The sequence below is a fragment of the Bacillus cereus group sp. BfR-BA-01349 genome (genome assembly GCF_022663795.1).
GTDB lineage: Bacteria > Bacillota > Bacilli > Bacillales > Bacillaceae_G > Bacillus_A > Bacillus_A cereus.
Map to the genome: position 1 here is coordinate 57,672 of NZ_JAKUGE010000005.1, position 57,671 is coordinate 115,342.

A 57,671-nucleotide genomic window follows, 5' to 3' on the forward strand; every position below is an offset into this window, starting at 1 on the left:
TCCTCCTCCCTATTTTCCAATCGACCATTACACTGTTTGGTTTGAATATTAAAATTTATCCACTTGCTCTTCAAATTGATTTATTACATTTTTTAATCGCTTTAATGTATCTTTTTGGATCTGAGCATTAGTAGTATCGACATCAGTAGATAATTTTGTAATACTATTTGTTAGTAGATTCCAATCTTCTTTATAGCGCTTCATTAGGTCCATTTCTCTATCCACTTGATTTGCAAATGTATGCAAATCATTTTGCATAAGACAAAGCATTGCTTTTTGTAAATCTGCTACTTTTAATTTCGTTGTAAAATCGTAAAGTTTTTGGTTTTGTTCCATTAAATTATTTAAAGCTTCTGTCTGTCCTACCGATAATTTATTTACTTCCGTAAAGGCATCCAATATTTTTTTAATTTTTTCAGGGTCAATGGCTTTCATAAGGTCATAATCTGTAGCTTTCGTAGCCGCTGCTGCAGCCATTTCACCTTGGTTGTTTTTTTCAATTGCTGCACGGGCATCTTTTTTAGCAGATTCAACTTCTGAAGTAGATTTACCCGCTTCTTTCGCTTCTTTCTCCGCTTTTTTCTCTGCTTCTAAAATAGATTTATCAATTTCCTTTCCTTTATTATGCGCTGCCACGGCGGTTTGAGCAATTGGGTCTATGATACCTTTTGTAAGACTATAGATTTCACTAAAGATTGACAGTGCTTGTCCATTTAAAGCCCCTGGTAGCAATGCTATTAGTTCTAAATCTTTATCCATTAATTTTTTAGTATTTTGCAATTCCTTTGTTAGCTTATCTATTTTCCCCGTTCCATCTGCACTTAGAATTTCCTGTGCTTTTGTCACATCAGTATCGAGATCTGTTAGTCTTTTATCCAGAAATACTTTAAGATCTGTTAACTCATTAATTTGACGTTGTACGCTCCCTTGGTTCATCACCGCCATTTCATGAAGAGCTTCGAGTCTATCCAAAAAACCTTCTTTATCTTCTTTTTTGTCTACAAACCCTTTTAATGTTGGATAATAGCTATTAAATTTAGTTACAAATCCCTTACTTTTTGAATTTAATAGGATTAAATTAGGATAAAGTTCTGATGACCAATCATTCATATCTTTCTTGATTAGGACTTGATTTCTTTCTAAAGATGGTACTTCCTCGAGCTGTATATTAGGTCTTACTAATGCTTCATCTATAAACATTTGAGTTAATTTGGAGTGTGCACCTAATTTTCGTAATGACGAGGAAATATCCGTATTCTCTTCTTGTGTGTCTGCCTGAATGATTGGCATCGCGAGAATATGGATAGGGACAATTGTCCCAGTAACAATTGATGTTAGTACAAACCCTCTAATAATTTTATTTTTCATTTATTACACCGCCTTTTTAAAATCATATTGATATATCTTAAATAACCTTACCCTAGTATCGTTCCTTGTACATAATTGAAGTACACTCAATCTTTCGAATAAGTGTTGCCCCGTTATTATTCACTCCTCATCTAATATAGAGACCTTACCTCAAATAATGTAAACACTGTATTTCTAATAAACAAACAGCCGGATCTTAATATCTTGATTTTGTGATTCTAATTCTTTTTCTTCACATTAGAAAATAATTATTTTTAAGCGAGTAGATATAACGAACACTTTCACAAAGAACAATAATTAGACATCTATGATTTGCTTTCTTAATCCAACGTTTATTTAAAGTCTATGGATCATAAACCGAGTATGTAAATAGTTGTAACATTTAAGTAGTATTCCTCATTTAAATGCATCACCATGTGACCTTTCGTTCTTCTATCTATACATATAATATTCTTTATATCTTTCGAACTTTGATTTTTTTGTTTGTGGTGGTATTATGGGAGACTTTACTGTTTTAGATGATACTACTTGCTTTGGCATTTGTAATACACCACGTTTTTTGAGCTCTCTATACAAACTACTCACATTGCATCCCACTTCTTTTGCAATAACTGGATATTCCGTTCCATGATTAAATAACTGTACTGCTTGTTTACATTTTTCATCCCATTTTTCTTCTGTCGTTTGTACCTTTTTCGCAACTGCTCTCATATATCATTCTCCTCATTTTGTTTTATAAATTTTACAAGTATTCGCATCCTACAATGTTATCTGCAATCCCTATTAATTTCTCAATTACTTCTTATAAGAAGGCCTTTCATACTCTCATTTCTTATCATCTGACAACGTTTAACCTATTCTATCACTTACAAGTCAGGTTGATGTGGCTGTTTACACAAACTACTTACATGACATCCTAATTGGTATGCAATTTTTTATATGTAAAGCCTTTGCTTCTTAACTCAATCATTTACTGGGAAATATAGTCTCTTGTCATTTTCACTTCGAGTCCTTTTCATCAAAAAATCAATCCAGTTCCTAATGGATACCTTTCTTTTTAAACCAGACAATTATCAATACAATATATGCATAGATTATTATGGTAAATTACACCCCATACAATGCTAATCTTGTAAATCTAAAATGCGACTGCTCCTTTCTCTTTTATTCATACTACCAATCTCCATGGTATAATAGTTGTCTTTATTACCGTGAATGACAGCGCTTTCGAAAAGTAATAGACTGATTCACCCCATTTGAATCAGTCTATCCTTTTTTAAACTTCCCACCAAACAATTCTACAATCCCTCTCGACAAAACAAGTTGTACAGTCTGATTTTTCATAGTCGATAACTATACAACTATTGATGATGTGACAAATTTATAAATGAAAAAGAGTATGACTTCTTTCTTAATGATGACTGAAACAAAATCTCTTTAAATCTTTATTAGGGGTAAGTATTTAAAGTAAATTTCATCATTAGTTATAAGTTTTACATAATTATAAACCATAGTAAATTGATATTTTTTGTACTGAATATTCTTAATACTCTTTCGCCTAGGTCCGTCAACAAACAAAATATTGATTTTGTTTCCTAAAATAAGGAATCGTAAAATTTTCAACCTCATTATTTCCTGTAATATAACAAATATGATGAGGTTTCTCCAAGATTCAGTGGATTTAAAATCTGTTTCACGTTTAGCTATATAAATTGATATTGCTTTTTGTATAATTATCAATATATATATCACTTTCAATCCAAAGATATACTAAATACCACGTTGATTAATTTAATCTAAATCTTCTAATGAAAAATAACCTAAATCACGAATACAGAAATCGCTTGATTGTAACGTACCTAAGCAGTATGTACTGAATGTTTTATCATTAATTTTTCCAGATCCCACTTAAAAATCAAAAAAATCCCCACTATGTACATCATATTCTAATTGAATCTTGATTTCGGTTATTTGAGCGAAGCCATCTGAGCCAGGATATATATCCTCTAAAGAGTTAGGTACTTGAAACACAGTGGCATCCATAATGTAAATACGTTGTAAATGGACAAAAAGTTTACTAGGAATTGAAGTTTGCTCACAGATTTTTTGTTGTAATAATAAAGGAAAGATATGCTTAAAAAATACTCTGTTTTTACAGTAAAACGCTTATTTAAGCCCTCAGGGCTAAGAAGGATGCCGCTGAATGGAATCAAAATGTAATTCAAAAAAGAAATACTTTAAAAATCCCCTTCTCCATTACGTCGCAAAAAGCATTTAAAATCGCGAATTTACAGATAAAAAACTGAATAAACAGTGGGTCTATGATGTTCCCAAGCAAAAAATAGAAATCCTAAAAAGGTTTATTTAGGTGCAAATCATAATCTATATAATGAATTATGAATTAGTTATGTTTTAAGAGTTCATGCAAACAACAGTAGATTAGTGTTTGCAACACTTAATCAGGTTACATGATTTTTTAATGGAGAGCACTCTTTTATTTTTTGACAACGACTTTCAATACATACACAGAGATTTTAAACGAAGAGTAACTAAAGCAGCAATGACACATAGTATGCCTCGTGTCGGAAGATGTATTGACCATAATCCTTTGGAATCTTTTTTTGGGACACTACAAAACGAAAAATTTCATCTAAAAAACATAAAACATTTGAACAATTTCGGACAACGATACATGCATACATATCGATATAAAAAAAGATTAATCGGTTTCAGCTCTGTAGAGTATGGAACTAAAATCACTTAATACATTATATTTACTGTCTACTTGACAGGCAGGAGTTCAAGGAATAATTTTTTTGTACTTATGGAAAATTCAAATAAATAAAACTCCTTAAGTTAATTAGCTAGCCTATTTTCCAAAAAATAGACAAACAACTATATAACTATAAGTAGAAATAATAGATAATAGATTATAAAGTAAATACTACTCAATAAAATGGGGTGTTATCATGAAAGGATTTAACCTGTCACGCATAGCAACATCAATACAACCATCTGGCATTCGTAAGTTTTTTGATTTAGCGGCCAGGATGGACGAAGTTATTTCACTTGGATTAGGGGAACCCGATTTTGTGACACCAATGAATATACGACAAGCAGGTATTCATTCGTTAGAAAAAGGGTATACATCCTATACTGCTAGTGCAGGATTATTGGAGTTACGTCAGGAAATAACAAAATATCTTAAAAAGAAATTTCAGATTTCATATGATGAAAATGAAGAGATTATCGTAACAGTTGGCGCTAGCCAAGCATTAGATCTCGCTATCCGAGCCATTCTTAACCCTGGAGATGAAATAATTATTATTGAACCATGTTTTATATCCTATGCACCTCTCATTACATTTGCTGGAGGTGTAGTAGTTCCCGTAGCAACATCCTCTGAATCTCAATTTAAAGTTCAACCACAACAAATAGAAGATGCAATTACCCCAAAAACAAAAGCTATTTTGCTTTGTTCTCCAAATAATCCAACAGGAACACTTTTAAGCAGAGATGCATTAGAACAGATAGCGACAATAGTTAAAAATAATAATCTCATTGTATTATCAGATGAAATTTATGCAGAATTAGTATACGATGATGCTTATACTAGTTTTGCAAGCATTCCTAGTATGCGAGATTATACAATTTTAATTTCTGGATTTTCAAAAACGTTCGCAATGACTGGATGGCGTCTAGGCATAATTGCAGCACCTGTACATTTCGCAGAATTAATCCTCAAAATTCATCAGTATACAATGATGTGTGCACCTACGATGTCACAGTTTGCTGCTCTAAAAGCACTTCGTTCCGGAACTGATGATGTTGTCCATATGAGAAACATTTATAACAAAAGACGCGATTTTATGGTCAAATCATTTAATGAAATGGGTCTGACTTGTCATGTGCCTGAAGGAGCATTTTATGTATTCCCTTCCATATCACCAACTGGATTATCATCAGCAACATTTGCAGAACAAGTACTGCTAAAAGAAAAGGTAGCCGTTGTACCTGGAAATATATTTGGTGATAGTGGTGAAGGGTTTATTCGTTGTTCTTATGCAGCTTCGATGAATCATTTAATCATAGCTACTAAACGGATACAATGCTTTTTAAAAAATAAATCATTCTGATGGAAAAAAACAAAATATTTAGCTGATGAATCATAAGAAATATTGACGCTTTAGCGAAGAATTATGGCACTTCATTTTATAGAAAGAAGACGAAGTCATATTTTGGAAAACTTCGCCCTTTTGCCATAAAGTTTGAATCGTCCTCAATCCTCATTGTATACAAATTAAAATGATTTGATGTTGAAATTCAAATTTCTCAACTCAACACTTCTATAAGTAACCTGGAAATTATGAAAATAATAAAAAACAGCGCTCATCTCTACAAAGGGGACAAGGAATAACAACTTTCAAAAAAAGAACTCCATTTAAATACTAAAGAAATATGAAAAATTATTATTATTTTTGATTCTATGATTTAAGAATTCATTACTTCCCAAACAACATGACTATCTACACACTGTTCAAACTTTATGATTTTCCCCTCGCTCATATTCCATATATGAACAAAATCAGCTTGAAACCCCCTTTGTGTCTTCTTGAAAATTCCTGAATAAAATCCCTTTACAATAATACTTTCTTTTTCCTTATCTTCATAATAACAAGTGACATTGGGTTTATAATCATCCCATTCTAAGTTCATACAACGAAATATAAGTTTCACTGCGTCTATCCCATGATATGTCCCACCATATAGAAATCCTTTTGTTTCTATCCATTTCACATGCCTATCTAAACATGCTATTAATGGATCTATATTACCTTTCGAGAGCCCATTATAGATACCCTTTATAATCTACATATTTTCAGAGGGATTTGCAAGTGGGATGCTTTGGGGAAATTCAAAAATATTTCCAGGGTCATATTTAGTTTTTATCTGAGTCAATCTCTTGAAATTGTCTCCATAATATGCATATGACCAATTTTGTATGGAGCAATCTGGTGCATTAACATATACCCCTTTAGTAAAAGGTGTCAATGCGTTTCGAAAATCCTCTATCCAACGAATTCCCTCTTCTGATTTTCCAGTTTTATTCCACGCAGCAAATAACGCTATATTTGCTAGGGTTTTCCGATGTGGATAAGCAGTCTCATTCTCTTTTTTCTTAGAAACAGCCCCACCCAGTCCTTGAAAAAACACCGAAACAGCGCAATTGGATGGCACTTCAGCTTCACTCATAAAACGTTGAATAACGTCAAGACCCGCTTCAGGTAATATTTCCTCTATATAAGGTGCAACACTTTTAAATGAGAAAGGATCTGTGGGTTGATATTTTGCTATTAAAGTTATAGCTTCTAAAAAAGGCAATTCTTTTATAATTACCTTCGGGGAACCGATTTTAAGTAGCGGTTGTATCAATTTTTCCAACTCTGTAACTGCACCTTTAAAAACCCCATGCATCAACACGGGTTGATCCTTTTCTGACGACAATGTCAGTATAGGAGTAAAGCGCTCATCAGAATTAGGCAATGTATACTTTTGCCATTCCTGTAGAACATCTTTTAAATCTTGAAACTCCCAACAAACTTCAGCAAAACCGACTGTTTTAATTTCCTGCGTATGAAATCGGAAAGATGTACAAATACCAAAACTTCCTCCACCACCACGTAAAGCCCAAAACAAATCCGGGTGCTGTTGTTCATTTACCGTCAATACACGACCATTAGCATCAACCATTTCTATTTCAATTACATGATCTAGTAGTAGCCCCAACGATCGCGAGAGCACACCTTGACCACCTCCTAAAGCTATTCCTGAAATAGCAGGTGTAGGACATATTCCATTAGGAACAGCTAATCCATTCTCTCCCAATACCCTAGTTAAATCAGCATTTTTACAACCAGCTCCTACTTTAACCGTTTTTGATTCAAAATCTATTTTTATATCATTTATCTTGCTGACATCGATTACAATCCCCTCACCATGATCTAAAGTAGATAAACCTTCATAACTATTACCGCCTGAACGTACTCGGATAGGTGTGTTTTCACTTAATGAATATCTTACTGCATTCACAACGTCTTGAGTATTTTTCGCAAAGACAACAACATCAGGATATTTATCAAAACAAGTGTTAAACACTTGGCGTGCCGAATCATATTCTTCTTTTTGACCTCCTGGCGGTGGCATCACAATATCTCCTGTTAATTTAATTTTCGGATTATTACACATATGAAAACCCTCACTCCTTACAAGAATTTTGAATGCTATCATAATAAATATATGTACTCAAACACCCCAAAATGTATGTAGTGAAAAACAAAATTTATTCTTATACATCTATGAATAAATTCACCTACAATTTCGCATTACCGGAGGAGCTAAAAAACAAACAAGAGAAGTGCACAAAAATCAGATATATCAACAAATGAATGCCTAAAAATTCCGTCTTATTGGGAGAAACATAGTATCTTCAAAAAACATTTTCTAGTATGATAACCAATTTTATAAAAACAACTGATTTTACAATATTTTTTTATGTAGACAGTTTAACTAATTGATACCTTTCTTTTTAAACCAGACAATTATCAATACTAGGAAACATCTCCCTTGTTATAGGTTGTCCCTCTACTAGATTTATCTTCCTTTCCCCTAACTTTATATAGAAAAAGAAGGTTGATAAAAACAGTATATTTATATATCCAAAAGAGAGATTTAGAGTTAGTAATCACAAAAAAGAACATGAAAAACATTCATTTTTGACGCTGAAATATCCCATTATTAAAAAGAGAAAGAATCTTCTGTACCAACAACTCAAATTAACACCATTCTGATTAGCGGTATAATTATTTGTCCTACACTGATTTTGTCACCACTTACCATTTTCGGTTAATATTTTCCCGACTAAATTCACCACACACCTATCCAAAAAGGTGCAATTTCACAAATCAGAAAAGCACTATCGCTAGCGCTTTCTTCTTTCAAATTTAGTGTTTTTCTTTTTCCAAACGAGCTATTTGGGTTTCTGTGCCAAATACACGCTTGTTTAGTAATTCAATTGCCGTTTCTTTATCTGAAACAGTATCATATAGCTTGATAAAATTGTTACTGATTTCTATTCGATGCGCAGTTAATTGTTTATGCATATCCGTTACATCTTCTCGTAATGATGCAATTTCGCCATTTGCGACATCAAACTTAGATTCTAATTTTTCCAATCTTTGATCCACATCTTGTAATTGCTTACTCAAACCATGAAATCCTCCTTGCATCATCTTCATCAACATATCTAATTTTTCTTCCACCAAATCACTCCTCATATTTCATATGTTTCATTATAACGCGCCTATTTTTTAAGTGATATAGGGGTGTTATAATGAAATAGTGGAAAAATAAAATATGTAATTCCGCAAAAACAGTACCCTTTTCTTTATACAGATTCACCCACCCTACTGTTGAGCTCCTTTTTGTTGCCTCTGTTTTAGTACTTATAACGACAATGAATTCTCATAAATAACTAATCCTTTCGGACCTGGTATAGTCCCGATCCTGTTCGAACAATAATTGTATATTGTTTTTTGTTCCGTCTTTAAAACAATATCTTCCATCTGTAGCTGCAGGTTTTTAAAGAATACTCCATGTATCACTAATTGTGTTATTTCCAAGTACTACAGGTACCTTAGCCAAAGAGTTGGCCTAATTACCTCCATATATACCAATGCCATATCATATTGAATCATCTAGTGTCCACACATTCGTTTCTATACTTAAATTAGCAAAGAGTAACCTTTATGGTTAAAACTTTATCCTCTACAATTGATGCTCGCTTACAAAAGCCTTATCAATTGTACGTTCATTTGTGTTTTTTCACAAAACCACAAATGATTCAGCACTACTTACTACACTCCAACCTCCCCACCAAAGTTTTGGTATATACCTGGCATGTAAGCATCTCCTTCTTACAATCGCTCAATTTTCATTCCTAGCATACGGAAATCAATCTAACTCTCGCTTTTTCATTTGCTTACGTAATTTCGTAACATCTACTCCCAGTTGTTTTGCCATTTTAGGATAACTCATTCCTTCTTCTTTTAGTCCCACAACTTGTTCGCATACTCTATCCCACTTCTCACGGCTGTTCTCCTGTATCGTTTTTCGACTTTCTCCACACCATAATCCTCGCTTTTTCAATTGATCGTGTAAACCACTTGGATGACAGCTCAACTGTTTGGCTATAGTTGTATAACCTATTCCCTCTTCATGTAATCCCACAGCTTGTTGACATATACGCTCCCAGTGCTCTTCAGTATACTTTCTGCGAATTGAAGTATCCACAAATAGCTTTTTGCCCAAATACATAAGCTCTTCCCCTATCTCACAATACGGCGTACAATGTTTAAGCGGCTTTCTATTATTCTCACACTGCCGACAATGCTGGTCCTGTAAATCCAAAATACGAATTCTCTTTTCTCTTGCATGCATGATAAATTCTCCTCAGTCTTCTATTTTTCTTTTATTATACCGAGGGAAGTTTAAAATGAACATTATCGTTAAAAGTATTTAGAATTCACTTTAAGAAGATTTACTTAATGAGATATCTAGCCGTGTTCAAAATTTACAACTTCAATATATTAAGTTTAAATGATTATATCTGTTCATTATGGACCTAACTTCCCGTCTTTCACATCATTGAATAATTTCATACACATCTTTCTCCGTTATGTTCTTTATTTTTCATCCCTTTCTAATAATCGCTCCAGTTCCACGCAATTCGCTTCACAAAGGTCCCGACCAGGTAAGAAAAGTACGAAAAGGTACCGAACATTCCCTGATGTACTCGAGCAGAAATGTTTACAAAAGGAGCTTATTTCTATTCTCAAAACAACACTTTTAGTAGCAATTTTTTTGTGTATATTAGTATTTTCTTCGTCCTCGTGCCACATTAAATGGAATGAGGACGAAGAAATATTCAAAATCAATTAAATCATTTAATTTTTTTCGTTTTTCTTGAACAGTCCATGAATAAAGTATGTTTTTTCCTAACTTGAAGTTGATAGGCACGTCCCCCCTGTTACAAAAAATCCACAAGTAACTACGTTTCTCTTTAAAAAGAGAAGAAATCGCTATCTATTCTATGTATGCATTGACTTTTTCACTTCATAAAGAGGACTATTCGTTTTATTATAAGAAAGATTTTTATTCACTTAACAATACCGAAAGGCATTTATTATAGGCAGAATGTTTTTTATATAATTTTTTATACACCACCATGATTCGCTCCATGAAAAAAATGTAATTATGCTCTACTATTTTTTCATAAGATTGGAATAATTGAACTACTATTTCTTCAGTCAAATCTTGATTCGATGCACCAATACCCTGTAACAAAAAACGTAAAAAAGAGAAATTAACAATAAACTCCATATACCCTATCATTAAAGAGGAATGTTCATATGGAAAGATTTTTTTTTGAAAATAGTATGCACAGTAATTCTCAAATATATAATCAATTTCAAAAAACGAGCAATTCGTATGACAATTGAGATCTTGAAACGCCCTAATAACTTCTTCTATAGTTTTGTTTTGCTGCAAAATAGTTGCAATCCCTCCTTGAAAATAATACATACATTCTATTAAACGCTGATGATCTTGAAAATCCTTTTTTATATGGTTCGTTAAAGATAGCATTTCTGGCAGAAACAGTTCTAACTTTTCTTCAATAAAATTTTGTGGCATATATTTCTCTAATTCTTTCACTTTTTTTCTAGCTAATTTAATCATTTTTTGACTACTACCTTTACTTGCTTGAACCATGCTTTCTTCAATAAAAACTCCTATTAACCATAACCGCTTAGACAAGGGCATACTTCGAGAATAAAGCAATTCAAAAAATGTTTTATGCATTTCTTTCACATAGTTCCGATTCATCGTCAGAGTCTCCAATGCAAATGGCTTAGATACATCCACTGCAGTAAACCAGTCTATATTCGGTGCTGAGAACAAAATAAGTCTTGCCATTTCTGGACAAGCCAAATCCCCCGTTTGGTAGTATTCATTATTAATTTTTCGTGTGGATCTTGGAAAATAACGACATGTATTACACAACGCTTCTTCTCCATGCTCTTTATGAATACTACACAATTTCTCCGTGGTTAAAAATGGACATTCGCCGTTTACATCCATCCGAATATAGGCAAAATTCTCTTCACTTTCCGCTTCTTTATTTATTTCAAAGGCTGTTTGAAATAAGTTTTTCAAGGTTGTTTCTTCCATAACTTTATATAGATTATAGTGCTCTTTATCTACCCCCACTTTCCATCCTTTACAACATGTATCTTCGCACTTTTCTCCAATACAAGAAAAACTTTTCAAATAACTTGCCATCCTGAATTTCATTGCCATCCTTCTCTACCTTCCTCCAATTGTGCTATGGATATTAATTATTATAAATAAAACAAACCCATGGTAATATTTCATTACACCATACGCTTATTTCAATTTGATTTTTAAATACTATTTAATTTACGACCTGTATACCATCACCTAAATCCCCAGAAGGTAACACTCCTTCTGGAGGTGCTATCATTGGTCCTGTTCTCCATATCTTCTTTTCACCAGAGGATCCCGATAATGGTTCTTGTCTAAATTCCACTTCAGTATATAAACCTGCTCGAACTGTTGAAGCTCCTTTCCCTTTAAAATATAGTGGATAATAGCCTCCTACCTCTCTTCCAACAAACGAAGAAGGTTTACCAGGCCATTTTGTATCATATAAATTAGCTGCATCAAACCAAACCGTAACATTCCTATTATCAGATTTTCGTTTATATTTCACAGAAAAATACTCATAATAAGTGGGGATTGGGCTTGTTTTAGTCCCTCTTATTTTCGCCTCTAAATCAAAATCCACATTGAATGATGTTTCATAAATATATAGAACAGCAGTAACTTTAGAATTTGGAGGTACAGTTACTGGCTGTGTTACCTCCCAAAGGCTTTCATTACTCGTCGTATGTTCTGTTGCTGTTGTGAAATTATATTCTCCTGTTGAAGTTACTTCTGTTGAATAATCAAATCCACCAGTAAGCCATTCCAATTTAAATCCCATACTAAATTTTGTACCTATCTTTGTACTCTGCGTATTTTTTATTCCCTCTGTAGTTGTTGTTTTAGTAGTAAGTGTTTTTTTCTCACTGAATTTTACCGTTTGAGTTTGTGGAAATTCCGTTCCATTTCTTAATACTTGTATAGCTGTATTAGCTAAAGCTGGTGTAACCTTAATAGTTGTTTTTGAGGGAGTTGCTTTATCATCATACATTACCCCCTCATACATTGTAAAATCAGTTATTGATCCTGGTACAGCAATTGGTTCATAAGCCCACCTTGCATATTGTTCAGCTAGTACTCTCATATCTGTAATTGCCATTATATAAACCTCCCATATTTTTTTGCCATTCCATTAATAAAAATATAAGTTTTTCACTCTTACAAGATTGAAAAAAGCATTTCTCTATTTTCAATTATCTTTTAATGTTCACATGAAACATTATCCCCTTCAAACTCTCCAAATAATTGATATTCTTCTTTAAATCCTGTATCCAAATTCTCTTCTGTAATTTTTATATATACTTCTGTTGATTCGGTTCCTATAAATATACCCTTATCTATTAAATATACATGCTTAACTCCACTTAAATCCTCTAAAATTTTGATGTCTTCATCTTCATATGGTTTAAGAATTGCTGCAATATGATACAACATCATTGTATCCTGTTCTTTTCCATCGACATCCTGTTTAAAAGAAATACCAACGTATCCTCTTAATTCACGCTTAACCTCAAACTTTCGTTTTATTTCCTTTTGTTTCACCATTAATGTAGCCGTAATCTTACAGCGTGGCTTAATTGTAAATGGACGCTCAATCCCCAAACACTCTGAATTAACGCGTGAAACCACATCTCCTAAATACAAATCAATCGGTGATTGATCACCATCATTAGTTGGATCATTCGAAGGTTCAATCCTGAGTAAACGTTTACCTAATTCACTTGCTCCATTATCTATACTCCATTCCCCCGTGGAACGAACGGTTCCATATAAGTTTAAAACAACATTCTTTTTTTCATTTTCTTCATTAGAAAACACTGAAGATGCAATCTCTAACTCCTCCAAATTTGTCCCTTGATTTTCTTTGTATACTGTAACATCTGAAGTTGCAGATACGGCGTACGATTCGTACCCCACGGGCACTAAATTAAAAGATGGGCACCCTTTCGCACCACGTTGTTTCCCTATTTTGTTTGTAAAATCTTGCACTTTAGCAATAACATCTTGTAAGTTATTAATCATTTTTTTAACCTCCTCCTGATTATTTTTGGTACACTTAATAAAAATATTCAAGCAACTACATGACTATTCCTCTACGCGTTATAAAATAATTTAATATAGCTATATAAATCCATTTTAATATTTTAGCTCTCTATTAAATCAAAATAATAAAAACATCCGAATCCTCTGCAATAATTGCAATTATATTTTTATTTTCATCTGTAATTGGCTCTAGAATTGTTACCCATGAAACTAATTCATTTTCATACACTTCTGTCATTTGTATCTGCTTCATTTTTGTTGCTCTATTAAATGTCTTCATCCAATGAATCGACTACTCATAGTAGGTACCTGTAAAATAATATAAATGCTAACTGAAATATGGCTCTTTCCCATATTAGTTGAGTTCTCGCAATAGAATCTTTTTCCGCAAGGTATCAAAACTATTTCTTCCAAACATGATACGCTTAATAAGCTTGGCTTTATTCACACTCGCCTCTGCTTCACCATTACTGTAAGGATATGTACATGCATGAAATACGGCTTCCAAGTCTCGTTTGATTCCGTTTATAAACGATTTTAGCTCCGGAACAGAGAGTTGTTCTACTTGATGTATCCATTCAGCAAACCGTTCGGCTTGCCTGTCTGTCAATATCTTTTGAAATTGATATAGTAAAGTTAGTAGCTCGCGAACCAACGGATATTTATTAAAGATTTCTTCTATATGCTCGGTAGCTACGGTTGATTCGGGTTTTTGGTTAAAAATTAACCGAATTATTTTGTTCCTTGAAATAAAAAATGAAAATTTCTTCTTTTGATTTAGTTCTTTCTTAAGTTCTCTTATTCAATATCGAGTCGTTGAAGTACTACTGGTATATCCTTGGACAACCAAATAATCGTGAATTTTCTTTGCTGAGAGCCCTTTTCGAATGGATGTAAGAATCTGTTCTAAGTAAGGATCACTTTTTTTCGTTCGACTTGATCGAGTTTGTACAACTACCGCCTGTAAGTTCGTCTCCACATATTTTTTTACTGTTCGTCGATCTAAATGTAAGTATGTAGCAATTTTTCTCAAACTCATTCCTTCGGAATGAAGCTTTTTTAACCTTTTTAATGACGTTTTTTTACTGTTTCTTCTTTCAACACGGTCCTTATCAGACTGGGTCATAAAAAGAAAAGACACTTTTTATTTTGATAAGGTGATGTATTTTTGAAGTGTACGAATATCCATCCCTAATTGTTTCGCAAGCGTAGAAATGGGGGTGTTTTCTTTTTTCATTTTTTTGCGCGAGCGAAATTTTTTCTTGTAAAGTAAGAAATTGATAAGCTGGATGTACTTGATTCTCTGATAGATGACTAACCTTTATTAAATTGGGTAACAAGCGTTGAAATGCTTGTTTGATATAGCCCGTTAGATTTTGAATTAAATGAAATCGATCACTAATTTGAATAACAGCTGGATGAGCTTGAGCAATGGCATTACGAAAAGTAATAGAGCCATCCCTAAAAACAATTTTTAAATTCGGAAAAGTTTTGAGCCAAGCAAGTACATCTTCTAAATCTCTTGAAGGGATTAAATCAATAATTTTATGTGTTTCTATGTCCACCATAATTGTGCCATACCGTCGTCTTTTCTTAATGGCAAAATCATCAATACAGACTTTGGTAATTTTATTTTTATCCAGCACAATTTCGTTCCCATCTTTATCAACGTACTTTGTTGCTATATAAATCAAGTTTTAAATTTTTTACAGTCGTTTACCATCTGATTTTTGTAAATGCTTTTCTGGAACTTGAACAATATATTCTAAAAAACACTACAGATGCATGTGTTTTTGAATATGTATGAGTTTTGCAACACCACCTAAACAAAGATATTGAGTTCGATATAAAATCTAGATATTCCTATTTTTTTATTTTAAAGTATATATCGGTTTTATTAGCTTAAGAACGATGGTGCATCCTCTAATAAATACATTACCACAAAAAAACAATAAATATGCAATTATACATATTTATTGTTTTTTCACTTTTACCTTATCAACTATGCTATACTATTTTTGTAGAGACTGTTGTAAGAACACTGGTTATTGTATGTTTTTTTCACTTTCCAAAACAAAAGCCTTAAGATGAGTAGAGACATCTTAAGGCTTTTGTCCTTTCTACAATTAATTATAAAATACATTCGTCAATTACAAAGAATAAATTATGCTTATATCTAAGTTCATTTTTCTCATCAACTTCATCTGTTTAAAAGTCCTATTTTCAAGACTTCTATTACTAATACTGCGGTTTCAAAAAACTCCCTTCAAGCGGTACTAACTTTACTCCCCAATCAATCACTCATTAATCTACTAAGGGATTACCATACGTTTTTTCAGGCCACCTCATAACAATAAATGAAACTAACATCACGTTTTCACTCCAAAATCATAATAAACATTTAACCTAATGATCATATAACAGGTAACACTTCTTCAAAAAAATGCATTAATACTATAAATTCAAGTCCCTTTTTAAACACAACTACTGAAAAATGTCTTTTAAATCATTTGATAATTCGTCTTCTTCCGATATTTCACTATCAAATGATTTAAAAACTATCCAGAAATGCAATTATGCATATGCTGTCATATTACTACATCTATTACAAATCATGATATACTAAAATTTGTAATAGATGTTAATAAAAAATTTATTATTGTATGTGTATGTATTTCCTTCCTAAAAATGAAAGCCTAAGAATGATTAAAATCACCCTTGGGCTTTCATTTTTAATATTCTATCCTTCCAGACACTGTGGACAATACTCTTATTAATTCCTCATTTAGAATTTCAGCACACAATATTCTCATATATTATTAAAGCCGCTGCTATTGTGGTTTATGTAGCTATGAAACAAAAAGGCAATTGTCCCCCTTAAAGTAATACAGTCGAGATACGTGTAACAAAAGGTCATAGACTCACTTTCTTTAATTTACTAAATTGTTGTTCAATTCCATTCCGCTCTTTCATCAGTTGTTTACGCAATTTCGAATGGATTTTACTGATTTCAAACATCCTAAAATGCTGCATTTAATCTTAAAATATGAATATACCTATGATTTACAAATGAAAATATGTAGACTGAAATCGTATTACATACATGTTGGACTGTTTGGGTATGTCCTAATTTTGATAAATAGTGAATGTGGATATAGAATAAAGTAAAGTTAGCTAAGACTTTATTTTATACGTAGGATGGATTTTAAGAGAAACACAGAGAAGTTCTTTCAATGTCTTATAATTCCCTTATGCTATTGTCATTTTTATTCCATTTCTTCAAAACCCCCATTTTTGGACTTAATCCCTTTAAATTTATAAAAATACTAAAATTAGTATCTATAATGATATGCTCTCTGCATGCATTATGTCACAAAGCTAATTAATGCATGCGGGGAGCAATATATTTATTTTTATCATCTATAAACCCTCATAAAAAATACGATGGCCTATACATTCGATTGAATACCGAAATCAAGCCATCGTATGGATCTTATTTTTTACATTGTTCACTCTCATTCACAAGTATATTATTTCTACATAACAACTATCTCTAATTCATGTCACAGAATTAAGCTTGCAGCTCAAACATAAAGCTTATTCAATTCCTACTGCATCAAAAGATTTTTGTACAGCTTTAACTTCTAAAGAGTCCTGTCCATATAAATCCGCTGCCGCTTGCATTAACGCTACACGAGCTTGGCTAAATGTTGTAGTCTGCGTAAAATACATGGTATTAGCTCGGTAATAAATTTGTGTAGTCTTATATAGAGAGATTCTTGGAACACTTACTCCATAATGCGTTCCACCTTCTGCTAATAAATACATCGCCTTATTAATAATCCCACTATTGATATGAACCCCACCATTATCTGCGTAGCCTACATAACGTTTTGAATAATGATCCGGTTGATTATATTTTGTTGGATTACTCATGGAACGCAATGCGTCATTCGGCGTATCAGGGGTAAATACATCCTCACCAATTTCATAATCTGGATTTCTATATGCATAATGTTCCATTAATGTTCCAAAAAGATCTGATATCGCTTCATTTAAGGCGCCAGATTCATTTTTATAAATTAAACCTGAACTATATTGTGTAACTCCATGTGTAATTTCATGACCTACGATATCAATTCCACCTGATAACGGAATAAATCGTTTACCGTCTCCATCTCCATATATCATTTGTTGTCCATTCCAAAAAGCATTATTATAGTTTTCTCCAAAATGTACAACTGATCGGATAGCCCCGCCCTTATTATCATAAGAATCTCTATTAAAATAACCTTTATAAACATCATATACTAGTCCGCTATAATAATGAGCATCTACTGCTGCTGCATCATATTCAGACTCTAATGTATCATTTTGGGTATTCCAAATATTCCGAGGTATTTTCCGCTGATTTTTTGCATCATATGTAAATATTCCATTACCTCGGGTAAAATCTTGTAAATTAAATGTAGAATCTTTTAATCGAGATAGATTCAATTTTTTAGCATCGCCCAATACTTCCTTTCCGCTTCCAGTCACATTCGTAAATTGATTAGAAGTTACATCATGAATAGCATTATTTTTGGATACAACTTCACCTGTATTAACATCAATAAAATATGTATAGTTTCCAGGTTGTGGATATAAAAAGTTTAATTGAATAATATAAGCATACTGAGCCCTATCACCTTGGCTATAAATAACTAACTGACTTGTTGGTTCTATTTCATAGTTAGGTTTAAAACCTAAATCTTTTTCTGCAATAGTAATAGCATCTTCAACTGATATTTTTTCATTTAATTGTGGCAGCTTTTTCTCTAATTCAGGTGCTACCGTTCCTGAAAACACTGTTAGCATCCCTTCTTTGTTAATATGTGCCACTTGCGTAGATCCCGAAACTGGGATTTCATTGTAAACTTGTTGCAAACGCACAACAGTATTCCCTGTGCTATCTTGTTCTTTCTTTTGAACAATAAATGTGTTTTCGGCATTTTTTGTTCCGAGGTTATATTTCTCCTTATTTCCATTTATGTAATCAAATATAATATTCTCTATTTTTTTTGACGTTGGTTTTGTAAGTTGTCCAGAAATAAATTCAGTAGAACCTACCAATTCATTATATTTTTCAGTGGAAAGTACATTATTTACTTCTGCATAACTAGATGATGGTAAGGCGATAGATGTGGCAATCACACTTGCTGATAACAAAATCTTCAACTTATATTTTATGTTTTTCATATGCATTCTCTTTCTATGAGTTTTTATGTTGAATTTCGTCAAACAAACTACATTGAAATTATAAAACATTAAGATTAATTATTTTATATAACATGCAATATTGCATATTTAGTTTTTTTATTATAACCATTTCGTTTTTCCCTCTATTATTTTCATAGCTAATAACAGGAAACTCTACAAAACTCATACCATGTGAATACACCTAGAAAAAACATCCTACTAATTTTTGCTATAGCCCTACATACATTCAAAAACAACAGAAAAATCCGATTATTTGAAAAACACCAACTTTAAGTCCATTGTTTTCCAGATAATCGGATTTTTATGTTCGATATCACCTTAAGCCACTTAATGACTTGGTATTATTTTTTAATATTCTCTTCTTCTATATTTTTAATTATTCATTTGACAAATCTTCTAGCATTATATTCAGTACTAATTAATAGTTTTACTTCATCAAATTAAACATCCTTATGCTTTTACTACTTTAATGAACTATTTCAAAATCACTCCTATGTTCAAACAAGTAGATTATCCCCGATCCAAAGTTAGTTCCTTATAAATCACTTCAAATATATTTAAAATGGGAAACCTCAGGATGCACGCACGTCCTGAGGTTTAAGATGATACCATATCTAAAAATAGATTGTAAAAAAGTGAGTGTTTTTACAATTTTATTATAACACAACTCATTATATTTTAGAATGACTGATTAACAATTATGCAAAAATACATATTATTATTCCTTATAAAAATCCTATTATATTAATTATTAACACTGCAATAAATTAAATACCAAATATTCCTCCCCGTATACCTTTATCCCTTTTCATCATACTTCCATGATTTCAAATGTATACTAGTGCGTTTGAAGCATCTCATCTAACCACTACAACTATTTTGAATTAATAGTGCAAAACCCTAACAAATTAATATAAACGGATATCACAAGTTACCGTTTATGTTCCTCCTCAAATACAGAGTTATTACTGTGATTTTATAAGGTCAAAAAATGCGAGCAGCATCTTTCATGCCCAACTAATAAGAAAAATGCACACCACTTATAAAAATATAGTTCCATCTCATTAACCCTGATGAAGACACGGCAAAGATTCCTTATTTTTAGGACCACTTACAAAATAATATGTAACCACTCAAAGTTTTTTGATTTTACCACCAGTATAGTAAAGTAATCCAAGTGTACAAGGAAATACATACTATACTGTTTTACTTTATAAGCATAGAACTTACCTAACCAAAACGAAAAAACACATTACAAGAAAGACCTGTCATGTGTTCTTACTTTTAAAGTATATTGGGTTTTACAAAAATAAAACGAATAGTTATAATATTCATTTTATTTTTGTAAATCTTGACACTTAAAACTATATCCTTTGTCATAAGATGTGCAAATTTTATTTATCGATTTTCTAGTCACTTTTTCCTCTTTATTTGTCACTTGATCAAAATCCACGCGCAATACTTCTTGGGGATTCTCTTTCGAATACCCTTCAATATGAATTGTACGATCGAACATCTCAGCTGTGAAACTGCTAGATATATTTATAACTTCCACCTTACTGTTTTCACTTATATATCGTTCAGCTACTTTTTCAGCTTCTTTAAGTTGTTGGTTGGTGGGATAGGATATTGAATCTGCTGAAATAATTATAGCTAGAAAATAAACAATGATAATACTACCTACAATCAAGATAGCTTTCTTCCATATTTTATTAATCATGCTCTTACTTCCTTTTCTTCTTTTATTATATTATCAATTTCTTTTTTTATTATAAAAGATACTTCAGTTTTTCATTATCTAATTACATGACATTAGTATTACAATTTTGTAAGGATTGTAACAATCTGATTTGACTATCTATCTTACCTTGTAAATATATTCCGGCAATATGGATTGGATGATAATTGTCAATCATCCGATATTCAATTTGATGTGAACATTTCACCTAATAAATTAAAAGCTGTAAATTAAACAAAAATAGGCATAATCTATTTATACGTAGATTGTGACTATTTTAAGCGGCCTCAAAAAAAAAAGCGTTACCCTTCCCCTAATATACAGAAGATAATCATTTTTTGTGTTTTTAAATACACAACTTCAACCAGTTATCACTGGTATCACTGGTTGAAGTTCATAAGAAGACAGAGAAAAATGAGGTGGTACAGTTAAACTGGAACACCTCATCCTAGAAAAAGTACAATCCATCAGCCTAATGCTTCTTTCCAATTTTTCTTGATCTAGATTATCGAAATACTCCGAGCGAAAGTATCCATTGATAATACGATGTTCTTTAGTGTTATTTAAATTTTTTCCTACATTTGTACTTACTACTCAATACTGCACCTTCACTCCGCCCTCACAACAAAAGATTGTGAGTTTACTGTATTGTTTCCATCTAGCTACTATCAAGAATTTCCAAAGTATAAACTAAACCTTTCCATTTTCTATCTCCTTCCTTACCGAATTGCCTATAAGGCACGGTAAGAATGCGTCCTTTTGATCTACCGGATGTTATAAAAAAAATAATAAACTATAGTTTTTGAGTAAGTTTATACGAATCTTCATCTAATCTCATGCTATACTTTTCATGATCAATCACTTCTACCTTTAGTTTGCACATTTATAATATTTTTTGGGTATACGCCCTGCTATATACCCTTTACAAACAGATGTTCCACAGGCACACTGAAATGATTGAAATAAAACATCTTCAGTTTTCAAATAATCAATTGTAATGTAATCCCCAACATTTATATCTCGAATCACATAAAATTCCTGTGTTTCCATATTGACAATCGAATTAGGTTCACAAGAATGAAGCACCTTTCCCATAAAATAAGGATCTTCTATATAGACACCAGTTTTTAACTGTAAGGTATATAATGTCTGATGATATTGAACCTTCCCTGCAAATTTTTCAGTACTCGGCTCATTATCAAATATAGAAACCTCTTTAGGATAAAAACGTTCCGTAAGATTCGTGTTTATTGATTTCATAAATAACACATTCATTTCTTAATTTTTGAATTCAAATTAATTTAATTGCTAGTCCTTGAAATAAAAGTTTCGTTTCCCCCTATTTTGTGTAGCATCTCACCTCTCAGTGTACAATTAACAAATAAAAGAAAAAATATATATCATTCGACATTATTTGTTAACCGATTGATAATTCGCATAAAAATTAATGTGCAAAGTAAATAACCCACTATATAATACGATTACATGCAACAAATTAGAATAAACAGTATAATTATACAGATGTCAGAACATTAAAGGAATAATTGAAAAAATCTTTGTGGAAACTTAATACATCCTTCATCTTAATAAAGGTTCCCTTTTCTAAGCTATTCAAATACACTGAAGCAAAACTCGATAGTTTTAAAGACTTAATTTTAGAAAAGACCTGCGGTCTCAATTGAACCAAATGCTTGAATCACTAAAATTAATACCTATTACTCAGTATAAAGGATTAGAAAACTCAATTTCGTTTTTATTAGAAAATCTGATTGGATATCCGTAATGTATTTCGACAATAAGAAAGAGAATAAGAACTCTCTTCTTCTCGTTGATTTATCCTGAATTCCGAAGAAATGGTGGCAATAAATTAGCCCCCAAACATAACAGCAATAGATACCCAGAGAGAATTTATTCGGCTTCATTTTGAAGCTTATGTGTTTTTTAAATTATAGGTGAATTAAATTCTGGAAGCCTTTTATATTAAAGGTAGTAAAAAATATGCGGATTACTGAAAACAACTGGTGTATTGGGATGAATATAATAAGCATCTACATACTTTTTGTGAACAAGCAGTACTTCTAATGACTGCTCAAGAATTCCAAAAACAAATATATAACAAGCTAAAAAAATGGATAGCACAGTAGATTCTTCTTTTCCTAAAAATAAGACTGTCACCATCCACAATAGAAATCCTTTTATAATAAAGTTAAAAAAGCAAAAGGTTCTCCTTTATGAAAGACTGTTCGAAAAATATAGCCGAAAAAATGATTCCTATTAATATATTATATTTAATGTCTGATACAGAATATTGGTTACATCGGCCCGTTCCCTCAATCAATTTATGGATATGATACAAAAATAGATAAATCTACTGAACAGTATATAACTACTGCTAATATGGTTAGAAAGTCAATTTCATGGTTTTACAGTGTATTTCAACTTACCCTATTATTCATGAATACATTAAAGAAGGAAAAACATATTGGCAAATCATAGTCCATATCTTACCCTTCATGTGAATTGATTTAGTAAAGATAAAACAGATTCGAATCTACTCCTGCGAAATCAGCAATGTGACATTCCAATTTCTCTGAAAACATTTAACTAAAATTAAAAACAAGGCAAACTCAACAAAATGGTTGGATTTACCTTGTTTTTTTGCGAGTAGCTCAAATAAGAACAAATTGAATTTTCTTGGCGCGCCCCTATACGACTCACAAACATAATTAAAACCTTCACACGTTACCCTTGGTATATAAAAGGATTAACGGTCCCGTTCATTTCTACACTGTAAGGTGTGTAATTTGATTCTATACCTTTCCAACAATGAATCACTCTATTAACCCTTTTATTCCTGTATAATTTAAAAATCAAAACAATCAGAATAGTTTTTTTATAATTAATACAGCATACACTCATTACAACTTTTTGCCACACTATCTAAATTTGAATACCACTGAAAACTATAATACTTCGTTCTCCTCATTAATTCAGCCTATCAATTGTATGATTTCTCCAATCTAATTGGTAAGTATGTTCAACCTCTCTTGATTCAGCATCTTTTGTATTTTCTCCCCGCCACTGTATGATTCCATCATGTTTTTGATAATACTGATCTGAGACTCTTTTAAAAGACATTTTCATAGTAGATGTAGATGTGTCTTTATCAGTCATTATTATCCCTATTGTCACAGGGGAAAAAGAGTAACCTGTTAAACTCGGCACCTCATCTTTTGAAAGGAAATTATTTTCCGCCCAATTTTTTGTGCGCGATTTCATAAACAATTGATTTCCATAGGTAGGATTCCAAGAATCACGATTATAATGACCCCATCCAGAATTATCCAAAGAATTATATCCAATTTTCCATTTTAATACGGTATCAGTATCTTGCTCTACCACTGTAGAATAATCCCTTTGATCATATGATACACTCGTTGACCAAGAAGATCCTGCTGTTGCGCTTATTTCTGGTTTTTCTGCTATTTTTAAAGCCCCTCCAATATTATAGGTAACCGTAGACGTTACTTTATGGGTTTGGTTTTCATTCTTTGGAGCCATATTATGAAACTGAGCATTGTTACTTGTTATTGTCATACCTACATGATAAGCTGAGGGCCACCTTAACGATCCGGAGTACCAATATGTATTGAATTGTGTATAATCTGCATTAATATTACTTCCATCATTAGTTACTATAGCAAATCTCTTATTTGAATTCGGATCATCAATAAAAGCAACTGTTAAAGATGCTTTTATATCACCGTCTTGATAAGTATCATAATTTTTATATACATATGCATTTTTTCCGATATACTCTTCTTTTATGCCTTCTGCAGATACAATTGGTGAGGAACACACATCCCCTACACCCACCGCTACTGTGAAAATGGTTAAAAAAACATTCTTTTGGTTAACGTCATTGCATAACACTTCCTTTAATTTAATCGAGTGATTACTTTTAGTGATTTCTACATTTTTCAATCAATAATTTATTGTTTCTGCTAGCCTCCTTTAATCCCCTTAAATATACCGTTTGAACGATATTAGATTCATGTAGCATGTTTATCAAAAAAATCTTATTAGATCACCATAAAGAATAATTCTCTTGGAAAACACCCTTTATATAGTCAGGATAAATCTTAACATTATGTTAGAGTCAAATGTTTTTTCAAAAAAGATTAAAAAGTATTTGCAATTGTTTTTGAAAAATTCAGTCCCCTCCTTTTTTATTGTGACTAGACAAATTTATCAAGAGCCATATATATTAAAATTATATATTTAAGTATTAAAAATAAAGTTCTATAAAAAACACCTGCCTAATAACGCATTATACAAATTAAACATTTCTTAGAATGCGAAAAATCCAATAACAAAGATATATATTAGTATAATTTTAAAGCCCTTTTTAAAATAATTTCTATTGCACTTAGTTTTGGGCTCTCCAAAAAAAATTAACTATGCCTGTTATTTTTTAACAACACAAAAACAAACTTGCGTAACATATTCATTGATATGGCAGTCACATTCAGGACCTTTTAAATAACTTTCATAAGGTGGACCATCTAAACAATACCCGTTACATTCCATCCATTCTTCAAGCGCTATATACGCATAACCGATATCCTCATAACTTCCGATGTGCAAAGTAGTGGCAATTAATTGTTCTGATAAATCTTTCACCTTCCATTGGCTTGATATAGCTGTATTATTCTTATACATAACTGGAATAATCAATTCAATATCACTATTACTAGGCAGAAATTCTTCATCCAAAAAAACAGCTGAGGGCACACCACATAATTGTATACCATTTTTTCTGCATTATCGTATAAAATATCAATGTATTTGTACATATAATTAATATTAATTTGCATTCTTTGACTTATTACCTTTCGCTCTTCCCTAATCCCCAACAATATATCATGCCCTTTCTGTTCCCCTTTAATCAAGCCTCCTTTTTTCTCAATTATATTTTGTATCTCACTAATGCTATTTCTATTTTGATTAATTTCTTTGGAAAGCTCCTTTATTTTCAAACATAACAGTCTAGTAACTAGTTTCTGTTCTGATGTATGTAGAATCGTTTTGATTTCTAACAAAGAGAATTTATATTCCTTCAATTTTTTAATTAATAAAGCCCTCTCTAATTGATCATTTCCATAATATCTGTATCCATTTATTTCATCTGTATGCTCCGGCTTTAACAATCCTTCCTTGTCATAATATCTTAGCATACGAGCACTCATTTTACACAACCGAGAAAATTTACCAATCGCAAACATCTTTGACGCCCTCCCTATACATAACTTTATTCTCTACACAACTAAAGTTGCCATTCTCATTGTTTCCTAAATTACTAGCCCCTGACCGAATCTGTTCTAAAGACCACCTCTTCAGATTATATTTCTTTACATATTCGATACTCTATATCATGACATTATAGTACTCCATCAATGATTCTAATAATCTATTTAAGAATCTGGCTAATATTTCTGCATTTTCTCGAAGTTGAGTCCCCCCTCAAAAGCACAATCATCCATTAAACCCACTAATTTTGTATAATCCTTTACCCACCAAACACCTACCATGATTCCTTTTCTTATTTCTTATAACTTATTCATAGTTTTACATGCATTTCCCCAAAAAAAAGTCCCTATTCAATGTATATCATACATTGAATAGGGACTCCCCGAGTAGTTAGTTCCAAAAACTAATTACAAGGAAAAGGTTATCTAGCATCTACAAGAACTATCTTATCATACCTATATAAAAAATGCAAATATTATATATATTGTTTTCGAAATGCAATTTATTACTCAAAAACACATAAAAAACCTCTAACAAATTCGTTAAGAACTTCCTTTATCATTTCCGAAAAATACCATTTGCATCGATAATTCTAATACTTCATTTAAGAATTTGGCTAATATTTTTCATATTATCGAAGACAAGTAACTTCTTAAAAGCGTAACCATCCATCAAACACCCATCATGATCCCTTTTTTATTTCGTATACCTTATTCATCATTTTACATGCATTTTTCAAAAAAAGTCCCTATTTATTATATATCATACAATAAATAGGGACTCCCCAAGTAGTTAATTCCAAAAACTAATTACAAGAAAAAGGTTATCTAGCATCTACAAGAATCCTCCTATCATACCTATATAAAAATCGCCAGTTTTATATAGATTATTTTAAATGTGAGCGATCTATTACGCACAATAGAATTCACTTTATCTACACTTAATATATCCTAAAAGGAAAGCATAAAACGAGACTTACATACAAATAAATTCAGGTTCTATTCTATTTTGTCATACCTGATTTATTTTCACATCTATAAGGTCTATATATACATGATTTATTGCTTCATTGTTATTCACTTTAAAACACACTGTCGCATCTGGATAATCTTTTTCAGATGTGAATGTAAGAGAATATAACCTAGACTGATTCTCTAAAAAAAACCACTCTGTAGAGGCTAACTCTTGTGGTCTACCACTCTTGCTTTCATCGAAAAATAATAACTGTAACCTAGACAAAGTATCGCCCTTTGCAGTAACTTCCACTCTATAAGTTCTTCCCCCTTTTAATTGCATAGGCTGCTTTCGAATTACATAATTAGAATTACTTTGATACTTTGCAGGAATTTTAAGTTTCCATTTTTCCAACCTCTTGCGCAAGAGGATACGGGTTAATTCATCGTATCCCCTAGTTTGAATTAAAAATGTACTTAAGCGACCTTGATACATATGTTCAGTAAATAATGACCTATACGTTTGTTCTGGTGATTCCTCCTCCACACAAATCGACCTAACATAAGTCCCTTGAACTCTCAGACTCTCTCTTGGCCAAATTTCAAAATATGCAAAACCCTCATCAATATCTGCTGTAGCAAAGAATTCCAACTGTAATTTTTGATATTCATTGGTTAAAGGGCGAAAATCTGTTTGCGCTAAATCTGTAGGTGGTTGTTGTCCATTTGATTTCGCAAATCTCAAATTCACATGTATTTGTTTGTCCGATACCTCTGGCATATCACTTCTTCCATTAAAACTGAATTTATATTTATACCCTTTTTTAAAATGCAGATTACTATTAGTTCTTCTAGTAAATTTGTTAATACCCCATTCCCAATTTTTAGGGACAAATAAAACATATCTTTCACGCCCATTAGAAGACTCCCTTTCAAATACCTCACCACCACCAGTACCTGGGACAGTAAAAGCACGCCACATTCCATCGGCAAAATTATCAATCAAGGGAAATTGACTGTTCCTCTCCATATATCTTCACTCCTCTTATTATATTTAACAAACAGATATACAAACTAATAATTCAATTCACATTAAGGAGTCAATGTTAGGAACTTAGAAAATGGTGGCCAGCCCCAACCCACAAATGATAATGTGTCTCCTGCCGATATTGGTGATAACCCTTTTAAAGACCATGTGTATCGGTTTGGAAATACCACTACCTCTCTATTTAAGGCGGTTGCTATTTTTTGTGCATTTGAAGCTCTTCCTAATTTAGCAGCCCCACAAGACCTTAAATATAAAGGTCCCGTTGCCTCACCTGCCAACGTAGAAATACGGTATAACTCTCTTAATTCAGGTGCTATACGCTGTCCTGTGACACTTAATCCGTTAAACGATTTGATTAACTTTTCCGATGGCACCCCATGCGTAACAAGGAGGGACCCTCCCTTATAATTTGCTGAAAATAAATATTTCATTGTTTTTCCACCATTAGTTGTTCCAATAAAATCAACACTATCCACCGCACCAGAAATCATATTCTCTGCTTTAAATTTCCCGATTAGAGAAGGAGCAGATTTTATTGTCGCTCCAATCCCTGTAACAAATGAACCTAAACCTAATATTCCAGAAGCTACACTTAATTGTCTAGATGTCTCTGGATCTGACTCTTCTGTTACAGCTGCTGCAATTCCAGTTGCTAAAGATGCCGTTTCTAATACAAGAGAAGTAGCAGCTAAAACTCCCGCTGTTGTTTTCACAAAGGCAAGTACGCCGCCTACCGCGACCGCACCTAATCCAAATGTAAAGGCAGAAAACAACAACCCTGCAACCCCTAGCCCAATTCCAACTGCTGCCCATGTACTAATATTTCCATTAGGATCGGTAAAACTTATTGGATCTCCAGGATAAAGATATGGATTTGGTCCACCTTCATCAAATGGACTCGCTTCATCTTGCTGCAAAAAACGCATTAGCAACGGACTATAGGCACGATTTCCCAAGTGATACAATCCTGAATGAGAATCGAAGGGTTCACCTGCAAATTGAATGGGAATTTGGTCATTCATATTTGTAAATCCATACGGTGTGTACACTCTTAGATTTCCTTTTTCTTTACAATCATTCATATTTACCCAACCATAATTACTTCCATTCATATCATTTAACAAACCATACTGCGCACGTTTACCATCTTTTTCAGACTTAATGTAACTTATTTGATCATTGATTTCTATAAAATCCATTGTTTCAACATCTTTTTCTGTATCTTCATTATTCGTTATGGATCGAATTAACTTATTATCTTTATCATAAAAAGTTGTAGTAGCTGTTTTTGTTTGCGTGCAATTTTGCATATACTTCCTACCTACAAAATCATCCGTATAAATGGACAAATCCTCTGCACTAGCTGCCGTGCTAACCAACTTTTCAAATGGATCATACGTATAATCTTTCTTTCCATCAAAAATAATATTTCCGGCTTTATCATACTCAATATCTATTTCCTCATCCTTAAAAGTTAAATTCTTAACCTTAATCAATTTACAAGGAGAATCTTCATCATAAATGAAAGTAGCAGTGCGCGGATCATCATTTAAATAACTTGTTGTAACACATTCAATATTATCAAATACATCGTAACTATACTCCAATTTCGTTATCTCATTTCCAAACATATCCTCAGGATAACTCGTTCCTTCCATTTCTGCTAAAATGATTTTCCCGAATATATCATATTGATACTTACATTGCACATTCTCTCCATCAAAATCTATTTCTTTAAAACTTATTTTTCCAGCATTATTGTATCCTACCGAAATATGCCCCATTGGTTTTAAATCTTGTTCTGAATCTTGTTTACATAAAAATTCTCGTTTGACCTCTCTACCCATTGCATCATAAGTAAATTTACTAATAAAATCTTCATTTTCCTCCCCTGTCATTCGAATTTCTAATGGAAAATCATTTGTATAGGTCATTTCCACCTCCAAATCCCCTTCTATAAAACCTATTACCTGTCCGCGTGTATTATAGCGATATTCGATTTGTTCACCACTCATTTTTTCTATCAGTTTTAAAGTACCGAATTCTGCATATACATATGCATTGTTATACTCATGTTTGTTTATTTCTAGTCTTTCGTTGCTAATATTCCGGTTACAATCATAAGTTATCTCACGGATTGTAGAATTATTTACTTGCTTAGTCACTAGCGATGTATTTGGATCATATTCATATAGGTATCTCATATGTTTGCCTTCCACGCTAACACTCGTAGGCTTATTATTTAGTTCCTTTGCATATTGAAATTTGATATGCTCCCCACGTGGAGTCTCCATTTGTTTTGGTTTAAAAGATCCATTGTTATATTGATATTTTCTAGGGGAATTCGCACCAACTTGCTCTTCTTCCAGCCTTTCAAAACGATCATATTTTCTTTCTCCCATTAATTTATTATTCACATAAATCTTAGTTTGCAATAATTTTTCAGAATACGGAGAGTATTCGTAACTAAATGTTCTTTCGATCAATTCTTTCGCTGATCCATTCTTTAACTCTCCTATCCACGACTCTTTAATGCAAGTAATTCTATTAAAGCAATCATATTCATATTTTTTTTCTAGAGAATCATATTCTTTTTCTAAAGCATCAAACTCACTCTTTAGAATACAAATCGTTTCCGTATCAATATTATTAAAATCATCGTAACTATACATTACTTTTTTTAAACTCGCATCCGACTTTACTCCATTTTTTTGAATTCCAATAGAAATTCTTCCGATTGAATATTTCCAAATACATCATATTTACAAATATGTTTTGAAACTTCATCCGTTTTATGATCATATTCCAAATATTCCGTCATCATTTCATCGATCATATCATAATTAGCATGATATATTACACCATTGTTATGTTCTATCTGTATTAATTTCCCAAACGAATCATACTTATATTTATTATAGATATCTATATTTATTTCCTCTCCGTCATTTGATATCAACTCATAATCATACGCATGTTCTTCTAGTAACTGTGATAGCGTGTTAAAAGAAGATTTTGCAATCACACGTTGATTTTCACCAGATTTGATTAACACTTCATTATTTAATCCGTCTAGATATGATTTTTTCACCATTTTATCTGGTGAAGTTTCAGTAACTACTAAAACACCCTTCTCTAATCCATATTCATACGATGTTTCAGCTTCATATTTTTCACTGCCAATGCCTGTAGTAACCGATTTAACTCGATTTAGAGCATCATAAGTATACTGTGTCTTATTTTCTTCTGAATCCACCTCGAGTAAGATTGCACCAGTACTTGCTGAAATATGACTTTGAGTACACAGAGTTAGTGGTTGAGAGTCTGTGGTTTCTTTTCTCATTTTTATAACTACTGCATCTGTTTGTGCCGTAGATACCTCATAATCAAAATACTCTGAGTGTACATACTGATCAGATAGATAGGTGGACTTTCTGTAGAGTAAACCATGCGTTAGTTTTTCATAATCAAGATGATAGAGATATACAACTTTTTTACACTCTTGTACTTTTCCCTCTACCACTTTTTGTTCTGTCATTCTTTCAATCAATTGAAACTCCTCTTTATTATCTAAGCTTGGTATTCGTTCATAAACATATTCCGTACGATAAAAGTTATTACTATCATTTTTATATTCATCTTTTTGAATCAAATATCGAATAAATCCATCTTTATTTGGCACATCATACTTAAATTTCTCTTTTTCGGCCCTCTCACGATCGATTAACAATACATTCCCATATTCATCATATTCATAATTAATAACCTCTGGCTCTGTTCGAGTTCGTCTCCCATCAATATAGGTAGTCTTTTTCTTTTTTACATATTGATATTGTAGCTTCTGATCCTTATAAGCTTTACTTGTATCTGCATAATACTTATAAGCGTGTTTTATCTGTTTCGAGTTCTCACCTTCATCCGTAGAAATAACTTCCTCTATTTGAAGATGAAATTTATTGTACTTCCTCGTAATAATGTACTGATAATAATTACTAAGGAACACAAACTCAGTGGTCTCATATTCATACAATGAATCACGTAAGTATACATTATCCTCAACATTAGGATTCCAAATTGCCTCCTCTTCATATCCCATAAAATTATGTCCATTCTCTGTATCATCATATTCATAATCGTGTCTTTCTGTATACTCTTTCATTGTAATTTCACCATTGGATCCCATATCCGGTGCATACATCGTAATATAATAAACACTTACAGCCGGAATTTCCTTATAAGGCCCATCCTTAGGTAATTTCAATCTAGCATTGTATGTGATTTCTTCAATAAATCGCTCCGTGTTTTTCACGTGGGTAATAAGGAATAGTGTATTTTCATCTTCTTTATATTCATCATATTTAAATTCATATAACACATTTTCAAATTCATGAGAGGCACATCGATGCAATAACCCACTTTCAGAATCAAATTCAAAACGAATTCCAGAAGCAAATTCCTTACTCGCCGGAAACACAAATAAATCTACTCCATTTTCCATCCATTCAAATTTTATTAGCTTCTTTGGTTTCTTTAGTTGTTTTAACTTTTTTCGTTTCTTTTGATTCTTTTGATTCTTTAGTTGCAGATTTTCCATTTCGACAACCTCTTTCAACACCACCGTTTCCATTGTTTCGTATCTAAATGTTAAATAGTGACCGGTTTCTTCTTGTAATCTTGTTATATAATACATATTAGGAGCCTGTTCCTCATCTACTAAACTTAATATTTCTTTTATACCATCTTTATAATTAATTTTTAATTCGTTCGTCTCCTCGTTCCAATCAAAAGAAAAATCTTTGATTCCTTTAGTTATAACTTGAAAATTTTCATCCACTTGAATCGTTCGTCCATCCCTAAGACTCACCAACCTGGTTTCTTTATTAAATTTACTTAATCCCAGCGACCACCCTCTTCCTAAACCCTCATTCACGGTCGAAAAATGATTATAGGATAAATTCAAATTAAGTTGTGGACCTCTCTGACTATTCCCTTTTATATTAGCTAATGGTAATGTAAAATTATAAGAACCCGTACGAGGATCAACGGAACCTCGTGTAAAGCTAGACAACGAAAAAGCATCTGATTTTAAACCTGCATTTACTGTTTCTTTCTTTTTTAAACCTTTGATTTTCTCAAATCTCTCTTCACTCTTTGACACTTTTGAAAATAAATCTGTTTCTTGATTGTTATTATCCCTTTTTTTCGACATCTCAATCTCTCCTAATATTTTATATGTTAATAACAATATACTTTTCTATCTTAAATAACTTAACTCCTTTTAAAAGGGAAATTTTTTTCAATCCAGCTAACAGAAGGTCAAAGACATTCTCAAAAGTTCATAAAATAGACATAGTTACCATTATCAATCTTACTTTTTCATCATGAAATGCATGTGCAATCAAAAAATGTATGCTAAAATATAATAGTACATTTCTGAATATTCATTCAAATATAAGTATAAAAAATTTAAGTTTATGAAGGAGATGTTCTATGAGCGCTAAAGATAAAAGAATTCAGATATTAAATTTACAAGATCATTATTGCCTGGCATGCAAACACCGTACAGCTTCTCATGCCTACTGTATTCGAAATTGTAATGTGGGGTATAGAATACATAAACTTGGATTAGAATTATTTCCACCAGAAAATTGTTATCGTCAAAAATCCGAAAAAAAATGGGATTCTTTATGTGAAGAAGCTGTCACCATGAGAGCAAACGGGGTGTCACTTTCTAAAATCGCTACAATATTGGGGTGTCATGCTAGCACAATACGTGAACAGATGAAAAGGCGAGATTTATTATAATCACTTCGTACCCTTCGCCACACTTACTATATGGATTTTTATAACTGTAGTTTAGATTACTACAGTAAAAATCCCGTTCTTTCAGAATCTATACTCTCCTGACGAACGGGATTTTTATACAGCAATTTATACAAATGTATTTTACCGCAAATCAATTTAATGTACTATTCCTTTTCTAGCCAAACTATAGGTACTTCCTTTTCACCAGACATCTCAAATTCAATTTCTCCATTTTCATGAAAAACACAATCAATAATCGGTATTGTTATCATAAGCTTTTCTAACTCTCTTTTCTTTTTCACTTCTCCCATATCAATAATAGACATATAATGCCTCCAACATTCATATATTTCAAATACTTCTTGATACAATCCATTCATAACATAATATTTCATACAACCATCATATTACGGATATTGACAGAATATGTATGCATTATATGAAACGATGCAATTTCATTTTCGATATCTTTCACACTTTTTTTCGCCCAATCAACATTTATTTGCAGTCCTATCCAGGTCAATTTCATCTACTCCAGAAAGTTTATTATATGTTTTATATGCTTTCCTATTTTTCCATTCACCTTCGGAAATTCATTTTCCAATTAAAAAATTCATTTTCAGGATTCTTTTCATATGTAAAAATCGCGTCAAATTTTTTTCCTTTTTTACTAGTTAATCCTTTTATCAGAACCTCTCCTTCTTTCAATAACTTTTTTACCATTGTCTTTGTTGGCTTTTTCTTCATAGTTGCTAAAAATTTATCGTTTTTCCATATAATAAATTTACAATCGTTTTTCCACTCTGAACATCCAAATCCCTTTTTACCCTCAATAATAACGCCAGAACACAAAGGACAATTACCTAAAATCTCAATCTCTTTTGGCGTTCTCGTAACTGTCTGTAAAAAAACTTCTTGATCATTCTTAATCAACGTTACAGCTTTTCTTGTGAACTCAAAAATAAAATTCAAGAAAACTTCTTTGCTTACCTTCTGTTTCTCCATATCAGATAGTGCTTTTTCTAACCTTCCTGTAAACTCCAAGTCAAATAATTCTTTAATCGGAAATATTTCAATAATTTTCCGACCTAATTCACTACAAGACAACATTTTTTCTTTCGAAAAAATATACCCAATATCCTTTAACTTTTTAATAGTTTCAGCCCTAGTAGCAGGAGTGCCGATGCTAAAACCATCTAATATCGATGCCTCTTCCTCATAATTTTTCCCACAATTCTCCATCACGCGTAACAATGTTTTTTCCGTATGATGTTTTGGAGGCTTTGTTATATGAGAAGTAACCTCAGCGTGACTGATAGCCAAATTCTCTTTTATTTCCACAAATGGTAACAACTTATCTTTGGATTCAATTTTATCAACTTTGCGCCATCCTTCAACTATTTGAACCCTCCCCTTTGCAACACACACACCTTTTATTGAAGAATGATTCAATTTTATTTGAATTCGTGTTTCTTCATGCTCTGCTACTGGCATGAACTGCATAACAAATCGATTTTTAATAGCCTCATATACAATTTCTTCATCTTTTGTTAATGATTTAGGGATAACATATGTAGGTATAATTGCACTATGACTTTCAACCTTTGCATTATTAAATACACGTTTTGTATGAACAAAAGCAATTTCATTTTCATACGGCAATCCTTCTTTTACAATTCCCAACACTTTAGCTACTCGTCCGTTTAAACTCTCTTCTACTGCTGTACTTCCTGTACGAGGATATGTAATATATTTTTTCTCATATAATAACTGTGCCACTTTTAAGACTTTATCCGCAGTCCATCCTTTATATTTACTCGTAACGAACCCTTGTAAATGAGACAAATTAAATAAAAAAGGAGGATATTCTTTTTTCATTTCTACCTGTTTCTCTGCCACTTCTCCTGAAGTATGTTGCAATATCGCATATATATCCTCTAAAGTTGCTTTATTTTTAAACTTCTCTCCTTGTTCTTCTATGTAAGCTGCTTCAAGCACTTCTTCTTTTTTCGTTCTAAAAGTAATTATTAACTTATAATAATTTTCAGGAACAAACCTTTCAATTTCTTTATCACGATCGTATATAATTTTTAATGTCGGCAATAATACACGACCAATATTTAACGTCTGTCCCTTCCCTGTTTGATACTTAAGCGTTGCTACTGAAGTTAAATTTATCCCTATCGTCCAATCTGCCCATTGCCTACTCACCCCCGCATCCTGCAGTGGGCGCAAATCTGAATTCAGTTTCATTTGTTTCAATCCCTTAATGACTTCATCTGGTGTCCATTCATTTAGCAACAAACGATACACTTGCTTAAGTGCTTTTATATGATAAATCACGCTATCACCTATAACTTGTCCCTCGCGATCATAATCACATGCTGAAATAATAGCATTAACATCTTGTCTAAATAATAAAGAACGAATGATATGTAATTGCTTGTGTGCTCCACTATCTGGCTTATTTTTATCTTTCGAACTATTTTTTACCTTATATTGAAATTTCTCCGGAATAAATGGAAAATTCCCCAAATGCCATGTATTCATTTTCTCATCATAATCTTTAGCATCGTATAATTGAAGCAAATGTCCAAACACCCATGTAACAATATACGTATCCCCTTCGTAATATCCATCATATCTAGGTTTTATTTTTAATGCATCCGCAATGTTTTTTGCAACTGATGGTTTTTCTGCGATAATTACTGCCTTCACTGTTACACTCTCCCAACTGTTTTATATCATTAAATTTTATTACATCAAACATATCACATATCAATAACTAATTATTATAGTCCTTATGTAACTTATCCTGCAAATATTTTATGCTCTACATTTCTTTTCAAGAGCCCGTTTTTTTATTTACCTATATCTAAAAATCACCTTTTGCACATATACCACCATTTCTTACTCAATAAGCTATAAACCCCAAAAATTATCCTCATTCTAGATTCGACTATCGCTAGCAAAATTGGAAAAACATCAGAGTATGTTGCAAATCTCATGAATTCTCAGGTTCACATAAAGACACCTATTTCTTAGAAAACAATGGTGCTAACGTAATCACTAAAACAGTAAACTTCACTTTTGTAATCACAAAAGAGGAGAACTATCCAGGCTGTGGAGAAAGTCTTGTTATATGTCAACCCTGATAAAAAAGAGGTAAAGGGGAGATTTTTTATGATGGGTACTTTAAAAAATCATCGTGATGAGCGTGTATCCGTTTCTGTAGAAGAATTAGTTCCGCAAGACCATTTCCTTCGTACGATTGAAGAGACAATTAGTTTTGATTTTATCGAGGAAAAGTTACGCCCTTATTACTGTGAAAACAATGGTCGTCCATCAATTCACCCTATCGTTTTATTTAAGATGATGTTTATCGGATATTTTTATGGTATTCGTTCAGAGCGCCAATTGGAAAAGGAGATTAAAACGAATATTGCCTACCGTTGGTTTCTAGGTTTTTCTCTTCCAGATAAAATTTCAGATTATTCTACAATCAGTTGAAATCGCCATACTTGTTTCATTCATACAAATATTTTCGAAGAAATTTTTAATGAGATTGTGAGTCAAGCGACCAAGCAGCGTATCGTTGATGACATATTCTACACACATTAAGACGAATGCTAATAAAAATAAATTTGTACATAAATATAAAAAAGAAAAGGCAAAGTTCTATATAGATGAACTAGAAGCTGCGGTAATCGAAGATCGTGAGATACATGAAAAAAATTAAAACACAGAAAGGAAAGTGATACCCCTACTAAAAAAAACTCGTATCAGTACTACGGATCGCGAAGAATATCGTCAATACAAATTGAATCCAGAAGACTACGCTGTGTGTCGACTACGCACGGATTGCTTTTCAAAGAAACAAAAAGTTATCACTCATCATATGTGGGAGAAATATAAAGATATCGCTAGAAAAAACAAGCTAACAGCTACAGGGAAAAGACTGTATAAAGTATGCTGTTCAACTATAGAGCGAATCTTTGCGGATGCAAAAGAACTACATAGCTATCGATATGCTCGGTTTCGAGGGCTGATGTCTGTCAAAATGTAGGCTTACCTCTCACCACAACTTGTCAAAATACGAAAAAAATGAACTGGACCTGGAGATGGTACACTAAACTGAAAAGAGGAACGCTATCCAGCGTTCCTCTCTCTATTTTATCTGTTTTTATTACGATATTTTCACAATTCTAATTCCACCTATATATCCAGCATCAAAATTCTCTACGATTATCAATGGTGCTTGGTTTAATTCCGTTACACGGAATGTTCCTTTTAATTCTCTATAGTCTTTTTCCACCAATTTCCCTGTACTAATAAGTCTATTGAAAACTGGTGGTTCCTCCGGACCTTTCGGGTCTTTCTTGTACGTCACTTTTAGGTGATGATCACCGCTTTCTGCTTTAACATATACTGTAATTTCATAATTCCCTCCCACTTGTAAATCTGTTACTGGGATTGTTTTAGAAATAGCAGCATGCCTAGAATCATAGAATACATATTCTCCTTTATATGCTTTTTCAGGATCTTTCAACAGTGTGATGTCTTGCCCCGCATAGAATTTCCATCCATTCACATTTCCATCTTCCCATTCATCATCAATTACTGGTACTATAACTACAATCAATTTCTTTACATATTTACCAAAACGATCAGTCACTTCAAATACAACTTCATATTCTCCTGGTTTTGAAGTATCCACATTACTTGATTTTACTTTCACATCATTCGTAATATCTTTGCCTAATGAGTCTTTTGCACGGAGACCTACTCTTGAATCTGTTAATGGATCGAACCTTTCGTCTTTTTCAATCTCAACATTATTTGCTTCAATGCTTGGTTCTCCTAGAACAAGGACTTTGATACTTTTTTCTGCTTTTTTTCCAAAACGATCGGTCACTTCAAATACAACTTCATATTCTCCTGGTTTTGAAGTATCCACATTACTTGACTTTACTTTCACATCATTCGTAATATCTTTGCCTAATGAGTCTTTTGCACGAAGGCCTACTTGTGAATCTGTTAACGGATTAAATAAATCACCTATTTCTAATTCAACATCATTCGCTTCAATACTTGGCTGCCCTAAAACTGTAACCTTGATTTCTTTTTCTGCTTTCCCACCAAAATTATCGGTCACTTCAAACACAACATCATATTCACCTGGTTTCGAAGTATCCACATTACTTGATTTCACCTTTACTTTTGAAGTAATATCATTACCCAATGAATCTTGTGCAGACAGCCTCACTCTTGAGTCTGTTAATGGATTAAACGATTCACCTTTTTCAATTTCAACATCACTTGCAATAATTGTAGGGTTTGAAAACACAGTTACTTCGATTGTTTTTTCATCACTTTCCCCATAGCTATTCTTTACATAATACGTCACATTATACACACCAGATTTCGACGTATTAACATTATTATCTGTCACAATAATTTCAGATGTCAAATCACCATCTATTTCATCAGTTGCTCTTAAATTTATTCCTGGATATGTTTTCGGATTAAATGTTGCTCCCACCGGAACACTTACATTATTCGCCTCTATTGTCGGTTTAGTAAAGTATGCATCAAATTCTATAATACCAATCTGATGTAGGTTATTAGATGCACCCGTCGCTGAACCAATAACAAAAGTATACTTTTGATCAAGTTCAAATGCAGGATTTGATAACTCCCATGTTGCATATCTTGGAGTACGTGGTTTCACTAATACCGTTGAATCATTAAAAGTTAAATCCTCAAGGTTTGCAGTTAATTTTTTATTGCGAGCATCCCAATGAATCGCCAGACGTCTCCAACGCCCATTTGGAGCAGCTATTCGCTGCATCTGAGCTAAGGCAGATAACCAACCTCTATTTTTATCCGTACTTACAAAACCAGCATGTGGATATCCATTTGGGAAACCAGGGAATGGGCCTCTCATTGCTCCATGTCCAAAAGAATCTCCTCGTTCATCTTGAGGAGCATTCGCATATGTGTCTAATTCAAATCCTATACCTTTTAGGGCGCCTAAAATCCCAAGTCCTCCACCCTTCTCCCCAACAAAACCAATTGATCCTCTATGAAATGCTATCGCAATACCATCTGCTCCATTACTTTTAGTTCCAAGAAAAATATCAGCTCTAAAAGTAAAATCATGTCTCATATCTAAAGCTGTCTTCCCTGCAATTGCTCCCGCTTGACTATTTGTAGCTTGCGTTAAAGTTGTAATATTAGTGGTTGAATTAAATGTTGCAGATCCATTCGTTTGAAAAATTGAGCGAATATCAATATAATCACTTGCCTGCACTGTTATTTCATCATATCCCTTTGAAATTGAATCTTTCATACTTTTCTCTCCTTCTATTTGTAAATTTTCAGTCTTCATTTGAAAGTATTCGATACCCTCCCTTTTATTCCTGCTAAATAACTACTATTACTCTTAATTATTTTCATTTTCCGACTCGGATTTCATCAGAGATGAAAATATCCCCGCGCTCACAATATGTTCCCACTGGTACTCTAAAGCAACATAACATATTTATCTGCCAACATTTATTCACTCACTATCGTAAACACTCTCCTTATCTAAATTCCTATTTTTATAAATTTAATCATCCACATAATTACATTCCTTTAAAAAGCTAAATATATCTGATAACACCATATTTCCCCATATCAATCCACTACGTTTTTATACTATGTAAGTTTTTTTTATATGATCTAAACTAAATAACCAATTCCTCTCTCAGGATTGAATTAACAAATGTTCCACAGAAATGCTCTTAAACAAAATGAGTCATTAAACTCTAAATTTCAAAATATTATTTGGTAACAAAAAAGAACTATGCTACTTTAGTAATACCATAATTCCCCTTCCTTATTATACTTTAGCATCTTATCCTATACTTTGTAACTTCATCCTCTTACAATACCCGTATTTTGAATTTTTATATCTGTATGTACCTTAAGTTTAGAATTTGATATAGCATTGGGCCAGTTTTGTTCTAGCCTTTTCCATTCATTGTATTTATAAGCACGAAGAAACGCCCCTATCCCTAATGGATCTATTGAATCTCTTTTGATATGTTGCATTAACAGACCAAAACGATTATCTAACTGTCTTTTCATTTGTTTTTCAAGTCTTTTCACATTTTGTTTTTCCTGGCTAAATGATTGTATTGGTTTACTATTTGTTTTTTCTATAATCGATGCAGTTATATACAAATTAAAATCAACATATAAAACTCCATTTTTAACATTAAAATTGACCTCTCTTTTCGCCTCCTCTTTTATCGCAGTAGCCTCCTCTTTTTTGTTATGGAATGAAATATGGTTAATATATAACTTCATTTCCCCCCTTTTTTTCTGTCTATTCAATAGCTGAAATAACGGAACCTCATCCACAGGTATACTTTCTACAAACTTTCCTGTTTGATTTAAAAACGCTAATCCTGTTACGATAACTTTTTTTCGCTTTACTTTTATAATAGGAACGGACTGCGTTACTCCTTTATCATTCAACTGCCTCAAAAGTTTCTGTACAGTCGATGGAACCGCCATATTACTGTGTATGGTTGATTGTATTAATTCTTTTAAATATATGGGTAACATAGGTTTATCTGAAAGCTTCATTTTAAAAGCCTCCATAACAGGACCATCTACAATTAAAATTTTAGCATTGGTTGAGCTCCTAGGGTCCCGAAATATCCCATCTAATTCTCCCATCCACTTTTTATTGTTAGCAACATTTCTACCTATTAACAAAATTTCTTCTTTAGATGCTGTAGCAACACCATTCATACTTGTATTAATTTTAGCATACGCTTCATATATTGTTTTTGCTTTTACAATATTTTCAGTTGTATTTTTTGATGCATCTTCTTGCAAAAAAGGAGAAATGGTTCCGACAAGAAAATCCCCTTCTTCATCACAATCAATACCAAGTAACAAAAATAAATTTACTTTTTCTATTGGTATACCATGGTGGCATCCGTTCAAACATATTGAACATGCAATAAGAAGGATTACAATCTTATACTTCCACATTAACGCCACCTTCCTTTCATCGTTCCTTTTGCGAGGGTATAAATAAATAACAGTGTTGGTATAACTACGAAAAATATTATATTTATGAAATCTGTAAATTCATATATTTTCAATAACATATTTAAATTAAAATGAAAATAACCTACACAAAACGTCATACACATAGATAAAATAAGTGAAATATTGTATTGCTTCCACTCTCTAAAGACCTCTTGCATAGATGTTGTTGCAAAAAATAGATATGGAATGATCGTAGTTGAAAACATAAACAAATAATAGGCTATATAAATAATCTCAAATCGCTCTAAAAAATCAAACTGAATCCCCTTTAACAAATGAAAAACCGGCCAAATTAAATGTTTAATTCCTTCTGGACTCAAATATACATAACACAATAACGTTACATACAAAAACACAATGAGCGTCAACGTATTGGCAATCAAAATACCTTGCATTGCTTTATCCTTCCTACTCAAAAATGGGTATAAAAAATAGGCAATTTCTAATCCCGCATATGGAGTAATAGTTTCTTTCATAGCAATAAAGATTGGCTTCCATCCTTCTTTAATAACAGGTAATACGTTCAAAGGGTGAAAACTATTATTCAAAGAAAAAATAAGGAGGACTGGTAAACAAATAGTTAGAAAAAACACAACCTCGTTATATTTTGAAATTGCCTCTACACCATGTCTCACTAAAACAAATAATGGAAGCAATAGCAACACCACAATTTGATAGGAAGGTACAGAAGGAAAAATCCATACCTTTACTATATCAATTGCTCTTAGTAACGTATTAAACCCTACAAACGCAAGGTAAAACGAATAACATATCAGAAGCAGCCTTCCTAAAAATCTCCCAAAATACAACGTAAGTATCTCATGAAAGGTCATTTCCTTGTGAGCATTCATCAAAAAGACGATAAAGACACCTACTACACTTGTAAGCCCCCAGCCTAGGATCACGGATATCCATCCATCTGTTCCAGCGATGGCAGCAATCGAGCTCGGCATAATTAAAATTCCAGATGCTATTTGCAATGTATGAATACACAAAATATATTCTAGAACTGTTATTTTAGCTTTTCTATGGCTATTCATCCTTATCCCCTTTATCCAACTCAGTTTTTTGCTTTACTTCTTGCTGTGGTTTTGCCACCTGAGAACGCTTTGACAAAAGAGGACTCGGAATTCGTATCAACATATCTTTCCAATCTTTTTTAACAAATGGTGCCAGCGGGGTACCATACGGAACCCCAAACGATTTTAATGTAACCAAATGCGCAATTAAAACCATAACACCACTAATGATGCCAACAATTCCATAAAAATAGGCTAAAATCATCATTGGAAATCGAAGTAATCGGACACAACTCGATAGATCATAATTCGGAATAATACATGAAGAGATTGCTGTAATAGAAACAACAATGACCATAATATTACTAACCAATCCTGCTTGTACAGCAGCTTGTCCAACCACAATCCCCCCCACAATTCCGATAGTTTGTCCCGTAGGCTGTGGTAACCTTATTCCGGCTTCTCGTAACATTTCAATTGTAAATTCCATGATAAACGCTTCAACTAAAGGAGAGAATGGAACCTTCACTCTAGATTTTGCAATTGATAAATATAGATCTAGGGGAATAATTTCAAAATGATAATTGACGATCGCAATATACATAGCTGGCAACAATACCGCTAAAATAAACCCTATCACACGTAAAATACGTAAAAACGAAGCAATACTCCAACTTATATTATAATCATCAGCTGTTTGAAAAAAACCAGCTAAATTTATGGGAATAATCATCACGCTAGGAGAATGATCTAATACAATTGCTATTTTCCCATCCAGGATATGCTTAACAATTGTATCTGGTCTCTCACTTGTAAAAAACTGTGGAAAAGGCGTCCAAATATCCTGTTGCATAAATCGGGCTAATTCTCCTACATGTATAATTGTATCTATTCGAATGTTCCCAACTAAATACTCCGCTTCTTCTAGTAGATCTTTATTCGCAACATCACTTAAATAGAGAAAATAGACAGATGTCTTTGCTCGATCACCGACTGTACTCTTCTTTACTTTCAACTCTTTTGAAGGTAAGTACCCGCGAATTAGTCCAATGTTGGTAGAAGCATTTTCTACAAAGCCATCATGCGCCCCTCTTATTATAGACTCAGATGTGGGTTCTTCAATTCCACGTTCAGTGCCACCTTTTGTTTGAATAACATATCCCATGCTAATACCTTCTAAAAAAAGAACGCTTTGTCCTTCTAATATCGAACTAGTTACCTCTTCCCATGTATTTACCTCCTTCATATACACGGAAATAACCATCGGGAAGTCTTCCACACTTTCTATTTGTTTAGCTTCGAGTAATGGAAGTACTACATTATTTTTTAAAGCGATATTGTCAGTTAAGCCCTCTAAATAATACAAAAAAGCTTTCTTTCCTGTTTTTAAATGTAATATATACTCGATTAAATCATCACTGGGATGAAAAAATCTGAATATTTTCTTCTGATATTCAGATTTTGTTTTTTGCATAATTATTTCATTGTTCTGAGAGTCCTTTTGTTTTATTGGCTTCATAATTTTTTTTATTTGCATATTCTTTTTTGCAAAAAACAATTTGTCACTTCCTTATCTACATAAATACATTTTAAAACTCTTTTATATCTATAATGCAGTTTCAACTTAATTTTATACCCGTAATAAAAATCCCATCTCCTTTTCCTAACAGCTAACACTGCATAAATTCAAAGCAGCATATAAAAAAACGTGTTTTCTACAAATAGAATTTACCCTATCTGTAAAAAACACGAATTTACGAAAATTAAAATTTATATTAATCAAACCTAATTTATTTTCCACTCACTAAAAAAAATCTTAGTTAAAGTAGCTTGGCTCGACTAATATTTTTCTCGTTTTTAAAAATGTCAATATAAGACTTTTTCTAAAAATGATTTACATAAGCAACTAGGTATGTACAAAATCATTTATCACTCTACAATCCCCATAACTTCCAGATATGTTACATTCCATAATTCTCTTTTTATGCTACCCATATCAGGTGTTAATCACTCAATAATACCGATATACATTTATTATATGAACCAACTTGCTTTTGTAATTTTTTATAAACAGAATGAATATACAGCTCTTTAGAAGTATCATTATGTTCAAATTCTCTCGAATAGGATTGAACCAATTTAACGATTACGTCTTGGTTTATCCCTTATGATGAACCCGATATACCTACCAGTAAAAATTGCAACACTGTAAAATGTAAAATAAATGTTATATAATTCGTCCCTACAGATTGAACCTCATAAGGAAACATATAATGCATAAACTAATATACACAAAAATTCTCAAGAATATATGCTTGTAAATTCATATATGGTGCATAAAAACGCTCCATTAAAAAATGATGTTTTTTATAATTTCATTAAGTATAATTTCTTTATCTGGAAGAATTTCCATACCGTCCAAAAATAACGATAAACATTCAACAAACCTTTCATTCAAAGTAAGATGTTTGTTGATAATTTCTTGTATCCCACCCATTAACAGGGAATTTTTTAAATCTAAATATTTTATAGGATTACACCCCCTTAACTCTTCTATCTTTTTCATAGCTAATTTGATTGATTTTGTCATACCTTTTTAGCATGAATACTTATTTCTTCAAAAAATACGCCTATTAACCAAAGACGTTTAGATATTGAATATTCTTTTGTTTGTATTATTTCCATGATAATAGAATGCATCTGGTTCATATATTTGCGATTCGTTTTTTCAGTGCTCTTTGTTAATGGCAAGTGTTTCTCTTTATTATGAAGTAAATTCCAACTCGGAGTTGTTTCTGTTAATAGAACTAAACGAGTAATTTCCGGACAAGATAGCTCTCCCGTTTGAAAATATTCAAGGTTTATTTTTTTCAATTCTAGGATAACTTTGGCATGTATGACATAAGCTATCTACTCCAAATTTTGTATGAATTCTACACAAACCTTGATTACTTAAAAAAGGACAAGTATGTTGTTTTGTTAATTGGACTACGCCATAAGAATTATCTGAATATGCCTCCCTAAAGAATAACTTTATAAAAATTTTCTGTTTTCAAAAATGGAAAAGGCGAATACTCTATCATTCGCCTTTCTTGAAATATACCCGTTTGTTTTCACATCAAATATAATTTTTAATTAATAATACTTCTGTTCTTGATAATATTCCATTATATATTCTTCATTCATTGCTGGACCATCACCTTCTACTGATTCGGCTAAATTATCTTCATCAATTACAACAACTGTTCCATCCGCAAAATTATACTGTGGGCTGTACCAACTACAAATTGGATCTACCTCTCTAAACATCTCAGGGTCAACAACTTTCCCCTCGCCGGGTGGAAACTGACTCACAACCCTAGAATCAAATGCGCTTATAGGGAACTCCTTAAATAACACTGTAGAATATAAAGATGCGCCTAGTATAGTATTGTTTGCCCCTACTAAATTCAAAGTACTATCAGGCCCATAAGAAGAGAAACTAGAAGGTCTATTTGACCAATCAAAAAGACCACTAGAATTAGCTGGTACAATAGTCCATGTTGATGTACCATTAGAACTTTTAGAATTGATATTTCCAAACTAATAATCTTTTCCGTTATAATAATGTACCCCTCTTTATCTACCAGAAATTTCCGTCGATATGTTAATATCAGAATCCATTACAACTAATGTAACTCTTATAAGTGTTCTTGCCGGAACAGTTACCGGTACGGAAACTTCCCATAATTTCTCATTAGATTTTGTAGTAGTGGTTGAGCTATGATTATATTCTGAAGTAAACGAAATTTCTAAAGAGTGTTCATATCCTCCCTCACCAAATGGGAATTTCGCTTTTACATACGCCTTTGATGTCGATTTTACTTCTGCTCCTACTTTATATCCTTCTGTCGTTGAATTAGTCACTGGTTTGATTGGTTTTTCTGAATATTCAATATAACAATCTGTGGATTACTTGTATTCTTTGTAACAACTTGCGTTGCAGTAACTTTTGCTTGCGGTATGACCGAAAATGAAGTTTGCTTAGGTACAACTAAAGCATCTCGCACCTCCTTTGCATAAATGCCTCCATCATTTGTTGGTGTCCCCCCCATATAAAACAAATTGAACATAATATTCATACCAATTTACAAATGTCACCAGTTCCATTTCCCCCCTTGACTTGATATATTGTTCCATGTTATTCCCTTACCAAGTATTTTGTTATGATCCCCCTATAGTAGACAGTTGAAAGAAAGTTACTTTACTGTTTATTATGGAGGGGATTTTAGGCCTACAAGAAAAACGTGCGAGGTCTAGAAATAAATGAAATAAGTCAAGATGCTAGAATAAAACGATTAGAAGCGGAAAACGCATACTTAAAAAGCTATTAGCTACGAAAATTGGGATGAGATCAAAAAAGTAAAACAGTAGACTACGAGGTCATTCATACCTTAAAACAGAACTTTTCAATTGTATTGCTTTGTGAAATTGCAGGTGTTTCAAGAAGTGGATATTATAAGTGGAGAAAAGAATCGACAATGCGTCGTGCCGGAAAATCTGTTAAACAGAAAGTTTCCCACTACAAGACAAAATGAAAAATGAGTACATATATAACCTGAGGGTGTTGCAAAACTAAAATAAATATGCAATGTTATAAATCAGAAAAACTAGCTGGATATGCAATAGATAGCGGTTTTGTCCATACCATCGAGGCTGTTCCAGCCCTTTATCTTTGAAATTGCTAAACTGCTGTTCAATTTTCCCGCGCTCTTTCATCAACTGTTTCCCAAAGGTTGTAGTTACATAAAGTGATAACATACGGCGGTGTGAACTTTTAATTTGTTCGCCATTTCGTGAGTTAATGGGATTTACCGGAAAGATATCACACGTACCTGCAATTTTATAAATGTGTCAGCTATCATAAGCGGCATCCGCTATAGAAAACAACACATGTTGGTCTTCTATGTCTTGAAGTAGTACAGGTGCCATCTTGCTATCGTGTACGTTTGCTGTTGTAAACGCGTAAGATAATACAACACCTTCTGGTGTTGTACAAACATGATCCTTATATCCTTTATACCAACCATAACGGGTAGATTTTCCCCCTTTCGCTTGTGAATCATACAAACTACTCCGTAAGGCTGTGCTATCAATTAAGACGCAAGGAATCAGTCCTAAATTAAGTTCCTGAAGAAGCTTTTCATGAATGATTGGAATACCTTCTTCACGAAACCAAATGCCTACACGTGAAAAAGTAGAAATATGAGGAACAAAAGATAAACCACAAGATGCACGAAAGAAAGGGTATTGATGCAAAAAACGAGTCAATTTGCGTAAAGAATTGATTTGGAATACAGTTTTCAAGAAAAAACATTTGAGTAAAGCTTTTCTACAAATGGGTGGACGGCCTGTAATAGGCGGAACGCCTTCTATGGTTAAACTGTCTACATACGCAAATAAAATTTGTAAAATGGATTGATTCTGAACCAAATTGGTTATCATAATAGTAAATCCGTCCTTTCTGGAAATAGTTTGGATTATTATTCTTCTCCCAGGAATACGGATTTTTTTATGCATTCATTTTTGGATATTTATGAGTTTTGCAACACCCTCAACCTATCTTACCTTTAACAATAAGCGCATATATCTTTCCGTGATACTAGACTTACAATAACGCAGTTGTTGCCTACCAAATGAGCGAATACAATAACTTAAAATTACTTACAGACACAATCAATAAAGCCTTAAGAAAAAGAAAGTTCCACGAAACAATATTACATAGCGACCTAGATTATCAGTATACGTCAAAAAATATAACCAATTACTTAAACAGCACAAAATAACTGTGAGTATGTCTAGAAGGGAATTTGTTACAATCATGCATGTATAAAGAGTATTTTAGTCATTTTCAGGCGGAATACTTTTATAGACATACGTTTCATGAAAAAACAGAAGTTTTTAAGGCTATTAAAAGATATATTTACAATAACAAAAAATTAAACAACCTTAGTCCGAACTAAGGTTGTTTAATGTAAAGACACCCCATCTATTACTGTCTACTTGACAAGGGTAAGACCACCTAACATTTGTCAATCTAATATATTTTAAGTTAGAAAGTCTTACCTCCCGGACTGTTCCCTGGCTCAGAATCAATTGAAGTATCTTCATCAATTATTCCCCCAAAAAAATTACTCTCTTTTTTTCAACGTGTACCTCTACTGATACATGTCATACTCTTTTTTCTTTATTTCATGCTGTTTATAGCAAAGCATATACTAATTGTTTTTTACAATTATCGACCACTCCGTCCTTCATAAACTAAAATATCTTTATTTTGCACAACAGCCCAAATTTTTAACTTTACATCCTTTGCAATCCCTTTTCCTAAATTATACTCAAGAATATTTATTTTCAATTTATTTTTATCATTCATACCATAACGTCGTTTTTCACTTTGTAACCCTTTGTTAATAGATACCTTATATTCCGTTATGTGCGATAAAATATTTTTATCTATGTTGTCAAAATACAGTCCATCTACATATGTTCCATCTTGACTCAAAATCCATGAACTTAATGTATGCGCATCTTTAATCTGTCGTTCTGTCACTATTCCAAATTCAGCAACTTTCACTTTAAGGTTTGGATTTTTTTCATCCACTGCAAATACTCCAATTTTATTTTCCGCACCAGGTGCACTACTGCGTGTACCAAAACTTATCGTTCTTTCCCCATTTTGATCTACTACACTTGAATCAGGAAGTATAGGTTCCCAAGTATCATCATTAAACAGTAGCTGATAACAAACTTTTTGATTTGGAAATTTAGAAAGTTTTACACTTTGTAATTTATATTTGCCTGCATTATCATCATATATTGTATCCCATTCCTTAAAAGCATGAGATTTTTCAATGTTTTCCATCATCTTCCACTCTGTAAGAGATATATCATCAAAATACAATCGAGTGCTCCCATGATTTTTCAAACCAATATTCCCGAAATATTCTGGATTCGCTCCTGTATTAAATGAAAATTCAACAAGTTGCCAAACGTCTCCATCTACCATTCCTTGAATTTTTGCGCCACGACCTCCATTCCCTATTGCATTAAGTTCTCCTACAAAGAACGTCGCTTCTGTATTTGCCCATTTTTCTGTTTTTACATAAGCTCTTGCTGTATAACTTGTATATGGTTTTAAATTTTTTTTTATAACCGCGTAACCTGGACTTGCATTCCCCTCTAACATGGCATGAGTCGTTCCAGTATAACCACCATTTACTGTATATATATCGCTAAAATGATGTTTACCATTCTCAAAATCATAATACGTTTCAGGGATATATAACGTCATCTCCATACCACGTTTCCATTTTACATCATATATTTTTTTATTTTGCATATTTGCTAACTGCTTCTCAATTTCTTTTTTTGTATTTTCGTTTGTAATAATATTAACCGCCGACTCTTCCAAAACAATATCCTTCCCATTTTCATCTGTGTATACCATTCTGCCATCCTTCTCTGTTACATCAAAAGCTTTTTTAATCGCTTCTTTTACCGTTATTTCCGGCGTTTTATCTTCTGGATCTCGTGAATCTTTCGCAGCAATTCTCCGTTCTAAAATTTCTTTACTTGAACCTATATTTAAGGTTAAAGCTCCTGATACTGCATCTATATTTGTCCGAATAGGACCCCATTCGCCACCAGATACTAGCTTTCCATCCTCAGTGATTTTTCCATACTGTCCCCTGTATTGAGTAGTCTCAATATTCAAAATCTCTCGCCCATCTTGAATTTTATCCAGATTCTCTGCATTAACAGATATTTTAACAGTCCCCGCTTCATTTGCCTGCGTCAATGAGATTGGCGCTTTTCCTTTTTCAGGATATGTTGCGCCAGGTCCTAAGCTATTACCAATCGTATTTCCACTTGCCGTGACCGTCGCAATCGATTCTCCTGAATTTTGTAATACAAAGTTCGAAGTCGGCCTTAAATCATAAATGCTTGCAGTCCCTCCATTATAGTAACGTATGTTTGCATTCAAATACGCTCGTTCAGAAAGGTTAATATTTATTTGCTTTGACCAACTTTCGCTTTCTGTATTTGCAATGGAAGTACTACTACTCCAAGAACGCGTATATTTAGGAGAAAAATCAAATGAAAACCCATCTTTATTAAAACCAAATTTCGCGCCAATATCTACACTATTCGTTGTCGTATTACTATTTGTTACCGTTTTTGATTTTGTACCAGAAGCCCCTTCTTGTACAGTTTCATTTTTTGAAAAATGGAATCTTTCCATCCCAACACTAACAGATGGATATGCTGCAACAAGTGGATCTCTAGCATCATATTTTGTAGCTGCAGGCATTCGGCCTGTTATTTTTTCAAAATCTGTATACGGATCTGCAGCTGTTCGAGCTTTTCGTGGATTAGATACATATTTTTTATAACCTTTTGTAGCATATGCATCTTTCCAAGCGACAATTGCATTATTTTTAAATGTATACCCTTTCACCTCCAAAACATCTGGAATTCCATCTTTATCTGTATCCATACGTTTACGTTCAGTATCTCGTTTTTGCCTAGATTCAAAGAAATTCTGATCTGACAATAATGCCTTTTCATCTTCAATCACTTCAGTTTTTTTTGCGAAATCAGGAGATACAAGCTGCTCTTCTGGTATAAGCGTTTGTTCCCCTCGATCCTTACTCCAAAACAATTGAATTTCTTCTATTTTCCCCTCTTCAATTCGCTGTTCTATTTTCATTTCATACATTGTATCTTTTTCAAGTTGTATCGCCTGTATTTCTTCAGTTTGATTTACAATTGTTTGACCATTTACCTGAATGATAACGTTAACATTTTTAGAGGTAGATAACACATATTCTCCAGTTTCATCCGCCTTAATATTTCCTATCCACCGGATAGACTTCACATTTGCCGTATCAACTTTTATTTTTTCTTTATTACTTAAAATATTTTTTTCACCCACTTGAATAAAAGCCAAATTTTGAAACTGATGATCTGTAAAATATTGACCAATCAATCCTGTAGACGCTTCCTCATTCTTTTGTTCATGGTACATTCGCTTTTGTTCGTTACTCCTTTCCAAATCTTTTTCAGCAAAAGAGGGACTCGGGAATATTGCTATTTGTGCCAAAAACGTTGTAATGGATAAACATTTATATATTTTTTTCAAAACCATTTCCTCCTCGTTTTATCTAAAATAATGGAAATATAAGTTCCTATTGATGATTTAACTACAGTAAAAGTGTCTATACTGCTTACTATAAAAAATAAGGGGGGTGGATAAATAATAGTAAAATTATACATAACTACTAAACATAGATTGACTCCACATGATTTATTCCAAGAAAAATAAAGAATCAAGAACTCTTTTTTTAAACAGCACCTTATAGCTGTTCTTTTAATTCTGGAGAGGAGCTCCGCTACATCTGCATCTCCAGTTTTAGGGAGATGCAGACAGTCGTTTCTCTTACGTACATATTTTCAACTCCAATGGAATTGATTATTCAAAAGACGTTATCCACTAGGACATACACAATATTTGTCTCCAGTAGAGGAGAACAAAGTTCGTCAGCTGTTAACTGCCAATACAACTGCCGAAGAAAGGATTAGCCCTAAAACATACATTCGAGATTGCTACGCACTACACACTTCTTGATTTCTTCGTGAGAAACAAAAACAACTTCCTACATATAGGTGCCATGCCAACTTTACATTATTCGGTGCGATTAACATGAAAAATAGTAGGCTACATTATATAGAAGCTTCTTGTTGCAATTCAATTTATTTTCAGCATTTTTTACAATATGTCTTAAATGAAACTCCCCATACACATTGTGATGGGATTATGCCCCGTATTCATCATGCAAAACTATGGAATCTTTTCTGAGAAGGAGATAAAAATGTCAGTTCTTTTCTAGAACATCTTTCTCGATTTCTGGAAAGAGTACTTCGAAGATTAGGGCCCGAACAATTGTTAAAATATTAATCGGAGCTTATATAGGTATTTCATAAACCTTTTCTTTTGAATTTTCCAATAGCAATTTCTAATTTATTTTGATCCCCTCTCCTTACTATCATTCTCAAAAAAATTCTAGCATCAATACTATTCGCTACTCTTTACTAATGTTTCAATATCCAAACTTCCGAGTATAATGAATATAACATAAACAGTATTCATTTTGTACACTATCCACTTCTAACTTTTGAATTTATTTTTTTATAAAATCCTCATCTACAACATTTAAGAACCTTACAAAACACCCCATTTTTTAACGACTATCAAAAACATCTAACTCATATAGACAATTTAACGATTGCTACTATACATTTTTTAATGTTAGTTCGAACCGATTCCTAATAAAATTTGAATTAACCTCTGAATTTTTTCTGTATTCACAGAAGCTTTCTTCATAATGGAAGAAAAATGATTCAAGGAGCATGATACTTTAAAAGACAGTAATTGAACAAGATATTATTTTGTAACCGTTGGCTACTAGTATCGTTTTTCTTTAAATTATCATGATATATCTGAAATCCTGAAAGAACGTGGTGTTTCAGTTCATCAAACAACGATGATGCGCTCGGTTATGAATATGGAAATCTAATCTATCAAATTTGGAAGAAGCAAAACAAATCTGCACTTCATGCTTGGCATTTCGATGAGACGTATATCAAAGTCCAAGTAACTTATATCGTGCCATTGATTGTGATGGGCATACACTAGACTTTCAACTTTGAAAAACACGTGATTATCAAGCTGATTATACTTTTCTGAAAAGACTAACAAAACATTTTGAGAACCAGCAGTTCTAACAACAGATAAAGCGTCACCTCTATCATGTGCATTCAAAAAACTACAGAAAAACGATTATTATCCCTATACCAAACACTGTACCATTAAACATCGTAATAATTTTATTGAACAAGATCATAAACATGTCAAATATCGATTTTTCAACGTCCAAGGAACTTCAGCAATTTTTAACTACTCCCTAAACATTCATCCTTATTTTCCCCACTTGTTAATATTTTTTCAAACTTTATAACAGAACCAAAATATACAAGGTAGTTAATTCATGTCCTGAAAATCTTCTTTTTCATCTCCCAGTACCAGCTAAACTGCAGCTATTTTACATTGATAATCATAAACTGAATCGCCTATTGCTCTTAATTTTGCATCTCCAGTTCTAAAAAAAAAGATCCTTGAATATTTCAAGAATCGTTTTGGGTTGAATCTATTTATAGAGATCAACAGCAAAATCGAAATACGTATCCAGATAAGGTTCATTAGCTAATGTGTAATGCCACCATTCTTTTTGATAGGGTTTAAATCCATGTTTCTCCATTGTTTGCTTTAACATTAAACGATTTTCAGCTTGTTTAGAAGTAATAAGATTTGTACCATGATGTGAAACCTCACCAAAAAAGTCAAATGCGCCCCCCATATCTACTTCTTTTCCTGTTTGTAATTCCACAAGTGTCAAATCTAGTGTACTTCCTCTAGAATGGCCAGAGTGATTGGTGATATAACCTTTGGTAAATAAATCTGCCTTGTCTACATGCGGATAAAAAATATCTTTTGTTTTCACGTCCTGTATATCTTTAGCCCAACGAACAAAATGATTCACAGCAGATTGTGGTCGATATGCATCAAAGATTTTTAATGTATAGCCTTTTTCTCTCATTTCCTGATTTACCTTTTTTACTTGCATGGCAGCATCTTTCGTTACAATAGCCAAAGGCAAATGATAAGAATCAATTCGATTCCCCACAAAATTATATGTGCTATAATACCGCATTTCTAAAATGACATCTGGCACAATATCAGTCAAATAAACAAAGGTTTTTGGCATTGTTTTTTCTAAGTTTTGACGTTGCAAGGATAGCCTTTTCTTTTGTTCAGTTGTATTAGAAAATATGTTAGAAAACGTAAAAACACTCGTTACTAATATAAAGAAACCTCCAAATACAATAAAAGGGATAGTAAGTTTATGCATATATATATTCCTACTTTCTTAGTAAAATGATAGGTTCTGATACACATAAAGAATACATTCCAAAGAACAATCCGGTTTCCTGCAGAAATCGTTATTTATACTGTTAGTCCAAACAATTGACGGATGAATCATTTCTGGTTTTGAACAGACTAATCTGTACATCTGTTCTTTTTTCATGGATTCTACTCCTTCAAGAATGGCTGTAGCTGTGCCAAAAGACTTGAATCCTAGCATAGAACGTACATATTTCTTAATAAATTGATCATCTTGTTCCACTATATTATTGAGATACCTAACTTATCTTAGCTTTATTCCTTCGGACATATGTTTTTTCTTCTTTTAACGCTTAAATGTCTACAAGATAGGCAGAGGCTTATCTACTGTTATCACGCTAGGTTTAGAAATGTATGAAAAATCCAAAGCTTTCTTGAAAACACACTTTATTTTCTTTGGCTTTCCTAGTGTACCTCCACTAAAATGTAGTCTAGATGTTCGTATTGAAGAGTCTTTAAACGAGTGACTATTTTCTAAAAAATCCTTCCTTGTTACAATTGGAATTTTTGTATACAGGTTATAATTAAAATTCTCCTCGAAATTATCAACTATAAATGAGAGTTTTCTCCTGTAATAATCAGAGTTTTTTTCAGGGATAATATACGTTTTAACATTTTTTCTTTTGGGAATTCCATTCATATCTACCTACTTTACGTGTTATAGTTTATTCAAGAATCTTTGACTACACATAACGTTTTTATAGATCTATCTTTTGGACCCTTAATTGGTAGACCAGCTTTCACATTTCGTTGAATCAATGATAAATTTTCAACATCTATTATTTCTCCAGGAACAAAAATCGGAATTCCAGGTGGATAGACCATAACAAATTCAGCAATTATTTTCCCTATTGTTTTTTCAATCGGTAGAATCTCTATCTCTGAATAAAAAGCCTCGTGAGGTGATACTGCAAGAGAAGGTATTTTTGGCATGTCCATTGTAATAGCGTTTTTAGTAGAATTTTTAGACTTAAATGTTTGTGATAATTCCTTAAGAGCCAAAATTAATAAATCAACTTCTTTTTTTGTATCTCCGAATGTAATAATACAGACAATATTGAACAAATCTGATAACTCCACTTCAATATTATATTGCTTTCTTAACCATACTTCTGCATTATACCCTGTAATACCGAGTTTTTTTACAGAAACTACAATCTTTGTAGGGTCATAACCACTCAATGTATTTAATATCACTACATCTGCTCCAGGACAGTACAGATAATCAATTTGATTTATTTGCTTGCGAGCAGATTTGGCTAAATGAATTACTTTTTCAAGTAATTCATTCCCTTCTGTTGCTAATCTTTTTCTAGCAACATCCAAAGAAGCTAATAATATATAAGATGTAGAAGTCGTTGTAAGCATACTAAGGATAGCCTGGACTCTATGAACGTTTACAAGTCCTTTTTTAACATTTAATATAGAACTTTGAGTTAAGGATCCTCCTAATTTATGAATGCTTGTTGCTGCCACATCTGCACCAGCTTGCATCGCTGATATCGGTAAATCATCATGAAAATAGAGATGTGCACCATGAGCTTCATCTACTAAAACTGGTATATGATACTTATGAACCAAATCTACAACTTGTTGTAAATCTGTTGTAAAACCGAAATAAGTTGGATTTACAACTACTACACCTTTAGCATCTGGATGATTATCCAGTGCTTCCCTTAAAGTTTCAATAGAAACTCCATGTGAAACACCTAAAGTAACATCAAATGTAGGCTGAATAAAAATAGGGATTGCACCCGAAAAAATGATTGCAGACATAACAGATTTATGTACATTTCTTGGTACAAGAATCTTATCCCCAGGACCACAAACACTCATTATCATAGCTATAATAATAGTTGTTGTTCCTTGAACTGAAAAAAAAGTATAATCCGCTTCAAATGCGATCGCAGCTAAATCTTGTGCTTCTTTAATTATTTTAGTTGGATGATTTAAATCATCCAATGGTTCAATCGAGGTTAAATCTATAGCAAGTGTGTTCTGACCAATAAAATCAAGAAATTCCGGGTCCATTCCTCCCCCTTTTTTATGACCTGGTACATGGAATTGAACTGGATTGTCTTTTATATACTTTACTAAGAAAGAAAACAAGGGCGTTTTATCTTGCCTCAATGCTCTTCCTCCTCTCTTTTACAAATAATGTTTTATTATCCAATTAATTCATTCTGTATACTACAGACATGGCTCATCTACATACTTTATATCAAATAAGCTTTAAGCGTGTAAAGAGCCTCTGAAATACAACATATTCATATTTTCCTTGCATAAAGACTATCAAAACCTCTAATATAACGGCCCCCTTGATGCATACACATTCAACAGCGTAAATATTCTGTTTTTTCTGACTTTATATGAAAAAGTAACTTAATTCCTCTTTCGCGTTCAAAAAAACTGCAATCTTATATTTATGGGCTACGTTTACTACTTAAACAAATTTTCAGTTCTAATCTTCAAAGTTATTTTTCAGGAAATTAATAAAATTGCCCTAACAAAGAAAAAACTGATATTTTCATTTCCTTATACGATGCATAAAAACGATTAGAAATGACACTTTTATCGATATTACAACATCAACTGTTAATTATTGCAAAAA

Annotated in this window: 36 protein-coding genes and 8 pseudogenes; 4 read left to right on the forward strand and 40 right to left on the reverse strand. The window is 32.6% G+C overall.

The window, feature by feature from the left end; genetic code table 11:
* Nucleotides 1-48: 48 nt before the first annotated feature.
* The 3 genes and pseudogenes from MR169_RS04820 to MR169_RS04830 form a co-directional block, all read right to left on the reverse strand.
* A complete protein-coding gene (locus MR169_RS04820) occupies nt 49-1,368 on the reverse strand; it encodes an HBL/NHE enterotoxin family protein (protein ID WP_242319019.1) in 1,320 nt (439 codons plus the stop codon).
* Nucleotides 1,369-1,800: 432 nt separating this feature from the next.
* Nucleotides 1,801-2,064 (reverse strand): annotated as a pseudogene (locus MR169_RS04825) (hypothetical protein); the annotation flags it as partial.
* Between the two features lie 1,098 nt (nt 2,065-3,162).
* Nucleotides 3,163-3,569, reverse strand: a pseudogene (locus MR169_RS04830) (transposase); the annotation flags it as partial.
* A gap of 768 nt (nt 3,570-4,337) precedes the next feature.
* Between MR169_RS04830 and MR169_RS04835 the strand changes: the two are divergent.
* Nucleotides 4,338-5,504, forward strand: a complete 1,167-nt coding sequence (locus MR169_RS04835; RefSeq protein WP_242319020.1) for an aminotransferase — start codon at nt 4,338-4,340, stop codon at nt 5,502-5,504.
* A gap of 355 nt (nt 5,505-5,859) precedes the next feature.
* On the opposite strand, the gene MR169_RS04840 is transcribed toward MR169_RS04835, so the two are convergent.
* From MR169_RS04840 to MR169_RS04930, 20 genes and pseudogenes are all read right to left on the reverse strand, one after another.
* Complete coding sequence (locus MR169_RS04840; protein ID WP_242319021.1) at nt 5,860-6,105, reverse strand: nuclear transport factor 2 family protein; 246 nt, start codon at nt 6,103-6,105, stop codon at nt 5,860-5,862.
* Nucleotides 6,106-6,237: 132 nt separating this feature from the next.
* Nucleotides 6,238-7,614, reverse strand: coding sequence for an FAD-binding oxidoreductase (locus MR169_RS04845; RefSeq protein ID WP_242319022.1), 1,377 nt, complete (start codon nt 7,612-7,614; stop codon nt 6,238-6,240).
* A gap of 755 nt (nt 7,615-8,369) precedes the next feature.
* Nucleotides 8,370-8,687 carry a hypothetical protein gene (locus MR169_RS04850; protein WP_242319023.1) on the reverse strand — a complete coding sequence of 106 codons (318 nt, stop codon included), beginning with the start codon at nt 8,685-8,687 and terminating at the stop codon, nt 8,370-8,372.
* A gap of 691 nt (nt 8,688-9,378) precedes the next feature.
* A complete protein-coding gene (locus MR169_RS04855; RefSeq protein ID WP_242319024.1) occupies nt 9,379-9,864 on the reverse strand; it encodes a hypothetical protein in 486 nt (161 codons plus the stop codon).
* A 714-nt stretch (nt 9,865-10,578) separates the two neighbouring features.
* Nucleotides 10,579-11,784 (reverse strand): flagellin lysine-N-methylase, encoded by a 1,206-nt coding sequence (gene fliB / locus MR169_RS04860; protein WP_242319025.1) that lies wholly within the window; start codon nt 11,782-11,784, stop codon nt 10,579-10,581.
* Nucleotides 11,785-11,899: 115 nt separating this feature from the next.
* Nucleotides 11,900-12,808 carry an ETX/MTX2 family pore-forming toxin gene (locus MR169_RS04865; protein ID WP_242319026.1) on the reverse strand — a complete coding sequence of 303 codons (909 nt, stop codon included), beginning with the start codon at nt 12,806-12,808 and terminating at the stop codon, nt 11,900-11,902.
* Nucleotides 12,809-12,909: 101 nt separating this feature from the next.
* Nucleotides 12,910-13,731, reverse strand: coding sequence for a hypothetical protein (locus tag MR169_RS04870; RefSeq protein WP_242319027.1), 822 nt, complete (start codon nt 13,729-13,731; stop codon nt 12,910-12,912).
* Nucleotides 13,732-13,873: 142 nt separating this feature from the next.
* Nucleotides 13,874-14,038: pseudogene (locus tag MR169_RS04875) on the reverse strand (methyl-accepting chemotaxis protein); the annotation flags it as partial.
* A 69-nt stretch (nt 14,039-14,107) separates the two neighbouring features.
* Nucleotides 14,108-14,554, reverse strand: coding sequence for a transposase (locus tag MR169_RS28450; RefSeq protein WP_481746814.1), 447 nt, complete (start codon nt 14,552-14,554; stop codon nt 14,108-14,110).
* Nucleotides 14,555-14,785, reverse strand: coding sequence for a hypothetical protein (locus MR169_RS04880; RefSeq protein WP_242319029.1), 231 nt, complete (start codon nt 14,783-14,785; stop codon nt 14,555-14,557). It abuts the gene before it with no gap.
* Nucleotides 14,786-14,864: 79 nt separating this feature from the next.
* Nucleotides 14,865-15,398, reverse strand: a complete 534-nt coding sequence (locus MR169_RS04885) for a transposase (protein WP_242319030.1) — start codon at nt 15,396-15,398, stop codon at nt 14,865-14,867.
* A 1,951-nt stretch (nt 15,399-17,349) separates the two neighbouring features.
* Nucleotides 17,350-18,990, reverse strand: a complete 1,641-nt coding sequence (locus MR169_RS04890) for a M4 family metallopeptidase (RefSeq protein WP_242319031.1) — start codon at nt 18,988-18,990, stop codon at nt 17,350-17,352.
* Nucleotides 18,991-20,347: 1,357 nt separating this feature from the next.
* Nucleotides 20,348-20,731, reverse strand: a complete 384-nt coding sequence (locus MR169_RS04895; RefSeq protein ID WP_242319032.1) for a hypothetical protein — start codon at nt 20,729-20,731, stop codon at nt 20,348-20,350.
* Between the two features lie 888 nt (nt 20,732-21,619).
* Nucleotides 21,620-22,009: an SET domain-containing protein gene (locus tag MR169_RS04900; protein WP_242319033.1), complete on the reverse strand. Its 390-nt coding sequence runs from the start codon at nt 22,007-22,009 to the stop codon at nt 21,620-21,622.
* 720 nt (nt 22,010-22,729) lie between these two features.
* Nucleotides 22,730-22,927, reverse strand: a complete 198-nt coding sequence (locus MR169_RS04905) for a hypothetical protein (RefSeq protein ID WP_242319034.1) — start codon at nt 22,925-22,927, stop codon at nt 22,730-22,732.
* Nucleotides 22,928-23,734: 807 nt separating this feature from the next.
* On the reverse strand, nt 23,735-24,733 hold the full coding sequence (locus tag MR169_RS04910) for a beta-channel forming cytolysin (protein WP_242319035.1): 999 nt from the start codon (nt 24,731-24,733) through the stop codon (nt 23,735-23,737).
* 483 nt (nt 24,734-25,216) lie between these two features.
* A pseudogene (locus MR169_RS04915) lies at nt 25,217-26,034 on the reverse strand (MerR family transcriptional regulator).
* A 1,036-nt stretch (nt 26,035-27,070) separates the two neighbouring features.
* Entirely contained in the window at nt 27,071-28,042 is a 972-nt protein-coding gene (locus MR169_RS04920; protein WP_242319036.1) for a hypothetical protein, read from the reverse strand.
* Nucleotides 28,043-28,104: 62 nt separating this feature from the next.
* Nucleotides 28,105-30,732 carry an RHS repeat-associated core domain-containing protein gene (locus MR169_RS04925; protein ID WP_242319037.1) on the reverse strand — a complete coding sequence of 876 codons (2,628 nt, stop codon included), beginning with the start codon at nt 30,730-30,732 and terminating at the stop codon, nt 28,105-28,107.
* 26 nt (nt 30,733-30,758) lie between these two features.
* Nucleotides 30,759-33,269 (reverse strand): hypothetical protein, encoded by a 2,511-nt coding sequence (locus MR169_RS04930; protein ID WP_242319038.1) that lies wholly within the window; start codon nt 33,267-33,269, stop codon nt 30,759-30,761.
* A 281-nt stretch (nt 33,270-33,550) separates the two neighbouring features.
* On the opposite strand from MR169_RS04930, the gene MR169_RS04935 reads away from it, so the two are divergent.
* The gene (locus MR169_RS04935) at nt 33,551-33,865 is read left to right on the forward strand and encodes a zinc-finger domain-containing protein (RefSeq protein WP_242319039.1); all 315 of its coding nucleotides are present in this window, start codon (nt 33,551-33,553) and stop codon (nt 33,863-33,865) included.
* 164 nt (nt 33,866-34,029) lie between these two features.
* On the opposite strand, the gene MR169_RS04940 is transcribed toward MR169_RS04935, so the two are convergent.
* The 3 genes from MR169_RS04940 to MR169_RS04945 form a co-directional block, all read right to left on the reverse strand.
* Nucleotides 34,030-34,191, reverse strand: a complete 162-nt coding sequence (locus MR169_RS04940) for a hypothetical protein (RefSeq protein WP_242319040.1) — start codon at nt 34,189-34,191, stop codon at nt 34,030-34,032.
* A gap of 65 nt (nt 34,192-34,256) precedes the next feature.
* Nucleotides 34,257-34,388, reverse strand: a complete 132-nt coding sequence (locus MR169_RS28175; protein ID WP_255846430.1) for a hypothetical protein — start codon at nt 34,386-34,388, stop codon at nt 34,257-34,259.
* A gap of 56 nt (nt 34,389-34,444) precedes the next feature.
* The gene (locus tag MR169_RS04945) at nt 34,445-36,583 is read right to left on the reverse strand and encodes a type IA DNA topoisomerase (RefSeq protein ID WP_242319041.1); all 2,139 of its coding nucleotides are present in this window, start codon (nt 36,581-36,583) and stop codon (nt 34,445-34,447) included.
* Nucleotides 36,584-37,048: 465 nt separating this feature from the next.
* On the opposite strand from MR169_RS04945, the pseudogene MR169_RS04950 reads away from it, so the two are divergent.
* Nucleotides 37,049-38,074 (forward strand): annotated as a pseudogene (locus tag MR169_RS04950) (transposase).
* Here MR169_RS04950 and MR169_RS04955 read toward each other — a convergent pair.
* From MR169_RS04955 to MR169_RS05005, 11 genes and pseudogenes are all read right to left on the reverse strand, one after another.
* Complete coding sequence (locus tag MR169_RS04955) at nt 38,052-40,217, reverse strand: lectin-like domain-containing protein (protein ID WP_242319042.1); 2,166 nt, start codon at nt 40,215-40,217, stop codon at nt 38,052-38,054. The pseudogene MR169_RS04950 and the gene MR169_RS04955 overlap by 23 nt on opposite strands.
* A gap of 569 nt (nt 40,218-40,786) precedes the next feature.
* Nucleotides 40,787-41,917: a Ger(x)C family spore germination protein gene (locus MR169_RS04960; RefSeq protein ID WP_242319043.1), complete on the reverse strand. Its 1,131-nt coding sequence runs from the start codon at nt 41,915-41,917 to the stop codon at nt 40,787-40,789.
* Nucleotides 41,917-43,017, reverse strand: a complete 1,101-nt coding sequence (locus MR169_RS04965; protein WP_242319044.1) for a GerAB/ArcD/ProY family transporter — start codon at nt 43,015-43,017, stop codon at nt 41,917-41,919. The genes MR169_RS04960 and MR169_RS04965 overlap by 1 nt, the downstream gene beginning before the upstream one ends.
* The gene (locus MR169_RS04970) at nt 43,010-44,533 is read right to left on the reverse strand and encodes a spore germination protein (RefSeq protein ID WP_481746815.1); all 1,524 of its coding nucleotides are present in this window, start codon (nt 44,531-44,533) and stop codon (nt 43,010-43,012) included. Before MR169_RS04970 ends, MR169_RS04965 begins: the two co-directional genes overlap by 8 nt.
* 813 nt (nt 44,534-45,346) lie before the next feature.
* Nucleotides 45,347-45,586: a hypothetical protein gene (locus tag MR169_RS04975; RefSeq protein ID WP_242319045.1), complete on the reverse strand. Its 240-nt coding sequence runs from the start codon at nt 45,584-45,586 to the stop codon at nt 45,347-45,349.
* The gene (locus MR169_RS04980; RefSeq protein ID WP_242319046.1) at nt 45,583-45,870 is read right to left on the reverse strand and encodes a hypothetical protein; all 288 of its coding nucleotides are present in this window, start codon (nt 45,868-45,870) and stop codon (nt 45,583-45,585) included. The genes MR169_RS04975 and MR169_RS04980 overlap by 4 nt, the downstream gene beginning before the upstream one ends.
* 261 nt (nt 45,871-46,131) lie before the next feature.
* Entirely contained in the window at nt 46,132-46,449 is a 318-nt protein-coding gene (locus MR169_RS04985) for a hypothetical protein (RefSeq protein WP_242319047.1), read from the reverse strand.
* Between the two features lie 165 nt (nt 46,450-46,614).
* Complete coding sequence (locus MR169_RS04990) at nt 46,615-46,902, reverse strand: ETX/MTX2 family pore-forming toxin (RefSeq protein ID WP_242319048.1); 288 nt, start codon at nt 46,900-46,902, stop codon at nt 46,615-46,617.
* Nucleotides 46,899-47,108, reverse strand: coding sequence for a hypothetical protein (locus tag MR169_RS04995; RefSeq protein ID WP_242319049.1), 210 nt, complete (start codon nt 47,106-47,108; stop codon nt 46,899-46,901). The genes MR169_RS04990 and MR169_RS04995 overlap by 4 nt, the downstream gene beginning before the upstream one ends.
* 502 nt (nt 47,109-47,610) lie before the next feature.
* Nucleotides 47,611-48,480 (reverse strand): annotated as a pseudogene (locus MR169_RS05000) (transposase).
* Between the two features lie 790 nt (nt 48,481-49,270).
* Nucleotides 49,271-52,186, reverse strand: coding sequence for a binary toxin-like calcium binding domain-containing protein (locus tag MR169_RS05005; protein WP_242319050.1), 2,916 nt, complete (start codon nt 52,184-52,186; stop codon nt 49,271-49,273).
* A 1,324-nt stretch (nt 52,187-53,510) separates the two neighbouring features.
* Here MR169_RS05005 and MR169_RS05010 point away from each other — a divergent pair.
* Nucleotides 53,511-53,978, forward strand: a pseudogene (locus tag MR169_RS05010) (IS6 family transposase); the annotation flags it as partial.
* 267 nt (nt 53,979-54,245) lie between these two features.
* On the opposite strand, the gene MR169_RS05015 reads toward MR169_RS05010, so the two are convergent.
* From MR169_RS05015 to MR169_RS05025, 3 genes and pseudogenes are all read right to left on the reverse strand, one after another.
* The gene (locus MR169_RS05015) at nt 54,246-55,007 is read right to left on the reverse strand and encodes a M15 family metallopeptidase (RefSeq protein ID WP_242319051.1); all 762 of its coding nucleotides are present in this window, start codon (nt 55,005-55,007) and stop codon (nt 54,246-54,248) included.
* Nucleotides 55,008-55,135: 128 nt separating this feature from the next.
* Nucleotides 55,136-55,448, reverse strand: a pseudogene (locus MR169_RS05020) (DDE-type integrase/transposase/recombinase); the annotation flags it as partial.
* Between the two features lie 281 nt (nt 55,449-55,729).
* The gene (locus MR169_RS05025) at nt 55,730-57,190 is read right to left on the reverse strand and encodes an aminotransferase class I/II-fold pyridoxal phosphate-dependent enzyme (protein ID WP_242319052.1); all 1,461 of its coding nucleotides are present in this window, start codon (nt 57,188-57,190) and stop codon (nt 55,730-55,732) included.
* Between the last annotated feature and the right edge of the window lie 481 nt (nt 57,191-57,671).

What these genes read in the sequence shown, in the direction of transcription:
- MR169_RS04820 (WP_242319019.1), bottom strand. Translation starts at nt 1,368, where the DNA reads ATGAAAAATAAAATTATTAGAGGGTTTGTACTAACATCAATTGTTACT.
- MR169_RS04835 (WP_242319020.1), top strand. Translation starts at nt 4,338, where the DNA reads ATGAAAGGATTTAACCTGTCACGCATAGCAACATCAATACAACCATCT.
- MR169_RS04845 (WP_242319022.1), bottom strand. Translation starts at nt 7,614, where the DNA reads ATGTGTAATAATCCGAAAATTAAATTAACAGGAGATATTGTGATGCCA.
- MR169_RS04855 (WP_242319024.1), bottom strand. Translation starts at nt 9,864, where the DNA reads ATGCATGCAAGAGAAAAGAGAATTCGTATTTTGGATTTACAGGACCAG.
- fliB (WP_242319025.1), bottom strand. Translation starts at nt 11,784, where the DNA reads ATGGCAATGAAATTCAGGATGGCAAGTTATTTGAAAAGTTTTTCTTGT.
- MR169_RS04865 (WP_242319026.1), bottom strand. Translation starts at nt 12,808, where the DNA reads ATGGCAATTACAGATATGAGAGTACTAGCTGAACAATATGCAAGGTGG.
- MR169_RS04870 (WP_242319027.1), bottom strand. Translation starts at nt 13,731, where the DNA reads ATGATTAATAACTTACAAGATGTTATTGCTAAAGTGCAAGATTTTACA.
- MR169_RS04890 (WP_242319031.1), bottom strand. Translation starts at nt 18,990, where the DNA reads ATGAAAAACATAAAATATAAGTTGAAGATTTTGTTATCAGCAAGTGTG.
- MR169_RS04895 (WP_242319032.1), bottom strand. Translation starts at nt 20,731, where the DNA reads ATGATTAATAAAATATGGAAGAAAGCTATCTTGATTGTAGGTAGTATT.
- MR169_RS04900 (WP_242319033.1), bottom strand. Translation starts at nt 22,009, where the DNA reads ATGAAATCAATAAACACGAATCTTACGGAACGTTTTTATCCTAAAGAG.
- MR169_RS04905 (WP_242319034.1), bottom strand. Translation starts at nt 22,927, where the DNA reads ATGGTGACAGTCTTATTTTTAGGAAAAGAAGAATCTACTGTGCTATCC.
- MR169_RS04920 (WP_242319036.1), bottom strand. Translation starts at nt 28,042, where the DNA reads ATGGAGAGGAACAGTCAATTTCCCTTGATTGATAATTTTGCCGATGGA.
- MR169_RS04925 (WP_242319037.1), bottom strand. Translation starts at nt 30,732, where the DNA reads ATGTATAGTTACGATGATTTTAATAATATTGATACGGAAACGATTTGT.
- MR169_RS04930 (WP_242319038.1), bottom strand. Translation starts at nt 33,269, where the DNA reads ATGTCGAAAAAAAGGGATAATAACAATCAAGAAACAGATTTATTTTCA.
- MR169_RS04935 (WP_242319039.1), top strand. Translation starts at nt 33,551, where the DNA reads ATGAGCGCTAAAGATAAAAGAATTCAGATATTAAATTTACAAGATCAT.
- MR169_RS04940 (WP_242319040.1), bottom strand. Translation starts at nt 34,191, where the DNA reads ATGTCTATTATTGATATGGGAGAAGTGAAAAAGAAAAGAGAGTTAGAA.
- MR169_RS04955 (WP_242319042.1), bottom strand. Translation starts at nt 40,217, where the DNA reads ATGAAAGATTCAATTTCAAAGGGATATGATGAAATAACAGTGCAGGCA.
- MR169_RS04960 (WP_242319043.1), bottom strand. Translation starts at nt 41,917, where the DNA reads ATGTGGAAGTATAAGATTGTAATCCTTCTTATTGCATGTTCAATATGT.
- MR169_RS04965 (WP_242319044.1), bottom strand. Translation starts at nt 43,017, where the DNA reads ATGAATAGCCATAGAAAAGCTAAAATAACAGTTCTAGAATATATTTTG.
- MR169_RS04970 (WP_481746815.1), bottom strand. Translation starts at nt 44,533, where the DNA reads ATGCAAATAAAAAAAATTATGAAGCCAATAAAACAAAAGGACTCTCAG.
- MR169_RS04975 (WP_242319045.1), bottom strand. Translation starts at nt 45,586, where the DNA reads ATGACAAAATCAATCAAATTAGCTATGAAAAAGATAGAAGAGTTAAGG.
- MR169_RS04995 (WP_242319049.1), bottom strand. Translation starts at nt 47,108, where the DNA reads ATGTTCAATTTGTTTTATATGGGGGGGACACCAACAAATGATGGAGGC.
- MR169_RS05005 (WP_242319050.1), bottom strand. Translation starts at nt 52,186, where the DNA reads ATGGTTTTGAAAAAAATATATAAATGTTTATCCATTACAACGTTTTTG.
- MR169_RS05015 (WP_242319051.1), bottom strand. Translation starts at nt 55,007, where the DNA reads ATGCATAAACTTACTATCCCTTTTATTGTATTTGGAGGTTTCTTTATA.